The organism is Nocardia sp. bgisy134 (assembly GCF_965341865.1).
GTDB lineage: Bacteria > Actinomycetota > Actinomycetes > Mycobacteriales > Mycobacteriaceae > Nocardia.
Genome location: NZ_CBDQZP010000007.1, coordinates 112,051 through 169,721, shown reverse-complemented (window position 1 = coordinate 169,721; position 57,671 = coordinate 112,051). Strand labels below are relative to the sequence as shown.

Annotated in this window: 46 protein-coding genes (1 of these 46 running past the window's edge); 21 read left to right on the top strand and 25 right to left on the bottom strand. The window is 70.3% G+C overall.

What is annotated here, in order from left to right; all coding sequences use genetic code 11:
• The 3 genes from ACRWNM_RS14930 to ACRWNM_RS14920 form a co-directional block, all read left to right on the top strand.
• Positions 1-2,117, top strand: the 3' portion of a protein-coding gene (locus ACRWNM_RS14930) for a DUF5682 family protein (RefSeq protein WP_431967737.1). The gene continues 268 nt to the left of window position 1, outside the view; only the last 2,117 of its 2,385 coding nucleotides appear in the window; its start codon lies beyond the left edge, outside the window; its stop codon occupies positions 2,115-2,117.
• A gap of 232 nt (positions 2,118-2,349) precedes the next feature.
• Positions 2,350-3,513, top strand: coding sequence for a VWA domain-containing protein (locus tag ACRWNM_RS14925; protein ID WP_431967735.1), 1,164 nt, complete (start codon positions 2,350-2,352; stop codon positions 3,511-3,513).
• A 130-nt stretch (positions 3,514-3,643) separates the two neighbouring features.
• On the top strand, positions 3,644-5,809 hold the full coding sequence (locus ACRWNM_RS14920; RefSeq protein WP_431967733.1) for an ADP-ribosylglycohydrolase family protein: 2,166 nt from the start codon (positions 3,644-3,646) through the stop codon (positions 5,807-5,809).
• 12 nt (positions 5,810-5,821) lie between these two features.
• On the opposite strand, the gene ACRWNM_RS14915 is transcribed toward ACRWNM_RS14920, so the two are convergent.
• From ACRWNM_RS14915 to ACRWNM_RS14875, 9 genes are all read right to left on the bottom strand, one after another.
• The gene (locus ACRWNM_RS14915) at positions 5,822-8,353 is read right to left on the bottom strand and encodes an ABC transporter permease (RefSeq protein WP_431967979.1); all 2,532 of its coding nucleotides are present in this window, start codon (positions 8,351-8,353) and stop codon (positions 5,822-5,824) included.
• Between the two features lie 20 nt (positions 8,354-8,373).
• Complete coding sequence (locus tag ACRWNM_RS14910; RefSeq protein WP_431967731.1) at positions 8,374-9,150, bottom strand: ABC transporter ATP-binding protein; 777 nt, start codon at positions 9,148-9,150, stop codon at positions 8,374-8,376.
• An 86-nt stretch (positions 9,151-9,236) separates the two neighbouring features.
• Positions 9,237-9,995: a hypothetical protein gene (locus ACRWNM_RS14905; RefSeq protein ID WP_431967729.1), complete on the bottom strand. Its 759-nt coding sequence runs from the start codon at positions 9,993-9,995 to the stop codon at positions 9,237-9,239.
• Between the two features lie 57 nt (positions 9,996-10,052).
• A complete protein-coding gene (locus ACRWNM_RS14900; protein ID WP_431967727.1) occupies positions 10,053-10,631 on the bottom strand; it encodes a TetR/AcrR family transcriptional regulator in 579 nt (192 codons plus the stop codon).
• A gap of 25 nt (positions 10,632-10,656) precedes the next feature.
• A complete protein-coding gene (locus ACRWNM_RS14895; protein ID WP_431967725.1) occupies positions 10,657-12,126 on the bottom strand; it encodes an FAD-dependent oxidoreductase in 1,470 nt (489 codons plus the stop codon).
• Between the two features lie 20 nt (positions 12,127-12,146).
• On the bottom strand, positions 12,147-12,560 hold the full coding sequence (locus ACRWNM_RS14890; protein ID WP_431967723.1) for a carboxymuconolactone decarboxylase family protein: 414 nt from the start codon (positions 12,558-12,560) through the stop codon (positions 12,147-12,149).
• A 227-nt stretch (positions 12,561-12,787) separates the two neighbouring features.
• Positions 12,788-13,657: an NAD(P)-dependent oxidoreductase gene (locus tag ACRWNM_RS14885; RefSeq protein WP_431967721.1), complete on the bottom strand. Its 870-nt coding sequence runs from the start codon at positions 13,655-13,657 to the stop codon at positions 12,788-12,790.
• Positions 13,654-14,406: an SDR family oxidoreductase gene (locus tag ACRWNM_RS14880; RefSeq protein WP_431967719.1), complete on the bottom strand. Its 753-nt coding sequence runs from the start codon at positions 14,404-14,406 to the stop codon at positions 13,654-13,656. Before ACRWNM_RS14880 ends, ACRWNM_RS14885 begins: the two co-directional genes overlap by 4 nt.
• A gap of 50 nt (positions 14,407-14,456) precedes the next feature.
• Positions 14,457-15,926, bottom strand: a complete 1,470-nt coding sequence (locus ACRWNM_RS14875) for an aldehyde dehydrogenase (protein WP_431967717.1) — start codon at positions 15,924-15,926, stop codon at positions 14,457-14,459.
• Positions 15,927-16,169: 243 nt separating this feature from the next.
• On the opposite strand from ACRWNM_RS14875, the gene ACRWNM_RS14870 reads away from it, so the two are divergent.
• The 4 genes from ACRWNM_RS14870 (at position 16,170) to ACRWNM_RS14855 (ending at position 20,723) form a co-directional block, all read left to right on the top strand.
• Positions 16,170-17,372, top strand: coding sequence for a cytochrome P450 (locus ACRWNM_RS14870; RefSeq protein ID WP_431967715.1), 1,203 nt, complete (start codon positions 16,170-16,172; stop codon positions 17,370-17,372).
• Positions 17,373-18,176: an SDR family oxidoreductase gene (locus ACRWNM_RS14865; RefSeq protein WP_431967713.1), complete on the top strand. Its 804-nt coding sequence runs from the start codon at positions 17,373-17,375 to the stop codon at positions 18,174-18,176.
• 340 nt (positions 18,177-18,516) lie between these two features.
• Entirely contained in the window at positions 18,517-20,121 is a 1,605-nt protein-coding gene (locus ACRWNM_RS14860) for a succinic semialdehyde dehydrogenase (RefSeq protein WP_431967711.1), read from the top strand.
• A gap of 116 nt (positions 20,122-20,237) precedes the next feature.
• Entirely contained in the window at positions 20,238-20,723 is a 486-nt protein-coding gene (locus ACRWNM_RS14855) for a glutathione peroxidase (RefSeq protein ID WP_431967709.1), read from the top strand.
• Between the two features lie 145 nt (positions 20,724-20,868).
• Here the strand turns inward: ACRWNM_RS14855 and ACRWNM_RS14850 are convergent, their stop codons facing one another.
• The 4 genes from ACRWNM_RS14850 to ACRWNM_RS14835 all read right to left on the bottom strand — a co-directional run bounded on the left by ACRWNM_RS14850 (position 20,869) and on the right by ACRWNM_RS14835 (position 28,845).
• Positions 20,869-21,813: a MerR family transcriptional regulator gene (locus ACRWNM_RS14850; RefSeq protein WP_431967707.1), complete on the bottom strand. Its 945-nt coding sequence runs from the start codon at positions 21,811-21,813 to the stop codon at positions 20,869-20,871.
• Positions 21,814-21,869: 56 nt separating this feature from the next.
• Entirely contained in the window at positions 21,870-23,804 is a 1,935-nt protein-coding gene (locus tag ACRWNM_RS14845) for a serine/threonine protein kinase (RefSeq protein ID WP_431967705.1), read from the bottom strand.
• Positions 23,805-23,807: 3 nt separating this feature from the next.
• Complete coding sequence (locus tag ACRWNM_RS14840; protein WP_431967704.1) at positions 23,808-25,589, bottom strand: serine/threonine-protein kinase; 1,782 nt, start codon at positions 25,587-25,589, stop codon at positions 23,808-23,810.
• A gap of 172 nt (positions 25,590-25,761) precedes the next feature.
• Positions 25,762-28,845 carry a protein kinase domain-containing protein gene (locus tag ACRWNM_RS14835; protein ID WP_431967702.1) on the bottom strand — a complete coding sequence of 1,028 codons (3,084 nt, stop codon included), beginning with the start codon at positions 28,843-28,845 and terminating at the stop codon, positions 25,762-25,764.
• Between the two features lie 156 nt (positions 28,846-29,001).
• On the opposite strand from ACRWNM_RS14835, the gene ACRWNM_RS14830 reads away from it, so the two are divergent.
• The 4 genes from ACRWNM_RS14830 to ACRWNM_RS14815 all read left to right on the top strand — a co-directional run bounded on the left by ACRWNM_RS14830 (position 29,002) and on the right by ACRWNM_RS14815 (position 34,319).
• Positions 29,002-29,772 (top strand): deoxyribonuclease IV, encoded by a 771-nt coding sequence (locus ACRWNM_RS14830; protein ID WP_431967700.1) that lies wholly within the window; start codon positions 29,002-29,004, stop codon positions 29,770-29,772.
• An 878-nt stretch (positions 29,773-30,650) separates the two neighbouring features.
• Positions 30,651-31,574: a TauD/TfdA dioxygenase family protein gene (locus tag ACRWNM_RS14825; RefSeq protein ID WP_431967698.1), complete on the top strand. Its 924-nt coding sequence runs from the start codon at positions 30,651-30,653 to the stop codon at positions 31,572-31,574.
• A 286-nt stretch (positions 31,575-31,860) separates the two neighbouring features.
• Positions 31,861-33,087 (top strand): CaiB/BaiF CoA transferase family protein, encoded by a 1,227-nt coding sequence (locus ACRWNM_RS14820; RefSeq protein WP_431967696.1) that lies wholly within the window; start codon positions 31,861-31,863, stop codon positions 33,085-33,087.
• Positions 33,088-33,392: 305 nt separating this feature from the next.
• Complete coding sequence (locus ACRWNM_RS14815; RefSeq protein WP_431967694.1) at positions 33,393-34,319, top strand: hydroxymethylglutaryl-CoA lyase; 927 nt, start codon at positions 33,393-33,395, stop codon at positions 34,317-34,319.
• Here ACRWNM_RS14815 and ACRWNM_RS14810 read toward each other — a convergent pair.
• Positions 34,309-35,166 carry a GNAT family N-acetyltransferase gene (locus ACRWNM_RS14810; RefSeq protein WP_431967692.1) on the bottom strand — a complete coding sequence of 286 codons (858 nt, stop codon included), beginning with the start codon at positions 35,164-35,166 and terminating at the stop codon, positions 34,309-34,311. The genes ACRWNM_RS14815 and ACRWNM_RS14810 overlap by 11 nt on opposite strands.
• A 207-nt stretch (positions 35,167-35,373) precedes the next feature.
• Positions 35,374-35,673, bottom strand: a complete 300-nt coding sequence (locus tag ACRWNM_RS14805; RefSeq protein WP_431967690.1) for a hypothetical protein — start codon at positions 35,671-35,673, stop codon at positions 35,374-35,376.
• Positions 35,674-35,966: 293 nt separating this feature from the next.
• Here ACRWNM_RS14805 and ACRWNM_RS14800 point away from each other — a divergent pair, with 293 nt between their 5' ends.
• Entirely contained in the window at positions 35,967-36,458 is a 492-nt protein-coding gene (locus ACRWNM_RS14800) for a hypothetical protein (protein WP_431967688.1), read from the top strand.
• 50 nt (positions 36,459-36,508) lie between these two features.
• Here the strand turns inward: ACRWNM_RS14800 and ACRWNM_RS14795 are convergent, their stop codons facing one another.
• Positions 36,509-37,636, bottom strand: coding sequence for an acyl-CoA dehydrogenase family protein (locus ACRWNM_RS14795; protein WP_431967686.1), 1,128 nt, complete (start codon positions 37,634-37,636; stop codon positions 36,509-36,511).
• 9 nt (positions 37,637-37,645) lie between these two features.
• A complete protein-coding gene (locus ACRWNM_RS14790) occupies positions 37,646-38,818 on the bottom strand; it encodes an acyl-CoA dehydrogenase family protein (RefSeq protein ID WP_431967684.1) in 1,173 nt (390 codons plus the stop codon).
• A 247-nt stretch (positions 38,819-39,065) separates the two neighbouring features.
• Here ACRWNM_RS14790 and ACRWNM_RS14785 point away from each other — a divergent pair, with 247 nt between their 5' ends.
• Complete coding sequence (locus ACRWNM_RS14785) at positions 39,066-39,770, top strand: hypothetical protein (protein ID WP_431967682.1); 705 nt, start codon at positions 39,066-39,068, stop codon at positions 39,768-39,770.
• 496 nt (positions 39,771-40,266) lie between these two features.
• On the opposite strand, the gene ACRWNM_RS14780 is transcribed toward ACRWNM_RS14785, so the two are convergent.
• The 3 genes from ACRWNM_RS14780 to ACRWNM_RS14770 form a co-directional block, all read right to left on the bottom strand.
• Positions 40,267-40,827: a TetR/AcrR family transcriptional regulator gene (locus ACRWNM_RS14780; RefSeq protein WP_431967680.1), complete on the bottom strand. Its 561-nt coding sequence runs from the start codon at positions 40,825-40,827 to the stop codon at positions 40,267-40,269.
• Between the two features lie 5 nt (positions 40,828-40,832).
• Positions 40,833-41,195: a DUF1304 domain-containing protein gene (locus ACRWNM_RS14775; protein WP_431967678.1), complete on the bottom strand. Its 363-nt coding sequence runs from the start codon at positions 41,193-41,195 to the stop codon at positions 40,833-40,835.
• 124 nt (positions 41,196-41,319) lie between these two features.
• The gene (locus ACRWNM_RS14770; protein WP_431967677.1) at positions 41,320-42,462 is read right to left on the bottom strand and encodes an epoxide hydrolase family protein; all 1,143 of its coding nucleotides are present in this window, start codon (positions 42,460-42,462) and stop codon (positions 41,320-41,322) included.
• Between the two features lie 63 nt (positions 42,463-42,525).
• On the opposite strand from ACRWNM_RS14770, the gene ACRWNM_RS14765 reads away from it, so the two are divergent.
• Entirely contained in the window at positions 42,526-43,506 is a 981-nt protein-coding gene (locus ACRWNM_RS14765; protein WP_431967977.1) for a helix-turn-helix transcriptional regulator, read from the top strand.
• Positions 43,507-43,774: 268 nt separating this feature from the next.
• On the opposite strand, the gene ACRWNM_RS14760 is transcribed toward ACRWNM_RS14765, so the two are convergent.
• Positions 43,775-44,689, bottom strand: coding sequence for an SMP-30/gluconolactonase/LRE family protein (locus ACRWNM_RS14760; protein WP_431967675.1), 915 nt, complete (start codon positions 44,687-44,689; stop codon positions 43,775-43,777).
• A 102-nt stretch (positions 44,690-44,791) separates the two neighbouring features.
• Between ACRWNM_RS14760 and ACRWNM_RS14755 the strand changes: the two genes are divergently transcribed.
• The 5 genes from ACRWNM_RS14755 (at position 44,792) to ACRWNM_RS14735 (ending at position 48,821) form a co-directional block, all read left to right on the top strand.
• Positions 44,792-45,514, top strand: a complete 723-nt coding sequence (locus tag ACRWNM_RS14755) for an alpha/beta hydrolase (RefSeq protein WP_431967673.1) — start codon at positions 44,792-44,794, stop codon at positions 45,512-45,514.
• 157 nt (positions 45,515-45,671) lie between these two features.
• The gene (locus ACRWNM_RS14750; protein WP_431967671.1) at positions 45,672-46,052 is read left to right on the top strand and encodes a hypothetical protein; all 381 of its coding nucleotides are present in this window, start codon (positions 45,672-45,674) and stop codon (positions 46,050-46,052) included.
• Positions 46,045-47,328: a PPE domain-containing protein gene (locus tag ACRWNM_RS14745; protein WP_431967669.1), complete on the top strand. Its 1,284-nt coding sequence runs from the start codon at positions 46,045-46,047 to the stop codon at positions 47,326-47,328. Before ACRWNM_RS14750 ends, ACRWNM_RS14745 begins: the two co-directional genes overlap by 8 nt.
• Positions 47,325-48,266 carry an ESX secretion-associated protein EspG gene (locus tag ACRWNM_RS14740; RefSeq protein ID WP_431967667.1) on the top strand — a complete coding sequence of 314 codons (942 nt, stop codon included), beginning with the start codon at positions 47,325-47,327 and terminating at the stop codon, positions 48,264-48,266. Before ACRWNM_RS14745 ends, ACRWNM_RS14740 begins: the two co-directional genes overlap by 4 nt.
• Positions 48,267-48,293: 27 nt before the next feature.
• Positions 48,294-48,821: a gamma carbonic anhydrase family protein gene (locus tag ACRWNM_RS14735; protein WP_431967665.1), complete on the top strand. Its 528-nt coding sequence runs from the start codon at positions 48,294-48,296 to the stop codon at positions 48,819-48,821.
• On the opposite strand, the gene ACRWNM_RS14730 is transcribed toward ACRWNM_RS14735, so the two are convergent.
• Both ACRWNM_RS14730 and ACRWNM_RS14725 read right to left on the bottom strand, forming a co-directional pair.
• Positions 48,822-49,445 (bottom strand): phosphoribosyltransferase, encoded by a 624-nt coding sequence (locus ACRWNM_RS14730; protein ID WP_431967663.1) that lies wholly within the window; start codon positions 49,443-49,445, stop codon positions 48,822-48,824.
• Positions 49,446-49,456: 11 nt separating this feature from the next.
• Positions 49,457-50,311, bottom strand: a complete 855-nt coding sequence (locus ACRWNM_RS14725; protein WP_431967661.1) for a carbon-nitrogen hydrolase family protein — start codon at positions 50,309-50,311, stop codon at positions 49,457-49,459.
• Positions 50,312-50,373: 62 nt separating this feature from the next.
• Between ACRWNM_RS14725 and ACRWNM_RS14720 the strand changes: the two genes are divergently transcribed.
• Together ACRWNM_RS14720 and ACRWNM_RS14715 are read left to right on the top strand one after the other, a co-directional pair.
• On the top strand, positions 50,374-52,182 hold the full coding sequence (locus ACRWNM_RS14720) for a DEAD/DEAH box helicase (RefSeq protein ID WP_431967659.1): 1,809 nt from the start codon (positions 50,374-50,376) through the stop codon (positions 52,180-52,182).
• Between the two features lie 116 nt (positions 52,183-52,298).
• Complete coding sequence (locus ACRWNM_RS14715; protein WP_431967657.1) at positions 52,299-55,631, top strand: AAA domain-containing protein; 3,333 nt, start codon at positions 52,299-52,301, stop codon at positions 55,629-55,631.
• An 8-nt stretch (positions 55,632-55,639) separates the two neighbouring features.
• On the opposite strand, the gene ACRWNM_RS14710 is transcribed toward ACRWNM_RS14715, so the two are convergent.
• Positions 55,640-56,818 carry an amino acid deaminase/aldolase gene (locus ACRWNM_RS14710; protein ID WP_431967655.1) on the bottom strand — a complete coding sequence of 393 codons (1,179 nt, stop codon included), beginning with the start codon at positions 56,816-56,818 and terminating at the stop codon, positions 55,640-55,642.
• A 48-nt stretch (positions 56,819-56,866) separates the two neighbouring features.
• Positions 56,867-57,328, bottom strand: coding sequence for a TetR family transcriptional regulator (locus ACRWNM_RS14705; protein ID WP_431967653.1), 462 nt, complete (start codon positions 57,326-57,328; stop codon positions 56,867-56,869).
• Positions 57,329-57,671: the final 343 nt, after the last annotated feature.

Below are 57,671 nucleotides of genomic sequence, written 5' to 3'. Positions count from 1 at the left end.
CGCGGGCGGCGTTCTGGCCCTACGCGGTGTTCTCGCCGGAATGGCAGGCGCTCCGCTACGCCGCCGAATACGAAGTCCCCGTGCGCTTCTGCGACCTGCCGGGCAGCGCGGTGCTGGCCGCCGAGGCGGAGCCAGGCGACAGCGTCGACCCGCTGGCCCATCTCGCGGCCGCCGCCGGCTATGACGACGCCGAACGCTGGTGGGACGCGGTCGTCGAATCCAGCACCGACATCGACGTTTTCGACGCGCTCACCGAAGCGATGGCCGCGTTGCGCGAGACGCCCGCCACGGACCCGGACGAACAACCACGCCTGGACCCATCGCCGACGGACGACCTGCTGCCGGATCTCGAAACCCTCGGACCCGACTTCGAATTCGGCCGAACCGATTCGCCGTCGATCGCGCGCCGCCGTCGCCCCACCCCGGCCATCATCGACGCGCACACCCTGCGCCGTGAGGCCTACATGCGCCAGACCATGCGCAAGGCGCTCAAGGGCGGATCGCGTCGCCTAGCCGTGGTGTGCGGCGCTTGGCACGCACCCGCACTCGCGGGCAAGCTCGGTCCCGCCGCGCCGGATGCCCGGCTGCTCAAGGGCATGCCGAAGGTGAAGGCCACCGTCACCTGGGTGCCCTACACCCATTCCCGCCTCGCCGCGTCCTCCGGCTACGGCGCGGGCGTCGACTCGCCCGGCTGGTACCACCACCTGTTCACCGCCGCCGATCAGCCGATCGCGCGCTGGCTCACCAAGGTCGCCGGAGTGCTGCGGGCGCACGATCTCCCGGTATCCAGCGCGCACGTCATCGAGGCCATCCGGCTCGCCGAAACCCTTGCGGCGCTGCGGCGGCGACCGCTGGCCGGGCTCTCCGAGGTCACCGAGGCGGTGCGCTCGGTGATGTGCGGCGGCGACGAGACCATGGTGCACGTGGTGACCACCGAGCTGGTCGTCGGCGAAGCGCTCGGCGCGGTGCCGGAGAACGCGCCGACGGTGCCGCTCGACGCCGACCTGCGCGCCAGGGTGCGCAGGCTGCGGATGAGGCTGGAGCCCACGGCGCGCACCGTCGATCTCGATCTGCGCAAGGAGCGCGAGCTGGAGCGGTCGCGGTTGTTGCACCGGCTGCGCCTGCTCGGCGTCGAATGGGGCGCGCCGACCACCGGGGAGGTGCGCAGCACCGGCACCTTCCGTGAGACCTGGACGCTGCGCTGGCGCCCGGAGTTCGCGGTCGCCGTCATCGAGGCCTCGCGCTGGGGCACCACGCTGCGCACCGCCGCCGAGGCCAAGATCCTCGACACCGCGCAGCGGCCGGACCGCACCCTCGGCGATCTCGCGGGCGCGCTGGAGCTGGCCCTGCTCGCCGATCTCGGCGGCGCGACCGCAGGACTGATCGCCCGGCTGGAGAGCGTCGCGGCGCTCGACCACGACGTCACCCACCTGCTCGCGGCGCTGCCCGGCCTGATCAGAACGCTGCGCTACGGCGACGTGCGCGGCACCGATACCAAGGCGCTCGCGCACGTGGCCGACGGGCTGCTCGTCCGCATCGCCGCGGGTCTCCCCGGCGCGGTGACCGGACTGGACGCCGACGCCGCCGCCGAGCTGCGCACCCAGCTGGACGCCGCGCACCTGGCGATCCACACCCGCGACGACACGTGGGCCACCGAGAACTGGCTGGCCGCGCTGGGCAAGCTGGCCGACCGCGAGGACGTGCACGGCGCGCTCGTCGGCCGGGCGGTGCGGCTGCTCAGCGACGCGGGCATCATCGACGACACCGATTCCGGCCGCCGCCTGTCGGCCGCGCTGTCGGTCGGGGCGACCCCGGCCTCGAAGGCCGCGTGGATCGACGGCTTCCTCGGCGGCCGCGGTCTGCTGCTCGTACACGACCGAGAGTTGTTGCGGCGCATCGACGACTGGCTGCGCGGACTGGACGACGACCAGTTCCTGGAGACGCTGCCGGTGCTGCGCCGCACCTTCGGCGCCTTCGAATCCGGCGAACGCCGCGCCATCGGCCGCGCGGTCGGCGACGCCGCACGAACCTCGACGGCGGAGCAAGCGGGCGTGGACGTCGAACGCGGCCGCCGCGCCATGCGGACCGTCGCCGAGATTCTAGGAGTCGCAGGATGATCCCGCACCCGCCGCGCCATGAGACCACCGCCACCGTGCAGCCACGCACGACGAATACAGCCGGATCGTGCCCGCCGTCGCCGAGATACCCGTCGCCGCGCCACGACACGGCTTCTACTGAGCGACCGTGCACCACAAACGCGGCCGGGGGTTGCGCGCCGTCACCGAACTCCCTCCGGCACAAGCCGATCCGCACCGCGATCCACTCCGTCCGTCGGCGAGGAGCCGCACTATGAGCCTGCCCGACGAAAACCTCTCCCGCCGTTGGCGTCTGGTCCTCGGCGCGGCGGCCGAACCCGAGCTCGGCGGGCTCGGCGGCGGGGACGACGTCGCCGTCGACCGCGCGCTCGGCGCTCTCTACAACACCGGCGACGAGCCCACCTCGGGGAAGCGGTCCGGCAGCCTCGGCGGCTCGGCGCCGCGGGTGGCGCGCTGGCTCGGCGACATCCGCACCTACTTCCCGTCCAGCGTGGTCGAGGTGATGCAGCGCGACGCCATCGACCGCCTGCAACTCACCGAACTGCTGCTCGAGCCCGAACTGCTCGCCGCCGTCGAGCCCGACGTGCACCTGGTCGGCACGCTGCTGAGCCTCAACCGGGTGATGCCCGAGACGACCAAGGCCACCGCGCGCACCGTGGTCGAACGGGTGGTGCGCGAGATCGAGCAGCGCATCGCCACCCACACCCGCACGGCCGTCTCCGGCGCGTTGAACCGGGCCGCGCGGATCAGCAGGCCGCGGGCGCGAGACATCGACTGGGACCGCACGATTCGCAAGAACCTGGCGAACTATCTGCCCGAGCACCGCACGGTCGTCCCGGAGCGGTTGGTCGGCTACGGCCGCAACACCCAGACGGTGCGCCGCGACGTCGTGCTCGCCATCGACCAGTCGGGGTCGATGGCGGCGAGCGTCGTGTACGCCTCGGTGTTCGGCGCGGTGCTCGCGTCGATGCGGGCGTTGCGCACGTCGCTGGTGGTGTTCGACACCGAGGTAGTCGACCTCACCGACCTGCTCTCCGACCCGGTCGACGTACTGTTCGGCACCCAACTCGGCGGCGGCACCGACATCAACCGGGCGCTCGCCTACTGCCAGACGCTGATCGCCCGTCCCGCCGACACACTCTTCGTCCTCATCTCCGATCTCTACGAGGGCGGCATCCGCGCGGAGATGCTGCGCCGGGTGCACGCCATGAAGGACGCGGGCACGCAGGTGCTGGTGCTGCTCGCGCTCTCCGACGACGGCGCACCGGCTTTCGACCACGACAACGCCGCCGCCCTCGCGGCGCTGGGCGTTCCGGCCTTCGCCTGCACGCCCGACCGCTTTCCCGACCTGCTCGCGGTGGCGTTGGATCGCGGTGACGTCCAGTCCTGGGCGGATGTGAACGCCGGAAGGCCGTGAGACCGTTCCAGGCCCTGTCTCGAAGTCCGGCCGGATGCATCCGTGATCTGGGCCGCGGAGGCGCCGGATGGGACGTCGAGACAGGGCCTAGACTCGCGACCGAGTCTCGGCACGCTGGAGGGGAGCACGCATGTTGCGCCGTGGTGAGGTGTTCGCCGGCTACGTGATCGAGCGCGAACTCGGGCGCGGCGGCATGGGAGCGGTGTACGCGGCGCGCCATCCCCGGCTGCCGAAGACGACCGCGCTGAAGCTGCTGCACCGGGAGATGTTCGACGACGAGGAGATCCGGCGGCGGTTCGAGCGGGAGGCGGATCTGGTCGCGCAGCTGGACCATCCGAACATCATCACCGTCTACGACCGCGGCATCGAGGACGAGCGGCTGTGGATCTCGATGCAATACGTGGACGGCCACGACAGCGCCGCGGTGCCGCCGAGCGCGATGTCACCGCAGCGTGCCGCGCAGATCGTCGTACAGACCGCGGGCGCACTGGATTACGCGCACGCGCGCAGCGTGCTGCACCGGGACGTCAAGCCCGCCAACATCCTGCTGTCCCGCTCGGCGGGCGTCGGCGCGGGCTTCGACGAGCGCGTGCTGCTGACCGACTTCGGCATCGCCAAACTGCTCGACGACACCGCCGGGCTCACCCGCACCGGGAATCTGACCGCGACCCTCGCCTACGCCGCACCCGAACAACTGACCAACGGACCGCTCGACCATCGCTGCGATCAGTACGCGCTGGCCTGCACGCTGTTCCGATTGCTCACCGGCGCAGGACCTTACGACGGCCCGAACCTGCCCGCGGTGCTCTACGGGCACATGCACGGTCCGATCCCGTCGCCGCGTGCGACCCGGCCGGAACTGCCCGCGGGACTGGACGCGGTGCTCGCCAGGGCGATGGCCAAGGACCCGAACGACCGGTTCGACTCGTGCGGCGAATTCGCCGAGGCCGTCGTTCGCGCCCTGCGTGACCGAAGTTCCACCGCCGCACCGGAATCTGCCGCCCAGCCTGTATCGGGCCCGTCTGCCCGTCCGGCGCCCGCGCGACCGGCGCCGGGCCCGGCCACCCTCGCGCCGACCGAGCCGCCCGCGCGGTCCACAACGCCACCGGCCGTGACCATGCACGCGACCGCGTATCGCAGACAGCTGCACACCCAGGACGACGTGGTGCACGGCTGCCTGCTCGGCTCGGCCATCGGCGACGCTCTCGGCGCACCGGTGGAAAACATGCTGCTGCACCATATTCGGCAGCGCTACGGTCTGCGCGGCGTCACCGGCTCGCCGGACACCTACGAGGGCAGGATCTCCGAGGAGACCCAGCTGACGCTGTTCACGGTGGAGGCCCTCGTGAAGGGCTCGGTGCGGGCACGGGCGCGCGGCATCGGCGGCGCGACGCTGGGCATGATGCAGCAGGGTTTCCTGGTGTGGTTGCAGGGTCAGGGCGTCAGCATTCCCGAGCAGAAGGTCCCCCCGCACAGCGCGCTGGCCGCGCATCCGGAGTTGATGGGGCATCGCGGCACCACGCACGCCGCCATCACCGCGCTCCAGAAAGCGGCGGCGCGACGCGAACCCGCGCGTCCGCTGGGCACGAGGACCGAGCCGATCAACAATTCCAAGGGCTGCGCCGCGGCCGTGCGCGCGGTGCCCTGCGGCTTCGGCTACGCCGTGGACCGCGCGGGCGACGCCCTCGAGCACGTCTTCGAATTGGGTTGCGACGCCGCAGCGCTCACGCACGGACATCCCAGCGGCTGGCTGCCCGCCGGTGCGGTGGCCGCGCTGATCTACCTGCTCGGCCGCGGCGCGGAACTCGACGACGCCCTCGACCGGGTCCGCGCCGAACTGGCCCGCCACGACCACCACGAGGAGACCTCGACGGCGCTCACCGCGGCCGTCGACCTGGCCGCCGCCACGGCGCGCCGGACGCAGACCATGCCGCAGCCGGAGGACTTCGACGCCCTCGGCCGCGGCTGGATCGCGCCGGAAGCGCTCGGCATCGCGGTGTACGCGGCGCTGTGCGCGCAGGCCGTCGGCGGGACGCCGGAGAACATCTTCCGCGACGGAGTCCTGTTGGCCGTCAACCATTCCGGCGACAGCGACTCCACGGGCGCACTGTGCGGCAGCATCCTCGGCGCCCGCCACGGCCGCGCCGCCATCCCCGACCACTGGCGTACCGCGCTGGACGCCGCGCCCGTCATCGAGCGGTTGGCGGCCGACTACTGCACCGAATTCGGACCGAACCCGCCGCGCGACACGCACGGCGAGCCCCCGTTCGATTGGTACACCCGCTATCCGGGATAGCGGGTGTACCGGTCAGATGTCCGCGATGGCGGCCAGCGGCGGGGTGCGCGCGGCCCGGATACCCGGCCACAAGGCGGCGAGGACGCCGACGACGGCCGAGGAGATCAGCACCAGGGTCAGCTGGCCCCACGGGATGTCGATCTGGTCGATGCCCAAATCCCGTAGCGTACGCAGGAATCCGACGCCGAGACCGATGCCGAGGATCACCCCGACGAGGGCGCCGAACACCGCGATCAGCATCGACTCGAGGTAGATCGTGCGACGCACCTGCGAGCGCATGGCGCCGACCGCGCGCAGCATGCCGATCTCCCTGCGCCGCTCCACCACCGAGAGCGCCAGCGTGTTGATGATGCCGAGGATCGCGATCACCACGGCCAGCGCGAGCAGGCCGTAGAGGATGGCGAGCAGGGTGTTGATCTGACGGCCCTGCGCGCCCTTGAACTGCTCGCGGTCCTGCACCTGGACCACCGCGAACTGATCGGTCGCGTTCTCCAGGTCGGTGCGCATCTTCGCCAGGTCGGCGCCCGGCTTCGCGGTGACGAGCACGTAGAAGTTGTTCCGGAACGCGGGCGGGGTCACCTCTTCGAAGATCTTGGGCGGCACCACCAGACCGGCGAGCAACGGCGTGTTCTTGTAGACGCCCACGATGGTGACGGGGACCTTCTGGTTCCGGTCCAGTGTGGTCAGCTCGATCTGCTGACCCGCCCGCCAACCGTGCTCGGACGCCTCCTCTTTCGAGACCAGGATGTCGCGCTCGCCGAGCGCGTCGGTGCCCTCCAGAATCTCGTAGTTCAGGGCCCGGTCGATCGGGCCGTCGGGCGCGACGCCCTGCATCCGATCGTCACCGGCCTGCACGGCCACGCCGCGGAAGCCGATCACCTCGTCCGCCTCCGGCACCGCGGCGCGTACCGCGTCGGGCACTCCGAGCGGCAAGCCGAGCAGCTGCTGCTGCGGGCCCGAGAGCACGTACTCGGACTCGACACCCTTGTCGACGAGCACCCCGATACTGGCCTTGGCCGACGAGCCGAGCATGCCGATGGCCGACACCAGCATCAGGCCGAGGGTGAGCGCGAAAGCCGTCGCGGCCGTGCGGCGCGGGTTGCGCACGGCGTTGTTGCGCGCCATTCGTCCGATCGGCCCGAACGGACGAATCAGCATCCCGAGGCCGCCGACCACCGGGCGGGAGATCGCGGGCGCGGCGAGCAGCACGGCCAGGATGAGCGCCAGCGCGCCGACACCGACGGTCGCCGCCGCGCTGCCTCCGGTCGAGCGGGCGCCGAGCGCCACGAGCACCACGCCGAGGACCGCGAGCGCCGCGCCGACCGCGGTGCGAATCCGCAACGACTCTCCCGCGGACGCGAATTCCTCGCGCATCGCCTCCACCGGCGGGATCTTCGCCGCCCGGCGAGCGGGCGCGTAGGCGCTGATCACGGTGACGACGAGACCGACGAGCAGCGCGACCACCGCCGTGCGCGGCAGCACCGCCATGGAACCGGTGGGCAGGCCGAGGTCGAAGGCGTTGAGCACCGCGGAGAGCCCGAACGCGAGGCCGATGCCCGCCGCCAGGCCGAGCGCGCTGCCGAGCAGGCCGATGACCAGCGCCTCGGCCACCACCGAGCCGCCGACCTGCGCGCTGCTCGCGCCGACCGCGCGCAGCAACGCCAGCTCGCGCAGCCGCTGCGCGACGATCATCGAGAAGGTGTTGTAGATGATGAACGTGCCGACGATCAGCGCGATCGCGCCGAACGCGAGCAGGAAGTAGTTGATGAAGTTCAGCGCCTGGGAGACTTGGGCTTTCAGGTCCGCGCGCACCTGCTCGCCGTTCTGCACCTTGAAGCCGGGCAGCGTCGCGGCGATGCGGTCGCGCAGCTCGTCGCCCGAACCTTCCGCCGCGATATCGATGAAGGCCACGTGCGAGCCGTCGGTGAACAACTGGCGGGCCTGCGCGTCGGAGAACAGCACGCCGATGAAACCGCCCGTATCGGAGGGCACCTCGTAGATACCGGTGACGGTCACGTCGAGCACCGGACGCTGCTGGGTGCTCTGGGACGGGATCAGGATCTTGGTCTTGTCCCCGATCTTCAACCCGGCGCGCTCCGCGCCGCCGCTGTTGAGAGCGATCTCTCCTGCGGCCGCGGGCGGCACGCCCTCGAGGAAGGTCTCCGGCTCGGCGACCGCGCGCTCCGGCGGGATGTAGGACTGGCCCCAACTCGGCGCGCCACCGGTCTGCACGGGCTTCTTGCCCTCGGGGTCGAGCACCACGAGCGGACCCTGCACGCTGGGCGCGACCGCGCGCACGCCCTCCATCTGCGAGACCATGTCCACCACGCCGAGCGGAACGCCGAAGGACTGCTGCTCCTTCGGGCTCACCCGCACGTCGACGCCCTTGGCCTGGCTGGCGAACAGGCCGTCGAACGTGCGCTGCAAAGTGTCGGTGAAGACGAACGATCCGGCGATGAAGGCGGTGCCGAGCACCACCGAGAGCAGCGTCAACGCCAGCCGGACCTTGTGCGCGGCGAGGTTGCGCAGCGCGACCTTCCGCATCGGACTGCCCGACGTCGTACTCACGCCTGCTCCAGCGACTTCATCCGGTCCAGCACCGATTGCGGGGTGGGATCGCGCAATTCGGACACGATGCGGCCGTCGGCGAGGAAGATCACTCGGTCGGCGAAGGACGCCGCGTGCGGCTCGTGGGTGACGATCACGACCGTCTGGCCGAACTCGTCCACCGCGGCGCGCAGGATCGACAGCACCTCCTCCGAGGCGCGCGAATCCAGGTTGCCGGTCGGCTCGTCGCCGAAGATGATCTCGGGTTTGCCCGCAAGCGCCCGCGCGCAGGCCACCCGCTGCTGCTGGCCGCCGGACAGCTCGCTGGGCCGATGGTCGAGCCGGTCGCCGAGGCCGAGCCGCTTGATCACCGTGTCCAGCCAGTCCTGGTCGGCCTTGCGGCCCGCGATATCCAGCGGCAGCGTGATGTTCTCCAGCGCGGTGAGCGTCGGCACCAGGTTGAACGCCTGGAAGACGAAGCCGATGCGGTCGCGGCGCAGGCGGGTCATCTGCTTGTCGCCGAGGTCGGTCAGATCGGTGTCACCGATCCGCACCGTGCCCGCGCTGGCGCTGTCGAGTCCCGCGAGGCAGTGCATCAGGGTCGACTTGCCGGAGCCCGACGGCCCCATGATCGCGGTGAACTCTCGCCTCGCAAACTCGACAGTCACCCCGTCCAGCGCCCTGACCTGGGTATCTCCGGAGCCGTACAGCTTGGACAGGTCGACGGCACGAGCAGCCACCTCGGGCGTGGCCACCGTCTCGGCGGCATCGGTCCCCACAGCTTGCGAAGTCATGTCCTCCAGTTTGTCTGCCAACCCCGCCCCGCGCCATCAGGGATTCCCCCGAATCCCCTGGTCGTACTCCGAGTCCGCGCGACCGGTCAGCCCAGGGGCGCGGACCGCCACCACTTCTTCAGCTCGTCGAAACTGCTGGTGCCCGCGCTGTAGAGGAGGTAGGACGACCGATCCGGGTCATCGAGGAAGGTCGTCGCCATCTTCGGCCCGGCGTAACAGCACGCGTACAGCTCGTAGCTCGTGTACCGGACACCGTCGTTGACGTCGGTGAATTCTTTCTTCGACCCCAGCCCGTCGACGGCCGAGCGGACGTCCTTCGCGTTGCGGTAGCCGAAGACGACGAACCCCGACTCGCGGAAGGTGAAGCCGCCGCACAGCCACGCGCCTGTCCACTTGCCGAGGTCGAGGTCCGGGAAGTCCGAACGCTTCTCGCCGCGCGGGTCGACGCGGACGCACTTGTCGCCGTTGTAGATCGTGCCGCCGTCCTCGGCCGGGAGCAGATTCGGGAAGGCACGGCTCATGGCCTCGTACGGCGGCGCGACATCCTCGCTTCGGTTGATCAGCCCGACGCCGACGACTGCGGCGATCACCAGAACCAGCGCCGCACCGCCCGCGGCGAGCAGCAGCGCGGTGTTGGAACGCCGCGGCGGCGGGTATCCCGCAGGGCCGACCTGCTGGGGATAGCCCGGCGGTAAACCGGACTGCGGATAGTCGGCCGGCAGCGGTCCCGACTGCGGATAACCGGGCACCGAATTCGGTTGCCCGGGCGCCACGCCCGGCTGCGGATAACCCGGTGGCGCAGCGCTCGGCGAATACCCGTGCGGCTGTGGTCCGTGTGGCTGCAATGCTCCCCCTCCATCGAACGATCAACCGGGACCTTAGCGCCGACGTTCGCGGTCCGCCTATTTCAGGATCAGGAGCGCGGATTTCTCTATGCGGTCGGCGATTTCGGAGTACGAGGCGTAGCCCATGCCCGCGCGGACGAGCGCGCCCGCGTAGAGGAGTTCGAGTGATTCGACGACGTCGGCGTCGGCGTCGGGACCGAGCGCGCGCAGGATGCGTTTGCGGATCTCGGCGCCGATGCGGTCGCGCAGGTGCGCTACGTCGGGGTCGCGGCCGAGCAGGGCGCTGGTGACGGCGCCGGAGAGCTCCTGTTCGTCGGCGACGAGCATGGCGATATTGCGCAGTTCGGCGACGACACGGGCATGGGGGTCGTCGGACTCGCTCGCCGGGGACGGCGAGGCGACCAGGCGACGCCAGAAGATCTCCGCGACCAGGTGTTCCTTGGAGGAGAAATAGGTGTAGGCGGTGGCGGTGCCGACCCCGGCGGCCGCGGCGACCAACCGGATGGTCATACCGGCGAAGCCCTCGCGGGCCAGCACCTCCACCGCCGCCTTGGTGAGCTTGTCGACAGTGTCGGCCTGTTTCCCGCTGAGGCGACGCCGGGTCGCCTCCAGCATGATGGAATCACCTTCGGACATGTGTCCAGACACTATCAGCCCTCCGTTAATTCTTGGCGGCTGCCACCCCGGCCCGGCGGCCGTAGAAGCTGCCGTCGCCGAGCGAAGCCCCGCTGACGTATCCGCCCGCGCACAGCCCCGAGGTGCAGCGCCCCGCGGCGTACAGTCCGGCGATCGGCTCACCGGAGACGTGCAACACCCGCGAGTCCAGATCGGTGCGCAGCCCGCCGAGGGTGAAACCCGCCGTGAAGTTGCGCATGTCGAAAGCCGCCAACGGCGTGCCGATCAGGCGCACCCATTCCGGTTTCTTGCCGAGCAGCGGATCCTTGCCGTCGGCCGCGTGCCGGTTGTAGGTCTCGACGGTGGATTGAAGCGCCTTCTCCGGCAGACCCATCTCCGCCTCGAGCTCGGCGACCGATTCCGCCGCCCAGGTCGGCGGCTGCCGGAAGAACGGCGTCGCGGTCACCGTCTTCAGCGCCTCCTCGTAGGAGGCCTCGTCGATCACCAGATACGCCTGGTTCTCCTGCTGGATCAGCGTGGCCTGCCCGATCCGGCCGGGATAGGTGTCCTCCGGGATGTAGCGCTGGCCACGCCCGTTCACCAGGATGCCGCGCACCAGCAGCTGCGGGTCGCCGAAGAACGCGACCTCGGTGGCGTCCATGTGGGCCAGATCCGCGCCGAGCGCCTGCGCCACCCGGATGCCGATGCCGTCGTGCTCCTCGATGGCGGCGGCGGGCCTGCCGATCAGGCGCGGCGCGTACCCCTCCACCATCTGTGCGGCGTAGGCGAAGCTGCCGGTGGCGAGCACGACGCCGCGTTCGGCGCGCACCGCGATCTCCTTGCCGAAGTGCGCGGCGACCACGCCGACCACCCGATCGTCGTCGTCCACGATCAGCCGCCGGATGCGAGTGTCGTATTCGACTCGTACGCCGAGGCTTTCGGCGGTCTCGGCCAGTGGCTTCATGAGCATGTAGCCGCCGCTGCGCTGACCGATCCGTTTGTCGGCGTACTGCGGAACATGTCCGCGCGGCGCGGGCGTCGCCAGTGCGTTGAAGGGCGCGGCGTTCTCGCCGCCGGAGTACATCAGACCCTCGTCGTGCGGCGGCTCCCAGCCGGGTTCGCCCCAGAACGCCTCGCGGAACGGCACGCCGCACGCGACCAGCCAGTTGTAGTGCTCGACGCTGTTGCGGCAGTAATCGCCGATCTTGGCCGCGTCGACGCCTGGCCCGAGCGCGGCGAGCAGGAACTTCTCCATGTTCTCCGGGCTGTCCTCGAAGCCGAGGGCCCGTTGCAGCAGCGTGCCGCCGCCGAGGTAGATGAACCCGCCCGCCATCGCCGCCGCGCCGCCCCACCCGCCGGAGCGTTCCAGGATCAGCACCTCGGCGCCTGCTCGCGCGGCCTCGATGGCGGCGCACACGCCTGCGATGCCGTACCCCGCGACGACGACATCGGCGGCGTGGCCCCATTCGGAGACCTCGCTGACACGCAGTGGACGGATGGACTTGGCGTCAGTCATTTATTCGCTTCCTCGGGCTGTCAGGCGTTCTCGGGCTGGTCGGCGGCGGCGCGGGCGGCCTTCTTCTGCTGCGCCACGATTGTTCCCACCAGCAGGTCCAATTTGGTGCCGTTCGGCCAACCCACGTAATGGCACAGGAACAGCGCGATCTCGTGCAGTTGCTCGTCGGTGAGTTCGCCGTTGCGCAACGCGGCGCCGATCTGGATGCCCGCGGTGTCCATCAACCCCTGCGCGGTCAGCGCGCCGAGCAGCAGCAGGCGGCGGTCGCGCACGGTCAGGCCGGGGCGCGACCACACGTTCGCGAAGAGGTGATCGGCGGTCATCGCGAAGTGGTCGCCGGGGTAATCCTGGAATTCGGTGCCGTAGACCTCGGCCATCTTGGCCAGCCCGCGCTGACGGACGGTGTCCGGCGAGCCATTGTCGTTGTCGCTCATGCCTGCACCTCGCTGGCGCTCGGCTCCGGCATGCGCGAAGCGCACTGGCACACGATTCGCTCACTACGTTCGCTCATGCCTGCACCTCGCTGACGCTCGGCTCCGGCATGCGCGAAGCGCACTGGCACACGATTCGCTCACTACGTTCGCTCATGCCTGCACCTCGCTGACGCTCGGCTCCGGCATGCGCGAAGCGCACTGGCACATGAATCGCTCACTTCGTTCGCTCATGAATTCCGCCTTTCGAAGGTGTTGCCGCCGACGCCGAGACCGGGTCCGAGGCGCTCGAGCGCCAGGCGGGCCAGCGGCAAGTCGAGATCCAGCCGGTCGCCGAGTTCGAGCGCCAGGCCGAGATCCTTCTCGCCGAGGTCACGTACGTGGGCCAGGATGGGCAGCCAGAAATCGTCCGGTTCGATCGGCGCGGTGCGATCGCGCAGCATGATGGCGCCGGGGCCGCCGGTGACCGCGTCGGAGTGCCGGACGATCTTGCCCAGCGTCGTGATGTCGAGTCCCGCGGCCTCGGCGAGCCGTTGCGCCTCGGTCGCCGCGCTGAAGGCGACGAAATGCAAGAGGTTGCGCGCCAGCTTCATTCGCGTCCCCGCGCCGACCTCTCCCGCGTGCACGACGAGGTCGGCGAAGCAGCCGAAGGGCTCGCGCACCCGCTCGAAGGCCGCCGCGCTACCGCCGACCATGACCGCGAGCCGACCCAGTTTCGCGCCGGGCGCGCCGCCGCTGATGGGCGCGTCGACCAGGTCGAGCCCGCGCTCGGCGCAGGTGACCGACAGCTCCTCGGCCGTCCGGTCGGCGATCGTGGAGTGCACCGCGATCACGGTTCCCGGCGCGGCGACGCCCGACAACTCGGTGACCACGGCGCGCACCTGCGCGTCGTCCAGCACCGCGACGGAGACGACGTCGGCCGCCGCGGCGACCCGCGCGATCGAATCCGCCACCGCCGCACCCGCTTCGGCGAACGGCTGCACCGCCTCGGGCCTGGTGTCGCACACCGTGAGCCCGCCCGGCCAGGTCAGCAGCCGGTGGGCCATCGGCGCGCCCATGTTGCCGAGCCCGATGAATCCGACGCGTAGCGGTGCGTTCATGAGCGGAAGATCTGTCCGCCGTCGACATTGAAGATCTGCCCGGTGACCCACGCCGCGTCATCGGAGAGCAGGTACAGGCAGGCGCCGACGAGATCCTGCGGCGTGCCCATGCGTTTGAGCGGCAGCCGCTTGATCATGTCGTCCACGATGACGCCCGGCGTCACCGTCTTGGTCGCCTCGGTGTCGATGGGCCCCGGCGCGATGGCATTGATCCGGATCTTCGAAGCGCCCAGTTCGAAGGCCAGTTGCTGGGTGAGTCCGTTGACGCCGACCTTGGCCAGGCCGTAGAAGCCGGAGTACACCCAGGCGGCGGTGGACGACTGGTTGACGATCGAGCCGCCGCCCGCGCGGACCAGGTGCTGGAACACGGCCCTGGTCATGTTGAGCGCGCCGTCCATGTTCACCGACATGAACTTCTTGTAGTAGTCCCACGGCACGGTGAGCAGCAGGTCGAGTTTCATCTCGCCGTAGATGGCGGCGTTGTTGACCAGGTGGTTGATCGCGCCGAACTCGCCGACGGTGAATTCGGCCAGCGCCGTGGCGGATTCGGGTTCGGCGACGTCGACCTCGCCGAACACCGCGGTGCCGCCCGCCGCCGCGATCTCGGCGGCGACGGTCTTGCCGCGCTCGACATTACGGTCGGCCACAACGACTTTCGCGCCCTCCTCCGCGAGCGCCTTGGCGTAGGCCGCGCCGATGCCCTGCGCGGCGCCGGTGACGATGACGGATCTTCCTGTGAATCGCCCCATGGGGTCGGCTCCTCCACATCTCTGCCGATCGGATTGCGGTCCGGCGGGTTTCAGCCCGCGGCGGCGATCAGCTTGGTTTCCAGGTATTCCTCGAAGCCGGCCACGCCCATCTCGCGGCCGATGCCGGACTGCTTGTAGCCGCCGAACGGCGCGTCGGCGGAGTACCAGACGCCGCCGTTGACGCTGAGCGTGCCGGTGCGCACGCCCTCGGTGACGCGCCGGATCCGCTCGGGATCGACGCCCCACACCGAGCCGGACAACCCGTAGGGGGAATCGTTGGCGATGCGGATGGCGTCCTCGTCGCCGTCGTGCGCGATGATCACCAGCACCGGTCCGAAGATCTCCTCGCGCGCGACGGTCGCGCTGTTGGGCAGGTCGGCGATCAGCGTCGGCTCGACGAACCAGCCGCGCTCCCGGCCCGCGGGCCTGCCGCCGCCGACCACGATCCGCCCGCCCTCGGCCCGCGCCGTGTCCAGGTAGCCGAGCACCCGATCACGTTGGCGACGCGAGATGAGCGGCCCGCAGACGGTGCCGGGATCGGTGGGATCGCCCGGCTTCATCCGGCCCATGGCGGCGGCGGCCACCTGCACCGCCTCGTCGTAGGCCGCGCGCGGCACCAGCAGCCGGGTGGTGAGCGCGCACCCCTGTCCGGCATGGACGCACACCGAAAACGCCGCGACGCCAACGGCTCCGGCGAGATCGGCGTCGTCGAGCACGATGAACGCGGACTTGCCGCCCAGCTCGAGGAAGGTCTTCTTCAGTGTGGGCGCGGCGGCGGCCATCACCAGCCTGCCGGTCTGCGTCGAACCGGTAAAGCTGATCAGATCCACCCGCGGGTCCACCGAAAGGCGCGCGCCCAGACCATGATCGGACGAGGTTACGATGTTCACCACGCCGGGCGGGATGTCGGTCTGTTCGGCGATGATCGCGCCGACCGCCGCCGCGCACCACGGCGTATCGGGAGCGGGCTTGAGCACCACCGTGTTTCCCGCCGCGAGCGCGGGACCCAGCTTGGCGAAACCGATCTGGTGCGGGAAGTTCCACGGAATGATCGCGCCCACCACGCCGACCGGTTCGCGGCGCAGTGTCCGGCGCGTCTTGATGCCCATCGGCGCCGCGACGCCGAGATCCGTTTCCCACTTGTAGTTCTCGGCCAGCCCCGCCGCGAACGCCAGATCCGCGATCGGCCCTTCCAACTGCGGACCCCTGGTGAGCATGACGGGGGCGCCCGCCTCGGCGACGGTGATTTCGCGCAGCGCCTCGACCTCGCCCTGCAACGCGACCCGCAGCTGTTCCAGGCAGCGAGCGCGGAAGGCGTGGTCACGGGACCACGCGGTGTCGTCGAACGCGGTGCGCGCGGCGGCGATCGCGGCGTCCATATCGGCGGCGTCCGCGTTCGCGGCGACTCCGACGACCTCCTCGGTCGCGGGATTCACCGTCTCGAACACGCCGTCGCCGCCCTGGCGGAGCTTGCCGTCGATCAACAGACGCGCACCGTCGGCGGGCAGGAGACTGCTCATGGTTGCTCCGATACTGTCTGGACAGGTGTACGGAATATAGTCCAGTCGCACTCTGGCACGCAAGAACATGTTTCACTATCAACGACCGGACAGGTGCGGGATCGGACCGCGAATGTCACCGATCCGTTGTCTCGATATGCGAGCACTGGTACTGTCCAGACACATGTCCAGCTATGTGTCTTCGCGGACGGCGCTCAGCTCTGTCCAGCGCGAGAACTCGTTACGGATCAATCGGAGATCACCATGACGCCGGCCTCGCTGGAACCGCTGACCTTCGACCCGTACGACTACCGCTTCCACGACGATCCGTACCCCACCTACCGGCGGCTGCGGACCGAGGCGCCGCTCTATCACAATCCCGACCTGGACTTCTGGGCGCTCTCCCGGCACGCCGACGTGATCGCCGGATTCCGCGATGCGGCCCGGCTCTCCAGCGCCAACGGCGTCTCGCTGGACCCGGCCGCATGGGGCCCGCACGCACACCGGGTGATGTCCTTCCTCGCCATGGACGACCCCCGGCACATGCGGATGCGCAAGCTGGTCTACAAGGGTTTCACCCCGCGCCGGGTCGCGGAGATGGAAGACCGCATCCGCGAGATCACCCTCGGCTATCTGGAGCCCGCGCTGGCGCGCGAAACCTTCGACTGGATCGAGGATTTCGCGGGCAAGCTGCCGATGGACGTGATCTCGGAGCTGATGGGCGTCCCCGAACAGGACCGCGCCGAGATCCGCCGCTTCGCCGATCTCGTCGTGCACCGCGAAGACGGCGTGCTCGACGTGCCGATGGCCGCGGTGGACGCCTCGCTCGAGCTGTTCGGGTACTACACCGACCTGGTCGCCGAGCGCCGCAGCGCACCAGGCGACGATCTGGTCTCCGCGTTGCTCGACGCCGACATGGACGGCGATCGGCTCAGCGATCAGGAAATCATCGGCTTCATGTTCCTGATGGTGGTGGCGGGCAACGAGACCACCACCAAACTGCTCGGCAACGCCCTGTACTGGGCGGCACGCCATCCCGGCGAATACGCGAAGGTGGCGGCCGAGCCCGGCCTGGTGCCGGACTGGGTGGAGGAGACGCTGCGCTACGACACCTCCAGCCAGATCGTGGCCCGCACCGCCGTCGTCGATCTCGACTACTACGGCGCGACGATCCCGGCGGGCGCGAAGGTGCTGCTGCTGATCGGGTCGGCCAACCGCGATTCCGCGGCCTTCGACGACGCCGACACCTACCGCATCGACCGGCCGGACAAGGGCAAGCTCGCCAGTTTCGGTGCGGGCGTGCACTTCTGCCTCGGCGCGCACCTGGCGCGTCTGGAAGCCGTTGTGGCGCTTCGCGAATTCGCCGCCCGGGTACCCGCCTACCGCGTCCTCGACAGCGGCATCGTGCGCGTGCACTCGACCAACGTCCGCGGCTTCGCCGCCCTTCCCCTAGTAGTGGAGAGCTAGATGCCCCGTTACGAACCCCACCCTGCCCGCAGGCCCTCGCTGATCGCGGGCGCGTCCTCCGGCATCGGCGCCGCGACCGCGCTCGCGCTCGCCGAGCTCGGTCATCCGGTCGCGCTCGGCGCGCGGCGCGTCGATCTCTGCGAAGAACTCGCGGCCAAGATTCGCGCCGACGGCGGCACCGCCTTCGCCCACCGGCTCGACGTCACCGACGCGGATTCGGTCGACGAGTTCGTCACCGCCGCCGAGCGCGAACTCGGCCCCCTCGAGATCCTGGTGTCCGGCGCGGGCGACATCGAATTCTCGCTGGTGCAGGAGATGGATCCGGAACGATTCCTGCGCCAGGTCGAGGTGCACCTGGTCGGTGCGCAGCGGCTGGTGCACCGCGTGCTGCCCGGCATGCTCGCCAGGCGGCGCGGTGACGTGGTGCTCATCGGGTCCGACTGCGCGCCCGAGCCCAGGCCGCGCACCGGCGCGTACAGCGCGGCCAAGGCCGGACTGGAGGCGATGGCGGTGCAGTTGCGAATGGAGTTGGAGGGCACCGGCATTCGAGCCTCGGTGGTGCGACCCGGCCCGACGCTGACCAACATGGGCATGAACTCCACACCGGAGGTCGTCGGACCACTGCTCGAGGACTGGAAGGCGTGGGGTTTCGCTAGGCACCCGCACATGCTGCGAGCGAGCGATCTCGCGGCGGCGGTGCTGGCCGTGGTGTCGGCGCCACGCGGGGCGCACCTGGTGCTCGTCGAGGTGCAGCCCGAGGCGCCGCTGCGTCCGATGCCGAGCGCTACAGAGCCCAACCCCTAGCGCCGCGCCGAAGTCCGAGCGCCGCCGCGCCGAATTCCCAGCGCCGCCGCGCCAACATTGCAGCGCCGCTGCCCGATCACGAAGAACCCTGCGTGAGACAATAGTAACGTGTTCTAATTCCATACCGAGGGACGCGCCCGACGCACCGCGGGCGCGCGTCGCAATCGCACGCCTTGGAGACACCCGATGAGCGAACGAAGTGAGCGATTCATGTGCCAGCGCGCATCGCGCATGCCGGAACCGAGCGTCAGCGAGGTGCAGGCATGAGCGAACGAAGTGAGCGATTCATGTGCCAGCGCGCATCGCGCATGCCGGAGCCGAGCGTCAGCGAGGTGCAGGCATGAGCACTACCCACGCCACGGACCGGACGACGGCGACTCTGCCGCCCCGGATCACCGCGGAGCTGATAGCGCGACTGACCGGCATGGTCGCCGCCGAGTCCGGCGCGCACGGCCGCGCGCCGTTCCCGATGACCGAGGTCTACACCGGAGCCCACGTCGGCGACCTGCCGCAATCCCGGCCCGAGGACATCACCGAGGCCTTCGCCGTCGCCCGCGCGGCGCAGCGGGAGTGGGCGAGCTGGCCGTTGCGCCGCAGGCTCGCGGTGTTCGAGCGGGCGCACGAGCTGATCCTGCGGGAGGGCGAGACGATCGCCGACCTCATCCAGATCGGCTGCGGCAAGACCCGGCGCATGGCACTCGAGGAATCCTGCGACGTACCGATGGTCATCAGCCACTACCTGAAGACCGCGCGCCGGGTGCTGCGGCCACGGCGGCGCGGCGGCCCGATCCCGCTGGTGACCACCTCGTTCGAGGAGCACCGGCCCAAGGGCGCGGTCGCGGTGATCGCGCCGTGGAACTTCCCCTTCGCCATCGCGCTCTCCGATTCGGTGCCCGCCCTCATCGCGGGCAACGCCGTGGTGCTCAAGCCGGACAACAAGACCGCGCTGTGCGCGCTGTTCGGCGTCGAACTGCTGTATCGGGCGGGCTTGCCGCGCGGGCTGTTCCAGGTCGTCTGCGGCACCGGCCCCGACGTCGGGCCCACGCTGATCGGCGGCTCAGATTTCGTCATGTTCACCGGTTCCACCGCCACCGGGCGGGTGGTCGGCGAGCAGGCGGGCCGCCACCTCATCGGATGCAGCCTCGAACTCGGCGGCAAGAATCCGATGATCGTGCTGGACGACGCGAATCTCGACGAGGCGGTCGCGGGCGCGGTCTTCGCGGTATTCGCCAACTCCGGCCAGGCTTGTATGCACATCGAGCGGATTTACGTGCATGAGCGGATCCACGACGAATTCCTGCGCCGCCTGGTCGCCGCGGCCGAGGATCTCGGATCCAAGATCGGCGCCGCCTACGACTACGCGCCGGAATTCGGCTCCCTCGTCTCGGCCGACCAGCTGGCCAGGGTGGCCGAGCACGTGGCGGACGCGCGCGCCAAGGGCGCGACCGTGCACACCGGCGGCCGGGCCCGCCCCGACATCGGACCGGCCTTCTACGAGCCGACCGTGTTGACCGGCGTCACACCCGAGATGGCCCACGCGAAGGCGGAGACCTTCGGACCGGTGGTGAGCGTCTATCCGTTCCGCGACGAAGCCGAGGCCGTCCGCCTCGCCAACGACACCGACTACGGGCTCAACGCCAGCGTGTGGACGGGCGATCTGGCCAGGGGCAGGCGGATCGCGGGCCGGCTCGAGTCGGGCAATATCAATGTCAACGACGGCTTCGTCACCACCTACGCCGCCAAGGCCACGCCGTCGGGCGGGGTGAAGCAGTCCGGGGTCGGCACCAGGCACGGCGACCAGGGCTTGCTGAAGTACACCGACACGGTGAACATCGGCGTGGTGAAACGCCAGGTCCTGGCCGCCCGCGCCGGAATGCCCTACGAGAAGCAGGTCAAGACCACCCTCACCACACTGCGGTTGATGCGGCGAACGCGGCTGCGCTGACCCGGACCCGGCCGCGCCGGACGACCCTGTACGCCGGGGTCGTCCGCCGCGCCGATCCGGTAGCGTGGCGCTCGGGGTGGACCCACCGAATCACAGAATTGGCAGGTGCGAGACGAGTGAGCATTCGGGATATTCCGCTACAGACCCTGACCGGTGCGCCGACGACGCTGGCCGAGCTGGCCGGTGACAAGGCGGTGCTGCTGGTCAACGTGGCGTCCAAATGCGGTCTGACACCGCAGTACTCGGCGCTGGTCGACCTGCAGCGGACGTACGGCGGGCGCGGGTTCACCGTGATCGGCGTGCCGTGCAACCAGTTCATGGGCCAGGAACCCGGTTCGGCCGAGGAGATCCAGGAGTTCTGCTCCACCACCTACGGCGTCGACTTCCCGCTGCTGGAGAAGGCCGAGGTGAACGGCGAGAACCGACACCCGCTCTACCAGGAGCTGGTCGAGACCGCCGACGCCGAGGGCGCGGCGGGCGACATCCAGTGGAACTTCGAGAAGTTCCTCATCGACCGGGACGGCAAGGTGGCGGCACGGTTCCGCCCTACCGTGAAACCCGAAGACCCGACCGTCGTTTCGGCCATCGAAGCGGCGCTCTAGAACCTGTTGCGCGCGGCCCGCTTTCGCGGGCTGCGCACCTCATCGGATCTGGTCAGGGACGCAGGCGACGAGTCGCCGATGCCGCTGCGCTCGCGACGAGTCGCTGACGCACAGCTTCTCTGGCGACGAGTCGCTGACAAGCTCTCTAGGGGCGAGTCGCTGATACAGTTCTCAACGCCGCCGTGAACCAGTCGAAGATCTCGGCGAGTTCCTGCGGTGCGGGCCACCCGTTGACGGCGGCGACGAGCCGCCAATACCGCTCCACCCGTGCGTCATTGGCGATCGTCAGCCGCTCCAGGAGCCAGCGGCGCAGGGCGGCGTCGTCGGCGCGGCCGAAGGTGCGGGCGTAGCGCGCGGTCAGCTCGTCGACCACCTCGGCCGCCCCGGGCCCGTCCGGAGCCGTGCCCGCGGCAAGCGCCGCGCCGACAAGGTCGCGGACGGCCCCGGTCAGCTCGTGGTGCAGTCCGGTGGTGTCGCCGTTCGCGCGCTCGCGAGCCTGGTACTCGGCCATCCGACGCACAGCAGCACGGAAATCCTCGTCCTGGGCAAGTTCCGCCAGTTCCATCCAGGCCCGAACCTGTTCGGGCGCGGGGTCTTCCGGCAGATCGGGCACCGTCGCGCGGAGCAGTTCGACGAGCTCTGGATTCGCGTCGACACCGCCGAAGGCGTCGTCGACAAAGTCATGGATGATCCTGCGGCGCTCGGCGTCGGTGAGCGTGGCCAGTCGGTGCATGGTGTTCATCTCCTCGGTGTCGGTGGCCCGCTGCGCGACCGCGCGCAACACCGCCCGCCGCTGCCGCAGGATCCGGATCTGGAGGTCGACGGCGTCGGCATGGGCCGCCGCCACCTCGGACACGGTGCGTTCCCGCGCCAGTACCTGGCGCACGGTGTCCAGGTCGAGGCCGAGGGCGCGCAGGGTGCGGACCAGTTCCAGGCGGGCGATCGCGTCGGAGTCGTAGCGGCGGAAGCCGTTCGGGCCGATGGCGGACGGCGCGACGATCCCCCGGTCGGCGTAGAAGCGGATGGTCTTGACCGTCAAGCCGGTGCGTCGCGCCACCGCGCCGATCGAGAGGAGCGTGTCGTCGTCCATGTCCGACAGCCTGGCGTCTCCCCTCGGTGGAGAGGCAAGTCCAGGATTCGACGCGGTCAACTCAGCGGCGCGGTGTGCCACCAGTCCATGAATTCCTCTTGGGTGGCGATGAATCCGACGCTGTACATCAGGAAGTTCTCCCGCTTCTTGGCGCTGGTGAACACGGTGATCATGCGGGGCCGCTTGGCGGCGGGGTGGCCGTCGAGCAGATAGTTCGTGTAGGTCTCGCGGCCGTGCTGAGCGGTGGAGCGGGTGTGGCCGGGCAGCGAGCCGACGGCGGCCTGCACGTCCTCGGGCGAGCGGTAGACGAACAGCTCGTAGCTGGCCTTGTTCGGGCCGCCGAAGCAGTACCAGTACGCGGTGAAGTTGCCGAAATCCGGTGCGCCCGCGTCCATCGCGTTCGCCGAACCCTCCGGTTTTGCGAAGCAGGTGGACCCGTTGTGACCGGGGCCGGTGTGCACGACGTTGTCCTTGTCCACCTCGGGGGTCATGCCGGGAAATGCCTTGCTGATCAAGTCGATGTCGTCCACGAGAGAGCCGGACTCGTCGTGTTTCTTCGAGGTGGTCGGCGCCGCGGTGGTCTTCGCGGGGCGTTGTGTGGACGGCGACGGCTCGACGGTGCTCGACGGTGCGGCCGAGCTGCCCGGCTCGGACCCACGGTCGACGACCAGCGCGGTGACGGCGAGAATCGCGAGCGCGGCGCCCACGGCAGTGCCGATCACCGCTGTGCGGCGCGATCGGCGGGACGGCGTGGGTCCGCGGCCGTGCTGTTGCGCGGCGTGGCCGCCCGAGCGGTTCGAATGCGCCTGCGCCCCAGCAGAACCCGGTGCATGGATCGCGCCGCTGTGCGCGCGCGACGGCTGCTGAGCGCCGAGCGCGTCCGCACCGGAAACGAACGCGGAGGACCGCGGCGGATACTCCTGCCAGGACCCCTGCTCGCCCGGCACGCCGGGCGAGGCCCCTTGGCCGTGGGTGCCGGGGGCCGTGCGATACCCGGGACCGGTGGCGGGCGCGGGTCCCGAGGCCACGGGCGGAGTCGGGTAGCCGGGCGTCGTCGGCGGGGCCGGACGCGGCGGCGACCACTGCGGCGGCGCCGCCTGCGGCCACGCGCCGGAGCCGTTGCCGAAACCGTTGTCCGCCAGCGGGAAAGGACCGGACGCCGGTTCGGTGAACGCCCGCCGCGCCGCCTCGGCGAACTCCGCGCACGAGCCGAAGCGGTCGTCCGGACGCTTGGCGAGCGCGCGCAACAGCACCGCGTCCAGGGCGGGCGGCAGACCGGGCCGGACGGTGCTCAACCGCGGCGGCGGCTGTTGCATGTGCCCCTGGATGACCGCGACCGGATTACTCGCCTCGAACGGCACGGTTCCGGTCAACATACGAAACAGGCTGCACGCCAACGAATACTGGTCCGAGCGGTGATCGAGCACCGCGCCGGAGAGCTGCTCGGGCGAGGCGAAAGCCAGGGTGGCGGTGAAGGTTCCGGTCTGGGTCAGTTTGCCGGTGTCGTCACGGAAACGGGCGATGCCGAAGTCGGTGAGGAACACCCGCTCCAGCCCGCCCTCGGCCCGCTCCAGCAGGATGTTGGCGGGCTTCACATCCCGGTGCAGCACGCCCTTGCCGTGCGCGAAGTCGAGCGCCTTGGCGGTCTCGGCGACGATCTGCACCGCGCGCTGCGGCGGCAGCACGTGGGCGTCCAGCGACGCCGCATCGACACCCTCGACGTACTGCATGGAGATCCACAGCTGCTCGCCTTCGACACCGCGGTCGAACACGGTGACGATATTCGGGTGGTCGAGCTGGGCGACCAGATCGGCCTCCCGCTCGAACCGGGCCCGAATCTCGGTGTCGAAGAACAGCTCTCGATTGAGCAGCTTCAACGCCGTCCATCGCGGCAATCGCGGATGCCGCGCCAGATACACCGATCCCATGCCCCCGCGCCCGAGGAGGCGTTCGACGGTGTACCCGGCGAAAACCGCTCCGTTGTCCAGCATGCGTCAGTTCAGCGGCGCCGACCGCCACCAGCGCAGCACCTCGTCGATGGTGCCGACGATGCCGTCGGTGTACATCAGGAACTGCGCACGGTCCGGGTCGCCGGTGAAGACGGTGACCATCTTCGGGCCGCTGTTGTCGAATTTGTAGTTGGTGTAGGACTTTCCGCCGTTGCTGTCGGTCGACTTGGCGGCGTTCGACGGCAGGTTGTTCAGCGCTGCCTGCGCGTCGGCGGCCGACTTGTAGACGTAGATGGTGAAGAACGGATCGTCGTTGTTGCCGCCGCCGAAGCAGTCCCACTGATAGGCCCAGTTGCCGAAATCCGGTGTGCCGTCGGTGGGTACCGAAGGCCGGTCCGGCGAGTAGGCGCCGCAGGTGGCGCCGTTGTATCCGATGTCGCCGTCCTTGTCCGCCGGAACCATGCCCGGGAACTCGTTGCTGATCGCGGCGGCGTCGGCGGCCACCGGGCGCTTGCTGTTCGAGGTGCTCGTCGGCGCCGTGGTCGTGATGCCGCCACCACCGGAGGAGGAGCTACTGCTCACCGCGACGACGATGCCGACGACCACGGCGATCAGCACCACCACGCCGACGGCGAGCGCGGCGATCAGTCCGGTGTTGGACTTGCGCGGCGGCTGGTGGCCGCCGCCCATCGCGTGTCCCCCGCCCATCGGCGGTCCGGGCGGCGGCGCGAACCCGTACGCCCCGGACTGCTGCGGGTACTGCGCGGCGGGGCCGGTCTGCTGGTGCGGAGCGGCCGCGTTGGGCATCACGCCCTGCGGCGTGGTCATCGGCTGGCCGGTCAGCGGCTGCGAACCGCTGGTCGTCGGACCGACCGGGTACTGCCCGCCGGTCACCGGAATCGGCCCGCCGGTGACCGGATGCGGACCCGAGATCGGTTGCGGCGGACCGGTGACCGGCCGCGGGCCGCCGACCAGCGGCATGGACGGCACGCTCTGCCCCGACAGCGCCGCCTGCGCCGCCGCGGCGAACTCCGAACAGCTCGCGAAGCGATCGTCGGGACGCTTGGCCATCGCCTTGGCCAGCACGCCGTCCAGCGCGAACGGCAGCCCGGGGCGCACGCTGCTCAGCGCGGGCGGCGCCGACTGCAGGTGACCCTGAATGACCTGGGCCGGGTTGGTGGCCGCGAACGGACCGCTGCCGGTGAACAGCCAGAACAGCGCGCAGGCCAGCGAGTACTGATCGGAACGGTGGTCGAGCGCGGCGCCGGTGAGCTGCTCGGGCGAGGCGTAGGCCAGGGTGGCGGTGAAAGTGCCGGTCTGAGTGAGGTGGCCGGTGTCGTCACGGAGCCGGGCGATGCCGAAATCGGTGAGGTAGACGCGTTCGCCGCGGCCGCCGGTGGAGCGAGCCAGCAGGATGTTCGCCGGCTTCACGTCGCGGTGCAGCACGCCCATGCCGTGCGCGTAGTCCAGCGCGTCGGCGGTCTCCTTGACGATCTGCACGGCGCGCTCGGGCGGCAGCGTCTTCGGATCCACCGAGGCGGCGTCGATGCCGTCGATGTACTGCATCGAGATCCACAGCTGCTCGTCTTCCAGACCGCGGTCGTAGACCGTGACGATGCCGGGGTGGTCGAGCCGGGCGACCAGGTCCGCCTCCCGTTCGAACCGCGCCCGCACCTCCTTGTCGAAGAACAATTCCCGGTTCAACAGCTTCAGCGCCGTCATCCGCGGCAGCCGCGGATGTTTCGCCAGGTACACCGAACCCATGCCACCGCGACCCAATTGCCGTTCGATGACATAGCCGGCGAAAGCCTCACCGCTGGCCAGCATGTCTGCTCCAATTCCCGCCTGCACCGGGACCCACCGGGAACAGGCGTTAAGCATAAGAACGCGCGGTCAGCGCTTACCCGACCACGGAAAACATCGAAACCATAGCAGCAGTCGCACGGCCCCAGGGCGCCCGAGGAGGCGGGGTACGCCAGGCGACATCCATAGCGAAAAGCTATGGCGGAGGGCGTGGTTCGGGCGGTTGCGGGCCGTTTCCCGGCCCCTGCCCGGCGGGCGCAATTCGCCCCCGCACCCGATCCGGGAGCGCGATCGTGATCGGCCGTGGCGTGCGGCGCGTCGGCCGTTGTGGGATCGGCTCGTTCCGCCCTTGCGCCGGGCGGCCGGTGTCCGTCGAACCCTGCTGTGGCGCGGGCTCGTTCTGTCCGGACGCCGAACGGTCGGTGCCGGTCGAACCCCGCTGCGGCTGCTGCGGCACAGGCTCGTTCCGCCCGGACGCCGGGCGACCGGTGCCCGTCGAGCCCTGCTGTGGCACGGACTCGATCGGACGGCCGGTGCCCGTCGAACCCTGCTGTGGCACGGACTCGATCGGACGGCCGGTGCCCGTCGAATCCCTTGGCGGCACCGGCTCGTTCCGCCCGGATGCCGGACGACCGGTGCCCGTCGAATCCCGCTGTGACACGGGCTCGTTCCATCCGGGCGCCGAACGGCCGGTGCCCGTCGAATCCCGCTGCGGCCGCTGCGGCACAGGCTGGTTCCGTCCGGACGCCGAATGATCTGCGTCCGTCCGACCCCGCTGCGGCTGCTGCACTCCGGCAGCGCGCGGAGGGTTGGTATGCGCGGTCCCGCTGGTCGGCAACGAAGCGTCCGGCAGGGGCGCCGTCGGTGGCAGGCCGGTCGGACGCTCGGATTCAGGACTCGTCGGCGGCACACCCGCCGGACGCGAGGGATCGGTCCCGAGCGGTGCCGGTTGCCCGGTAGTTCCGTGCCGCGTGCCACCACGAGTCAGATCCACGGCGTGGTGCGACGGCGGGCAGGGCGGCGTCGCACCGTGGGCTGCGCCGGTATGTGGTGCGCTCCCGGTCTGATTCCCGGCATGGTGCGAGGGAGGCATGGGCAGCGTCCCACCGTGAGCCCCGCCCGTGTGCGGTGCGCTCCCGGTCTGATTCGTCACTGGCCGAGGCGGAACAGCGGGGCGCCCCGGCACGCCAGTGTGGGTGTGCGCGCCGGTGTGCGGAACCGAATGCGGATGCGGCGGAACGCTCGTCGGCGGCATCCCTTCGGCGCGTGGCGCGAATCCGGTGGGTGGCCGCACGCCACTCGACCGAGTCGGCACACCGGGATACGACTGCTGGGGTGCGTGCGGGGAGCTTGTGGCCGACCGGCCCTCGGGAGCGGGCGCATATGGAGACGCGGTCGCACTCGGACGCCGCACGTCATCGGAGCTCTGCGCGAACTGGGTGTGCGGGCCGGGATCAAAACCAGTTGGCACACCGGGATGCGACGGATCGGGTGCGGTGGATCTGCGGGACTCGTGTGCCGAGCCGTGCGCGGGCGGCACGAAACCGGTGTGTGGCGGCATTCCGGTCCACGAGTCCGCGCCTACGTGCGGTGTGGTGCTGGTCGATGGGCCGCTGGTCTGCCGAGCAGCACCTCCGTGCGCAGCCGCGCCGTGCGCCGGTGTGCCGGGGTGCGGTGAGCCGCTGGTCTGCCCCGGGGCTTCGGCGTGCGTAGCCGTTCCGCGCGGCGGCACACCGGGGTGCGGCGGTGCTCCGTTCTGCGTGGCCCCGCCGTGCGCAGCCGCGCCCGTGTGCGACGGCCCGCTGGTCTGCGAGGCCCCGCCGTGTACAGCGGCGCCGGGGTGCGGCGGCACGCCGTTGCGTGAAGAGCCACCTGCTTGCGAGGCCTCGCCATGCATGGTGTGCCCTGGCGCTTCGGTGTGCACAGCCGTGCCACGCGGCGGTACGTCGGTGTGCGGCGGGCCACCGGTCTGTGCGGGCCCGCCGTGTACAGCCGCGCCGGTATGCACCGGCGAGCCGGGGTGCGTAGGGCCACCGGACCGCGGGGCCCCGACGCTCGGGCCCGCACCGGCGTGCGGCGGGCCGCCGGCCTGTGGGGCGCCGCCATGTGCAGCCAGGCCGGGGTGTGCCGACGAGCCGACGTGCGTGGGCGTGCCGGTGTGCGGCGGACCGCTGGTCTGTGAAGCCCTGCCGTGCGTCGCCGCGTTGGTGTGCGCCGGTGAGCTGGTGTGTGTTGGGCCACCGGGATGCGGGGCCCCGGCGCTCGGAGCCGCGCTGGTGTGTGCCGGTGGGGCGACGTGCGTAGGGCTGCTGGTGTGCGGGGCGGGCGCGTGCGGTGGACGTCCGCCGGGGACGAAAGCGGTGCGGGGCGGCAGTGGAGTGGCGTCGGCGCGGGTGGCGAAACCGGTGTGGGGTGGCACGGGGCCGGTTGTCGAATGCGGGGCGGGTGTGGCGGACGCGAGGGCGCGGCGGGCGGCGACGGCGAAATCGGTGCAGCTCGGGAAGCGGTCGGCGGGGCGTTTGGCGAGGGCCCGCGCCATCACCGCGTCCAATGCGGCAGGCAGACCACGGCGGCTGCGGGACAGCGACGGCACCGGCGCGGCGATATGGCCGTTCATCACCGCGGCGGGCGTGGCGCCAGGGAAGGGGACGTTGCCCGTGAGCATCCAGAACAGCGTGCAGGCCAGCGAGTACTGGTCGGCGCGGTGATCGAGCGGCTGCCCGCTGAGTTGTTCGGGCGCGGCGTACGCCAGCGTGGCGGTGATGGTGCCCGCCGAGGTGAGCGTGGTGTCCGCGTTGCGCATGCCCGCGATGCCGAAGTCGGTGAGCAGCACCCGTTCCGGCTGTCCGATGGGCGCCTTGGCCAGCAGGATGTTGGCCGGTTTGACGTCTCGGTGCAGTACCCCGTTGGCGTGCGCGAAGTCCAGGGCCGCGGCGGTCTCGGCGATGATCTGCACCGCGCGTCCCGCGGCGAGCACGTCCACGTCGGCGCTCGCGGCGTCGGAGCCGGGCACGAACTGCATGGAGATCCACAGCTGCTCGTCTTCGGCCCCGCGGTCGTAGACGGTGACGATATTGGGATGGTCGAGCTGGGCGACCAGATCGGCCTCCCGCTCGAAGCGTCCCCTGATCTCGAGATCGCCGTACAGCTCGCGATCGAGCAGCTTCAGGGCGGTCATCCGCGGCAACCGCGGGTGCTGGGCCAGATACACCGTGCCCATGCCGCCTTGACCCAGCACGCGCTTGACGACGTAACCGGCAAAGATTTCGCCAGTACGCAACAAGGTGATTCACCCCCCTCATCGGGTCGAGCACGTGGATCCTACCGATGTATCTCGCGGACCCACGTGGGCGCAACAAGTCCTTCGATTCTCGGTTATTCGCCGGTGGATCGCCGGTTCTCCGCGATGTCGGTGCCGCCCACTACGCTGAGCCCCATGCGCATTGGAGCACACGTCCGGCTCGACAGCGATCCGATCGGCTTCGGTGAGAAACTCGGCGCCGATGTCATCCAGATGTTCGTCGTCGACCCGCAGAGCTGGGACAAGCCGGTCCCGCATCCGCGGACCGAGGAGATCCTCGCCAGTCCGATCGATGTGGTGGTGCACTCCTCCTATCAGATCAACGTGGCGAGCCTGAACAACCGGCTACGGATGCCGTCCCGCAACGCGGTCGCCCAGCAGGCGAAGGCCGCCGCGGAGCTCGGCGCGTTCGGCCTGGTCGTGCACGGCGGGCACGTCCGCTCCGACGCCGAAGTGGAGACCGGAATCGACAACTGGCGCAAGCTGTTCGAACGCCAGCAGGAAAAAGGCGGCTTCGCGGTGCCGATCCTCATCGAGAACACCGCGGGCGGCAACCACGCCATGGCCAGGCATTTCGACTCCATTGCCCGCCTGTGGGACGCGGTCGGCGATTACGGCGCCGGCTTCTGCCTCGACACCTGCCACGCGTGGGCGGGCGGCGAGGAACTGCTCGGCGTCGTCGACCGGATCAAGGCCATCACCGGCCGCATCGACCTGGTGCACCTGAACTCCTCGCGCGACGAGTTCAACTCCGGCGCCGACCGGCACGCCAACTTCGCCGACGGCACCATCGACCCGCAGCTGCTGGCCGAGGTGTGCCGTAATGCGGGCGCGCCGGTGGTGCTGGAGACCCCGGCCGAGGGCGTCGCCGAGGATCTCGCCTATCTGCGCGAGCACGTGGGCTGAGCTGCGACTCATCGAGCGGTGGGGCTGAACGGTCGGGGTGCCTCATCGCAGGGCTCCCGCGATCAGGGGTCGGCCGCTCCTAGCCGCTGCCCGACGCCGAGGCGTGGTCGGCCCAGCACTTAGTAGGCCAGGGGCCGTCATCTCCTCCTGCCGCTCGCGGATGCCGCGAACCAGCAGAGCCAGGGTCGGCATGTGCCCAGCACCTCCTTCGACGCTCTCTCGTCAGGTCAGCGGGTGGGCGCGGACGTGGTTCCGGCCGCATACCTGCAAATCACGCTCGCCCACCCAGGTTTCCCCGAGCAGTGCCGGGCACGTCGGGTGCCGTACCCGGCTTACCTCCCGCCGTTGGTAAGCATGGGTGCAACTTCCAGCGTGGTCATCCGGCTGTGGTTGCGTTCCTTTGAGTGGGTGGAGGGCGTTCTCTCGTCAGTTCAGCGGGTGGGCGCGTTCGCAGACGTGGTTTCGGGGGCTTGCCTGCAAATCACGCTCACCCACCCAGGCTTCCCCGAACGGTGCTGGGCACGCCGAGTTGCCGTACCCGACCTACCTCCCGCCGTTGGTGGACGCTGGCGCAGGTTCCAGCGTGGTCGACCGGCTGTGGTTGCGTTCTTGGGGAGTAACAGGGTGGGTGCTGTTGCGTGGTAGGTGCGGTGCTGATGGGGGCGGGTCTACCTGTCCCCGGTGTGCGTGCTGGGGTGCTGAAAATCGACGGGAGTCAAATGGTGGTTCGGGGGTTGACGGGCCGGGACCGGTTCGCCAATTGTGGGGCGCGAGTGGCACGTGTTGCGATCATGCCGACGAAAACCCTGGTCGCGGAGGGTTTACGGGTGGTGTGCTCTAGCGCGCACTAACCGTTCTCGACAGCGAAGGTGATCACCATGACGATCGCAACCGCCCCCACTGTTTCGGTGACCAAGCTCGGCGCCCGCATCGGCGCTCAGGTCGACAATGTCCGGCTCGGCGGCGACCTGGACGCGGCGCCGGTCGACGTGATCCGCCGCGCTCTGCTCGAACACAAGGTCGTCTTCTTCCGCGGCCAGGACCACCTCACCGAGGATGGGCAGTACGAGTTCGCCGAGTTGCTCGGTAGCCCGACCACCCCGCACCCGACCGTCACCTCGCACGGGCTGAAGAGCCTGGCCATCGACTCCGAGTACGGCCGCGCCAACAGCTGGCACACCGACGTCACCTTCGTCGACCGCATCCCGAAGGCGTCGATCCTTCGCGCGGTCACCCTGCCGACCTACGGCGGCTCCACCACATGGGCCTCCACAGTGGCCGCCTACGAATCGCTGCCCGAGCCACTGAAGCTGCTCGCCGAGAACCTGCGCGCGGTGCACACCAACGTGTACGACTACGCCGCGGCGCACGGCGCCAAGGCCCGCCCCAACGCCGCCGAGTACCGTGCCGAGTTCGAGTCGACCTACTTCGAGACCGAGCACCCGGTGGTGCGCGTGCACCCGGAGACCGGCGAGAAGGCGCTGCTGGTCGGTCACTTCGTGAAGCACTTCGTCGGCCTGTCCGGCGCCGAATCCCAGGCACTGTTCCGCCTGTTCCAGGACCGGGTGACGCGCCTGGAGAACACCGTCCGGTGGAACTGGCAGCTCGGTGACGTGGCGATCTGGGACAACCGCGCCACCCAGCACTACGCCATCGACGACTACGACGACCAGCCGCGCAAGCTGACCCGCATCACCCTGGCGGGCGATGTCCCGGTCGGCGTGGACGGCGTCGCGAGCACCGTCATCGCGGGCAATGCCGAGCACTACTCGATCATCGAGGAGGTCTCCCGCGCCGCCTGACCGGCGCTGCCGGACGACGGCTGCCCCGCGAGGACCGAAGGCCCGGAAACACCCCGACCAAGGGCGCCGCAACACGCGGGAGGAAGGCTCAGAGACCGCGGGCGGGAGGCCCAAGACACGCGGGGCGTAGGCACCGAGACACGCCGATTGAAGGCGCCTCGAAGGCACCGAGACACGCCGAGCGAAGGCGCCTGGACACGCGGACCGGAAGCTCAGAGACACGCGGGGCGGCCCGAGACCGAGGGCGGGCCGAGGACGAGAGCCCCATTAGTCCACACTGGTGGCCATGAGTATTCGGCCGTTGGACGGAGTTCGCGTCCTCGAGCTCGGTAATTACATCGCCGCGCCCACCGCCGGGCGCATCCTCGGCGACTTCGGCGCCGAGGTCATCAAGGTGGAACGGCCGAAGGCCGGCGACGAGTTGCGCAACTGGCGGCTCTACGGCGGCGACACCTCGATGCTGTACCGCACCGTCAACCGGAACAAGAAGTCGATCACCCTGGATCTGCGCACCGACGAGGGGCGCGCGGTGGTGCTCGACCTGGTCAGGCACTGCGATGTGCTGCTGGAGAACTTCCGGCCCGGCATGCTCGAGAAGTGGGGCCTCGGGCCCGACGCGCTGAACGAGGCCAACCCCGATCTGGTGATCACCAGGATCTCCGCCTACGGGCAGACCGGGCCGATGTCCGCGCGGCCCGGTTTCGCCGCGGTCGCCGAGGCCGTGGGCGGTCTGCGCGAACTGGTTGGCGACCCGGACCGTCCCCCGGTGCGGGTCGGTGTCTCGATCGGTGACTCCATCGCGGGCATCTACGCCGCCTTCGGCACCGTGATGGCGCTCTTCCAGCGAGAGCGCACGGACGACGCGGTGCCCCTGCGGGAACGTGTGATCGATGTCGCACTGAACGAGGCCATTCTCTCGGTGATGGAGTCGCTGGTCCCCGACTACCTGGCCTACGGCATCAACCGCGAGCGCGTCGGCGGCCGGATGGAGGGCATCGCGCCGAGCAACGCCTACCCCTGCCGGGACGGATTCAGCATCATCATCGGCGGCAACGGCGACGCGATCTTCCAGCGCTACATGGGAGTCATCGGCAGGCCCGATCTGGCGGCCGATCCCGAACTCCAGGACAACGCGGGCCGCTGGCGCCACCGCGAACGACTGGACGCGTCGATCGGCGAATGGACGATGCGGCACACCAGGGACGAAGCGCTGAAGATCCTGGAGGACGCGGCCATCCCGTGCGGGCCGATCTACACCGCCGCCGACATCGTCGACGACGAACAGTACAAGGCGCGCAACATGATTCAGCCGTTCCCGGTGGACGTCGGCGAACCTGAACCGAAGACCGTCGGCTTCCCCGGCATCGTGCCGGTGATCGGCGAACAGTCGCTTCCCATCCGCAACGTAGGCCCCGACCTGGGCGAACACACCCGCGAGGTGCTCTCGGGACTGCTCGGCCTGAGCGAGGCCGAGATCGCCGCCGCGTCGGGATCCAGCGAGGTGCAGGCATGAGCGAGCGAATCACGTCCCAGCGCGCACGACGCATGCCGAAACCGAGCGCCAGCGAGGTGCAGGCATGAGTGAGCGGAGCGAGCGAATCATGTGCCAGCGCGCACGGCGCATGCCGGAAGCGAGCGCCAGCGAGGTGCAGGCATGAGCCGCAGGCGCGTACGGCGCAGGCCGGCCGGCCGTAATACGTGGGAGCAGCGCGCGCCAGGACACGCGCGGCCGACGATCCACCCGAATCCGGCGGGCGCGAACCAGAAACCGTGGGCGGGCGTGATGTGCGTGCCGCCGCAGGCGCGGGAGGACCGGCAGTGCTGACCGAGACGAGCGGCGCGCTACTGCGTGATGTGACTCTGCGCGACGGACTGCAACTGACCGGCAAGACCTTGCCGGTGGAGCGCAAGGTCGAGATCGTGCGCCGCCTGCTCGCGCTCGGCGTGCCCGCGCTGGAGATCGGTTCGATGGCGCGCCCCGACCTGGTGCCGCCCATGGCCAACACCATGGACCTGGTCGCGGCCCTGACCCCCGAGGAGCTCGAGCGCTGCTGGGTGTGGGTGGCCACCCCGCGTCACGTGGCCAAGGCCGCGGAGGCGGGCGTCCGCAATTTCCAGTACTGCTTCTCGGTCTCCGACTCGCACAACCAGGCCAATATCGGCCGCACCACCGAGGACAGCTTGGCCGTGATGCCGGAGGCGGTGCGATTGGCCCACGAGGTGGGCGGCGCCATTCAGCTGTGCTTGGCCACCAGTTTCACCTGCCCGTTCGAGGGCCCGGTGGATCCGGGGCGGGTGCTCGAGATCGCGAACGATCCGCGCACCGAGGGCGCGAGCGACATCGTGCTCGCCGATACGCTCGGCCAGGCCCATCCTGCCCAGGTCGCCGCCCTGATCTCCGCGGTTCGTGACCGGACGCCGCAGCGCCGCATCGTGTTCCACGGCCACGACACCTGGGGCATGGGCGTGGCCAACACCTTGGCCGCGATCGCGGCGGGCGCGGGCATGGTCGACGGATCGCTCGGCGGCTTGGGCGGCTGCCCGTTCGCGCCGGGCGCGAGCGGCAACACCTCCAGCGAGGACATCCTCTTCGCCACCCGCCCCGACTGGTTCGCGCCGCCCACGCTGGCCACGCTCGTCGAACTGACCGAGGGCCTGCTCGCCGATCTCGGCGAACCCAACCGCTCGCGCGCCGCCGAGGGAGCGCGGTCGAAGGCCGCGGCCTTCGAATGGGTCATCGGCTGACCGCGGGGCGGTCCTCGAACACGTAGTTCACGAAGTCGTCGACCGGCTGGTAACCGATCGCCCGGTAGATCCGGTTCGATGTGGGGTTCGCCAGATCGGTGAACAGGCAGACGTCGAGACCGTTGCGGCGCAAGGCCCGCGACACCTGCGCGGTAAGGGCCGACGCGTAGCCGTGCCCGCGCTCGGCGGGCGGCGTGTAGACCGGGCCGATGCGCGTCCAGCCGCCCACCGGAATCTGGTGCGCGGCAAGGCTCACCGGACGGCCGCCGACCTCCCACAACCACCAGCGCCCCGCCGCCACCCGCTTGCGGATCACGTCCGGGTTCGGATGCGGCGGCGCCAGATCGATTTCGTGGCGCATGGCCTCGAACCAGGCAACACACAGCGCGACATCGCGGTCGGCGGCTCGGCGCGGCGCACCGGCGACCCCGCGCGGCACACGCAGCTCGCCGAGCCGGAACAGCCTGGTACGGACGTCTTCCCGCAGACCGACGCCGCGCAGCGCGCACCAATGCTCGGCGAACGACTCCGCGGCGGCGACGAGCCCTTCGACCCCGGTGTTGCCGGGCGCCGCGGCGGCGAACGCCTCAGCGACCGGTCGCAGGCTCTCGGCGGGCAGCTGCCCCAGGTAGACCTCGCGACCTCCGGCCCACATGGCGACGCCGACGACGGCGCCGTCCGCCGCGTGCAGCGACAGGAAGCGCGACGTTCCATCCGCCGCCTGCTGCCCGTCCACGTGGTTGGCGACGACCGTGGCGATCACCGTGTGCCGCAGGAAATCACGGCTCACGAAGGCCTCTGTCGCGGCGCGATACGCGACAGCATCGCCGGTGATCTCGATCCGCATGCCGCATACCTCCACTTCGCTCCCGCAGTGTGCGAAGTGTGGACGTACCCCGTCCGCGGCGCCCCTCCGGCGCGATCCCGCCGCGCTCCGCGATTCCGCGGACCTTCGACGGACTTCGTCCGCTGCCCTTGTCAGGCGTCACGATAAGCGTCGAAGACGTCGGGCACCAATGACTTTCGCAGCGACATCACGGGAGAAAACGGTTGCTCAGCCGGTGCCGCTCCTCGCTCCGCTGTCCGCGCGGATCTTGAGCAGGACGAGTCCCGCGGTGCACGCCAGGATCAGACCCGCAACGGTGATCTCGACGTGCAAGCCCGCGATGCCAAGCACGGCCCCGACGACACCGCCGAGGAAGAACAGCCAGGCCAACGCTCGCGCCACGATCGTGGGCACGGAACGCGCGGGCGGATTCGACGCTTTCTGCTTCGCCGCTTCCTGATTCGCGTCCTCCGCCGTGTCGGAGGTCGCGTCTACTGGCGGCAGCGGAGAGGTCGAGTATGCTCCCATCATCTTCTCCTCGGTGACGCCGATCAGAGTGTTCGATCGCGCAGCTCCACCAGCGCGTCTCTCATCCTGATACAGGCGTCTCATGCGTAACTTTGATCACGTACGCTACGGCCCGCACAGGGGGCTCCGCCGCGACACGTGCCCGCGACACGCGGACGAGATCAATTCGATATCTGAATCATATGTGTTTAAAAGTTCCGGTCCGGCGGCAGTGACGGCGGAGGTACGCCTGGCCCGGGTGACCGACCTGGTTTATGGTGAGCCCACTCGAAACACACGAGGAGTGTCCCCGAATGGAGAGCAGCAGGGCCAAGATCGCGGGTCCAGCGATCGCAGCGGGAGCGGTCTCGGTCGGTCTGGTTCTCATCGGCTCCTGCGGGATCGGCGGCGACGAAACCTATGTTCCGCCCCCACCGCTCAAGGACGGTCCCGCCGCCGCGGCCGTGGTCCGCGACGACGGTTCGACGGGCACGGTGTCGCGCATCGTGATTCCGCCGTCGCCGACCTGGCAGATGGCGCCGGGCGGACCCCCGCGCAGGCCCGCCGGATACGTCACGATGACCATTCCGCCGGAAGAGGAATCGGAGACGAACACCCCCCGGCCCGAGCGCACCACGGAGCCGCGCACCACCGCGGCCGAAACGACAAGGGAGACCGAGGAACCGACGACGACCCGGCGGACGCTGTCGGCTACGACACCGCCGTCGGCCGTCGACGAGGAATCGACGACATCCCGCCGACCGGCCGCCACACCGCGGGCGGACTACCAGGGCGAAAACGAGTAGGGCGGCGGCGCGGACGTTTTCGCCCGCACCGCCACCCGACCTCCGTGGTCCTACAGTTCCGGCAGGTCGTAGCTGCCGACCTGGGCGCTGAGCACCTTCAGATGGTCGAGATCGCCGCCGAGCGTCCGGCCGATCGCGGTGAGCCGCGCGACGTAATGGCCGACCGGGTACTCCGCGGTGACGCCGATGCCACCGTGCATCTGGATGGCTTCCTGCCCGACGTGCCTCGCCGAACGTCCGACCTGGAGACGGGCGCGCGAGGCGACCACCGGGTCGTCGGCCCCGTCGGCCAGCGACGCGGTGACGTACAGGCTCATGCTGCGGGCCAGCTCCAGCGAGACGTACATGTTCGCCGCCCGCTGGGTCAGGGTCTGGAACTTCGACAGCGTGACGCCGAACTGCTTGCGCGTCTTCAGGTACTCGGTGGTCAGCCGCAGCGCTTCCTCCATCGCGCCGATGGATTCGGCGCACAGACCGGCGTGCGCGTGGCCGAGCGCGACCTGCACCGACTCGGCCGCGTCCAGCGTGTCACCGAGCAGCTCGGCGGGCGCCTTGTCGAAGGTGATCTGCGCGCCGCGCAGCCCGTCGACGGTGCGGAAGCCCTTGCGTGACACCCCGGCGCCCTCGGCGGCGACCACGAACAGGCCGACGCCACCGCCCGGCAGCACCGCGCTGACCACCAGATCGTCGGCGCAATCGCCGTGCGCCACCGGGTTCTTCACGCCGGTCAGCAGGTAGCCGTCGCCCTCGGCCGTCGCGGTGGTCGCGAGGTCGACGGACGGCCAGCGCACGCCGGGCTCTGCGTGCGCGAAGGCGAGCAGCTTCTCGCCCGCCGCCACGTCGGGCAGGATCCGCTGACGCTGTTCGGCGCTGCCGACCTGTGCGATCAATGCGCCCGGCACCAGCACCGCGTCGAGCAGCGGCTCCGGCGCGAGCCTGCGGCCGATCTCCTCGAGCACGACCATGGTCTCCACCGGACCGGCGCCGACGCCGCCGTCCTCCTCGGTGAAAGCGAGGCCGAGCACGCCGAGCTCGGCGAGCTGGCGCCACACGTCGCGGCTCCAGCCCAGCTCGGTGTCGATCACCTTCACCCGGGACTCCGGGTCGTAGTTGCGGGCCAGTACGTCGCGCACGGTGTCGCGCAGCATGACCTGTTCATCGGTGAGTTCGAATTCCATGGCGAAGCCTCACAATCCGAGGATCGTGGAGGCGATGATGGTGCGCTGCACCTCGCTCGAACCTCCGTAGATGGTTGTCTTGCGGTAGTTGAGGTAGCTGGGGCCGCTGCGCTGCGCCCAGCCGGGGGAGGCGATCTCGTCCGCGTCGACCGGAAGCGCGTCCGGTCCTGCGATGTCGAGCAGCAGCTCGGTGGCGGCCTGCTGCAACTCCGAGCCGCGCAGCTTGAGCACCGAGGAGACGGGGTTCGGCTTGCCCTCGGTGGAATTCGAGACCACGCGCAACTGGGTGAGCTCGAGCGCGAGCAGCTCGTTCTCCAGCTCGGCCACCCGGGCGGCGAACACCGGGTCCTCCAGCAGGGTGCCCGAACCGGACTTGATCTGGCGCGCGTAGTCCTTCGCGACGCCCAGCTTCACCTTGGTGCGGCCGACGCCGGTGATGCCGGTGCGCTCGTTGCCGAGCAGGAACTTGGCGTAGGTCCAGCCCATGTTCTCCTCGCCGACCAGCTGATCGGCGGGCACCCGCACGTTCTCGAAGAAGACCTCGTTCACCTCGTACCCGCCGTCGATCAGCTTGATCGGGCGGATGGTGACGCCGGGGCTCTTCACGTCGAACAGCAGGAAGGAGATGCCGGACTGCTTCTTCTGCGCGTTCGGATCGGTGCGCACCAGGCAGAAGATCCAGTCGGCGTACTGGGCCAGCGTGGTCCAGATCTTCTGGCCGTTGACGATGTAGGAGTCGCCGTCGCGCACCGCGGTGGTGCGCAGCGAGGCCAGGTCCGAACCGGCGTCCGGCTCCGAGAAGCCTTGGCACCACCAGATGTCGAGGGCCGCGGTCGCAGGCAGGAAGCGCTCCTTGAGCTCCTGTGAGCCGAAGTGCGCGATGACCGGACCGACCATCTGAGCGTTGAACGTCAGCGGCTCGGGCACCGAGGCCAGCTGCATCTCGTCCTGCCAGATGTGGCGCTGCATCGGGGTCCAGTCTTTGCCGCCCCACTCCACCGGCCAGTTCGGCACCGCGAGTCCGTTGTCGTTGAGGATCTTGTGCACCGTGACGACGTCTTCACGAGAGAGCTCGTGGCCGTACTTCACGCGCTCACGGATCTCCGCGGGGATCTGGGTGCGGTAGAACTGCCGCAGCTCGTCGCGGAAAGCCGCCTCGTCGGGGGACAGGGATATTTTCATACGCAACTCCCGTTGTGTCTCGTACTTCCGGCACCAACCTACCCCGGGGTAATCCGACGCTGTCGAGTGGATCACATTCGGCGTCTGGCAGGCACGACACCGCGCCGACCTGCGGGCTTCGCACGGCCGCGCAACCCTGCGGCGACCGGGAGAAATCCGCTCGGCCGACTCGGCGGCGGGCGCGTCGAACTGGTACGTTGCAGCCCAGGGCCGGGGAAACCCTGGGTTCGTATTCGAGGAGAACTTGGTGAACGGCAGAACCATCGCACGCGTGGCCGCGACTGTGACTTCCCTCGGCATCGGTGCGGTCCTGACCCTCACCGGACCCGCCTCCGCCGCGCCGGACGCGGCGATCGATCAGGCCGTCACCCACCTCACCGAACGCGCAGGAACGGACCAGGCCGCGCGCGCGGGCGTGGACGCGCTCGGCTCGTACACCAAGCTCGTCGACGTCGCCCAGCTACGCGACATCGCGGGCGCCTGGGCGCCCTTCGCCTACGCCGCCCCCACCTTCGGCTGCGGCAGCAACGGCCCCATCACCACGATCATCGCGGCGGGCACCACCGAGGGCAACAACCGCGACCAGGGCGCCAGCCCGGAGCCGGGAACCCTCCGTTTCAGCGCCACCCCGTCGCACTCGGGCGCCCCGCTCAGCTCCGGACTCGTGGTGGCGTGGCTCAACGTCAACAACGGACACAGTGGCATCGACGCGCTCGACGACATGACCGAGTTCAACCTGCCGACCCTGTCCAAGACCGTGCGCACCGGCCCAGGGACCGTCATCGCGTCGATGTGGGGCGTCATCGGATATCCCGGGGCGCACTGCGTGATGACGCCGACCGTCGGCACGTTCGTCGTTCCGGAGATCCCGGCCGCCGCATCCGCACCCGCCGCACCGGAGACCGCCCCTGCCGCGCCGCAGCCCGCGCCCGCCATCGTTCCTGGCAGTTGATCGTCGGCGGATCCGCGACGGCCGCCTCGAACCCGCACCGCCCGCACACCGCAGCGCACCCGGCACACCACAAGCCCACGCCCGCAGGGAAGTTCGTACCCGTCATCGCCCTCACCGCCGAGTCACCAGCGGTTCCCACCACCGCACAGTCCGCTGCGCGCGCCGGGCGACGCCCTGGTGGCAGCCTGCCCAGTATCGCCCCCACCGCTCAGGCACCGGCATCTCGCGACAGCCGCACCGACCCCGCCGCCCAGCCACTGGTCGATAGCTGCGGCGGTCGCGACGGCAGCACCCGCACCGGGCATCAACCCTCGAACCGCGCGCGTTCGGCGGAGCTGTCGAGCGGGCGGCACAGACGGACATCTGTCGGACGCCCGATCAGCCGAGGCAGAACAAAAGACAAGGGTGGAGACGCGCGAGAAGACCACTCCATGGGCCAGCCGGAGGCGTCCTGGTCGACTCACCGAGGACGGGTGAACACCACGGCAGGCGGCGATCATTGGGGCAAGGGGGTGCGGTGCAGAGTGACGAGCAGGCGCCAAACCCGCTGCGCGATCTCGGTGGGGGTCGCCTCGATGAGGCCGTGCAGCCAGTCGGCGAGCACCCCGGCGAAGGTCGCTGCCACGGCCGAGGCGACCAGATCGGGCTCCGGCGCACCGGCCAGGGTGCGCTCGGTGTGGCTGCGGGCGCGCAGATCGCGATGGAGTACGTGGCCGAGCGGACCGCCGCCGCCCGGGCGCAACAGTTCCCGGTAGAGCCCGGCGTGCGGGGTGAGACGGTCGAAGAAGGCAAGCAGGGCGGGCGGCGGGCTGGCGGGGTCGGGTGTACCGCGCCAGGCGTGCAGGGAGTCCACGGCATCGCGGACGACATCGGCGCAGGCATCGACGGCGACCGCCTCCAAGTCGGCGTAGTGAAGATAGAACGTGGCGCGGCCGACCCCCGCCCGGCGCACCAACGCGGCGACGCTGACCTCTGCCAACGGGTGGCTGTCGCATTCCTCCAGCAGCGCCCGGCGCAGCTTGGCCCGGGTCCGTGCCGTGCGGGGATCTGCTTGCATGACAGTCACCTGGCCAGCAGGACGGCGGCGAGCGCCAGCGCCCCGGGCAATGCCTGGGCGATCAGGATCCGCCGGTTGGCGGTGAAGCCGCCGTACAGCCCGGCGACGAGCACGCAGACGACGAAGAAGACCTGGACCTGGAACCTGATCGGATTCTCGGCGATCAGACCCCAGACCAGCCCGGCCGCCAGGAACCCGTTGTAGAGCCCCTGGTTCGCGGCGAGCGGGGCGGTGGCACGGGCCATCGCCGCATCGAAGCCGGAGAGCTTGCGGCCCGGCTTCCTCTCCCACAGGAACATCTCCAGAACCAGGATGTACAGGTGCAGCGCGGCCAGCAGGCCGACCAACACATTCGCAGTCGTCTCCATCGCGTATCCAATCCCTAGGATTTAATAGACAGATGTCTAGGATACATGGACAGATGTCTATCAAGGGCGCCGCGTCCGCTGCGGCGGACGAGGATCAGCCCAAACCGCCCGGAGGCCTCGGCGCTCAGGCGAGCTCGGCGAAGAACGTGCGGATGTCGGCGACGTGCATGTCCGGAACTTCCATTGCCACGAAGTGGTTGCCGGTGTTGTCCTCCGGCCAGTGGGCGATGTCGTTGTCCTGTTCGGCAAGGCGGCGCATGAGCGCGGAGCCGCCGCCGTAGACGCCCGTCGGGACCAGCTTCTGTCCGGTCGGCCAGGCGAAGCCCGCCTTGCCGAGGCCGTTGTACATCGGCCAGGACGACGTGCCCGCGGTGGCGGTGAACCAGTACAGGCTGACATTGGTCAGCAAGTGGTCGCGGTCGATCGCTTCCTCGAGATGGTCGACCAGCGGCGTGAATTCGCGGAACTTCTGCGTCTGCCAGGCCAGCAGTCCGACCGGCGAATCGGTCCAGGCGTGCGCGAAGGTCTGCGGCGCCGCGCGCAACAGCGTGTGATGGTCGACGCCGCCGGTCATCCACTGCTGCATGAGATCCCGCTCCGCGCGTTCCTCGGCGCTCATGGTCGGCACGTCCGCCGCGGTCGGCATGCCGATGCCGCCGTCGAGGTGCACGCCGACCACACGGTCCGGCGCGGCCAACGCCATCTCCGGCGCGACATACGCGCCGAGATCACCGCCTTGAACGCCGTAACGCCGGTACCCGAGGCGGTCCATCAGCTCCACCCACATCCGCGCCACCCGGCCGGTGGTCATGTCCTCGGTCGGGGCCGCGGAGAAGGCGAACCCGGGCACCGAGGGCACCACCACGTGGAACGCCTGAGCGGGGTCGAGGCCGTGCGCCCTCGGGTCGGCCAGCGGACCGATGGTCTTGGTGAACTCGACGAACGAATTGGGCCAGCCGTGGGTCAGCAGCAGCGGCAGCGCGTCCGGCTCGGGTGAACGCACGTGCACGAAATGCACGTCCAGCCCATCGATGTCGGTCAGGAACTGCGGGAACTCGTTCAGCGCCGCCTCCTGCGCGCGCCAGTCGAACCGGGTGCGCCAGTGCTCGGCGAGCTCGCGCAGATAGTCGACCGGGACACCGCGTTCCCAGCCCGCGCCGGGCAGCTGCGCCGACCAGCGGGTGCGGGCCAGCCGGTCGGTCAGGTCGTCGAGATCGACCTGAGGGATGTCGATGTGGAAGGGGCGGAGGGCATTTCGGTTCGTCACGACCACAACGTTAGAAGCCATATAGGACCATCTATGTCCTACTTTTCTGGGATTCTGGAATTCGTGAACGACACCCCCGCCCGCCTGCTCCGCCTGCTCTCGCTGTTGCAGACCCCGCGCGAATTCTCGGGCAGTGAACTGGCCGAACGCCTCGGCGTCACCGACCGCACGGTGCGCCGCGACATCGACCGGCTGCGCGAACTCGGCTACCCGGTCGAGGCCACCATGGGCGCCACAGGCGGCTATCGGCTGGTGGCAGGCGCGGCCATGCCGCCGCTGCTCGTCGACGACGAGGAGGCGGTGGCCATCGCGGTCGGTCTGCGGGCCGCGGCCGGGTCCGCGGTCGCGGGCATCGAGGAGGCGTCGGTGCGCGCGCTCGCCAAGCTCGAGCAGATCCTGCCCGCCAAGCTGCGCCGTCGCGTGCGGGTGCTCGGTTCGGCGACCGCCGCGCCCGCGCACGACGGACCGACCGTCGACCCGGAAGTGCTGAGCACGCTGGCCGCGGCCGTAACCAACAGGGAGCGAGCGCGTTTCGGCTACCGCGGCGAATCCGGCGCGCAGACTCGCCGTCATGTGGAACCGGTCGGCCTGGTCCCGGTCCGCCGCCGCTGGTATCTGCTCGGGCACGACCTCGATCGCGCGGACTGGCGGGTCTTCCGCGTCGATCGGATCCAACGTCCGCAGCCCACCGGCGCCCGATTCACCCCGCGCCCACTACCCGCCGCCTCCCCCGCCGACTACGTCGCGGGCCGCCGAACTGATTGGGGCGCACCGGCTTACCGCGTCTTCGTGACGATCTCCGCCCCGATCACCCGCGTCGCGGGCCGCCTCGGCGAGGACACCGGCGACTTGACCGCACTGGACGACCACACCTGCCGCCTCACCGCCACCCGCGACGACTCCCCGGCTTGGCTGGCCCACCGCCTGCTCGACCTCGGCGTCGCCTTCCGCGTCCACGAATCCCCGGAACTGACAGAGGAACTACACGCCATCGCCGCTCGGATCACCTCCGCCCTCACCCCGGCCGAAGGCCCGCGGCTCTAGCTCCCGCTCGACGCTCCCCCTATCGGCTCACCCCTAGCTGCCACACCACACACAGTCCGTACGCCTCACACAGCTGACACCTATGTGAACCGTGTGGGCGGTCCGTGGAAAGCCGCGGCCACGCAAATGCGCCGCTTCTAATCCGAGCCTGTTGGCTTCCTCGCCCGCACCGCAGCCATAGATCGGCGCGCTTGCGACCACAGCCCGCGCGGCGAGTTCGAGGCGGCGTCGATATCGACGGAAGCGCACCCGGCCCCGCGGCCGACGGTCAGGGGGCGAGCTGGATGCGGAGGATCGCGCCGCGTTCGGTGCCCGCGAGCAATTCGCCGGGCCGGTCGGGCACGGCGACGGCGGATGTCATCGGCTCGCTCGCCAGGACGCGACAGGACTGGCCGTTCGGGTCGATTCGGACGAGCTGGCCGGACAGCGTCGTCACGTAGACCACGCCCGCCTCGTCCACGAGCAGGTCGTCGGCGAAGTCCGGGATGCCGGGCAGCGCGGACGACAGGTCGGTGAGGACGGTGCGGCGTTCCGGCTCGGTGACCGGGAAGCGCAGCACTCGTCCCAACGGGCCGCCGTTGGAGGTCAGGTAGACCGTGCCGTCGTGAATCGCGATGCCGTTGGCGTTCAGCTTCGCGCGCTCGGTCCAGCCCGTATCGACGACGCCGTCGCGGCCGATGCGGATCACCCCGGTCGCCGACGCGACGTAGAGGGCGCCGTCGGCGTCGAAGGCCGCGCCGTTGGGCATGGTGAACCCGGAGGCGAAGATCTCGGGGCGCGGGTCGGCGGCGGCCGGGTCGAACCGGACCACGCCGCCGGGGCGCACCACGCTGGTGGGCGCGTCGCCGTAGACCGCGTACATGAGCCCGTCCGGTCCGAGCCGGACCGCACCGGGGAATTCCACCGGCACCCTCGCGGTCAGTTGTCCGGCGCCGTCGTAGCGCTGCACCTCGTTGCGATACAGCCGGGACACCCACAGGTTGCCCTGCCGGTCGTAGCCGAGGTTCTCCGACCAGTCCAGCACCGGAACGACGGCGGGCACCGCGGTCGTCGCCGTCGCGGACGCACAGCCGGGGCCCGGTTCGGCGGTCGCGCTCGGCGCGGCGAATCCAGCGCAGGCGAGGGCGAGGGCGAGCACGGGTACGCTGCGGCGCACGGCCGCGGGCAGCTCGACGATGGACACCTGGAACCTCCTGATCGGTACCCCGAACGCGCGCATTTTAACCGTCATTTCGCCGGAGTGGTGAAGTCCCCTGAGGGGCAGAAGTTTTGGCACTATCAGTGCATGCTCTTCTTCGACGGCACACGCGGCAGACTGCACTATCGGCGCTGGCCGGTCGACCAACACGCGGCCGTGGCGGTGCTACTGCCCGGTATCGGACAGCACACCGGCCACTACCACCGGTTCGCCCGCATCCTGCGCTCGGTCGATATCGAGCTGTGGGGGCTGGATACCGCGGGGCACGGCCTCAGCGAGGGCGATCCCGAACACCCGGGCACCCTCGGCGAGCTGGTCGCGGACGCGACCAGGCTGGTGGATCTGGCGCGCACCGAACTGCCGGCATCGCCGCTGCTGCTGATGGGGCACTCGCTCGGCGCGGTCACCGCGCTCGGCATGCTGGGCGCCGCGATCCCGGACGCGAGCACGGCCACGGACCTGAACGCCGTGGAAGCGAACGTCCCGATCGTCCCGAGCCTCGTCCCCGGAACACTGACCGGTCTGGTGCTCTCGGCCGTGCCGCGCCGCGCCCTCGGCAGCGGCCTGCCCGGCGCTCCAGGCACCCCGCTCCCTGCCGACCTTCCCGTGCTCGCCGTGCACGGCGTGGAGGACCGTCGCGCCCCGGTCGACGCGATGCGGGTCTGGACTGAACGCCACGAATGGGTAGATTTACGCGAGTACGCCGACTCCGGGCACGATCTGCTGCACGAGCCGGTGCACGCGCGGGTCGGCGCAGACATCGCGGACTGGATGCAGGGCGTCGTCGTGGGGTTGGCACGACACGCGTGAACCGAATACGGCTGCGGAACGCGGCACGATGAGGAGACAGGGGGACGGCGGGGTGCAACCACAAGACGGCGCGGCGCAGCCAGAGGACGGCGCGGCGCAAGCACCAGACGGCACAGCGCAAGCACAAGACGGCACAGCGCAAGCACAAGACAGCACAGTGCAACCACAGGTCACGGCACTGAACCAAGCGGTCGACGAGGGCAGGCTCTGGATCGACGGCGTGCTGGTCGCCGAGGGTGCGCACGAGCGCTGCGCCCGGCGCTACGAACAGCTCGCCGACGAGGTCGAGGGGCAGATCCAGGTGCTGAGCGCGGCCGTCTCGCTCCCCGGTTTCGGCGGCTTCGCCTCGGGTGACGCGCTGCGGCTCGGTTTCGAGAACAAGGCCGAGGGCGCGATCGCGCGGCTGCGCGACTACGCCGACTCGGCGCGGGCGCTCGCCCAGACCTTCCGCGCCGCGGCGACGGCATACACCGAGGCCGACACCGAACTCGCGGCCGCGGTCGGCCGGGTGGACGCGACGGGAGCGGCGCATGCGTGAGATTCCGTATCAGACCGAACGCGCACCGCACACCCGCGTCGATCCGGCCTACGCGCCGAGCGTCGAGGTCTTCGACAACCTCACCCACCAGGAGATCCACGGCAAGGTGCAGCTCCTCGACCCGGCGGCGATCGACGCGGGCAGGCAGGCCTGGCAGAGTTCGGCGACCGGACTCACCGACTCGGTCGCGCAGGCGCACAACGAGATTCGCTCGACCATCGCCGACGGCTGGCGCGGCGGCGCCGCGCAGACCGCCGCCGACGCGGTGCGCGATTTCGAACAGCGTGGGCAGCAGATCGCCGATGTGATGGCGACGGTGGCGCAGCGGCTCGGACAGGCCGGTGACGCCGCCGAGACACTGCGGTCCGCGGTCGGTTCGCCGTCCGGCGCCGAGCCGGATCTGGCGGCCGCGCTGCTCGATCCGAACCAAGCGACCGGAAACATCGTCGCGCAGAAGGCCACCGAGCACGATCGGCAGGACGTCGTGCAGGCCATGGACAGCATCTACACCAACGCTTTCCTACAGAGCGGTTCCGGCGTCCCGGCTTTCCCGGACGACACGCCGGTCATCCCGGCGGGCATCACCCCGAGCGCCGCCGGACTGGTGACCGCGCCCGCCCTCCCGGCAGACGCCGCGCAAAGCCCTGGCGCCCAACCTGTTTCGGCCCTGACCGCGCTACCCGCGACCACGGTCGAAACGGCGCAGGAGACGAAACCCCAACCGGACGGACCACCGGCCACCGACACGACCCCGGCGACGGTGACCTCCGCCGCCGGACCGCTCGCGACGCCACCTGCCGCCGACACCGTGCCTGCGGCTGCGAAGACGGTTCCCGTCGCGGCCGACTCCCCCGCCGCCACCGCGCCGTCCGCTCCGGATCGCACACCGCGCCCTGGTGTTTCCGCACCGGTGGGAGCGGCCTCCACCGCGCTGCCCGGCGCGACCTTCCCCGGCAGCAGCGCGAGCTCCACCGACGACCAACGCAAACGCGAGGAACGGCGCAAAGACGCCAACAGCGAAGCCGTCACCGGCATGGGCGCGGGCGCCGTCGGCGGGCTGATGGGCGGCGCGATCGCCGCGGCCGACACCACTCGGCACGGTTCCAGCGTCGCGTCCAAGGCCGCGGCCGCCCGCGCCGAGGACGAGGACGACGAGCTGCACTGGATCGATGACGACCTGACCTTCCTCGAACCCGCGGACGAGACGGGCGAACTGATCGGCGAACTCGATCCGACCACGCCACCGGTCGTCGGCGAATGGACCGAGCTGGAGTGAACTGGACGCTGACTCCGGACCAGTTCGCCATGGCCTGGGAGCGCACCGACGGTGACCGCATTCCGTATCCGCTGGCCGTCCGGCTCTCGGCGCGCGACTCGATGGAGCGGGCGGCGCAGCTGCCCGCCCTGCACCAGTGGTGCGAGCGGACGCTGGACGCCGACCTGGAGGCGGCGCTGCGGCTGCTCGCCCGGCCGACCGTGCGAGTGGAGGTGTTCGGCGAGCACCGCCCGACCAACCGCGCCGCCGTGCTCGACGACGAACAACTCACGGACGCCGCGGAATTCGCCATCGGCGCGTCCGCGGGGCCGTCGACGGCCGCGACCCACTCCGTGACGGCGGGGAACGGCGTCTCCGGCGCGGGACGCGATGGCGTCGCGTCCCGCGCCAGGTTCGACATCGTCTCAGAAGCCCCTGCCAACGGCGCCGCGAAGCCCGTGCGCGTCCTCGGCATCGCCTCGGGCAACATCGCGGTCGTCGCCGCGCAACGGCCCGGCCCGGCACCGGACCGCGGCGGCGACATCAGGTTGTTCGTCGGTAGCCCGAAAAGCCTGCCCGCTCGGGTGATCTCGATGCTTCCCGAGAATCCGCCCGGCAACACGGCCCGGCTCAGCTCGCCGCTGTCGCGGGTCAGGGAGGACAGCCGCGATCTGGTGACCGTTCCGGTGTCGGGTCCGTCCGCGCCCGCGCGGATCCGCCGCCTGCTCGCCCGTCCGCGCGACGGCATCGGCCAGATCGTGGTGTCGGTGCGCCGGGCCGAGGGGCTGACGCCGTTCGGGGTGCTGTGCTGGATCGACGTCGCCGAGGACGGCCGCTACGCCGTCCGCACCGGCGCGGACGTGCACGTCGCGCCGGTGACCGCGGAAACCTTTGCCGCGCATCTGCGCCCGATGCTCACCGCCGCCGAGAAGACCACCGCGCGGTCCGAACGCTGGTAGCGATCCGGCGCTGGTAGACCTGTAGCCGTGCCACTCTACGAATTCGAAGGCAAGCGACCGCAGATCGATCCGACGGCGTTCGTCGCGCCGAACGCGACCTTGATCGGTGACGTGCGGGTCGAGGCGGGCGCCTCGATCTGGTACGGCGCGGTGCTGCGCGCCGATCTCGCGCCGATCACCATCCGGGAACGCGCGAACATCCAGGACAACGCCGTGCTGCACGTGCCGCCGGACGTGCCGATGGAGATCGGTCCCGGCGCGACCATCGCGCACAGCGTGGTGTTCCACGGCGCGTCCGTCGGCGCGGAGGCGATCGTCGGCAACGGAACCACCGTGCTCGACCTCGTCAAGATCGGCGCGGGCAGCATGGTCGCCGCGCATTCGCTGGTGCTGCCCGGCACCCAGATCCCCGACGGCGTGCTCGCCGCGGGTTCCCCCGCCGAAGTGAAGCGCCCGATCGAGGGCACGCAGGCGCAGCTGTGGGTGCAGCTCAATCCCGGCGTCTACGCGGAACTCGCGCAGCGGCACCGCAAGGGCATCACCGAAGTCGGCTGATCAGATCAGCAGGTCGGTGACCTCGTGGTCGGCGAGTTGGTGGAAGTCGCGGTAGGCGACGCCGACGCCGCCGAGGCTGCGCGGCACCAGCGGACACACCACCTCGTCGGCTTCGGTCTCCACCCGGCGGATCGCCTCGCCGGACGACACCGGCACACCGACCACGATGCGCGTCGGCTGGTGCAGGCGCGCGACCCGGCAGGCGACCATCATGGTGGCCCCCGTGGCCATCCCGTCGTCGACGATCACCACCGTGCGCCCGGCGATCGGCACGGGTTCCGCGCCGCCGCGGAGCACCTTCCTGCGCCGCTCCAGCTCCGCGCGCTCGGCCTCTTCGATCGCCGCGAGCCTGCGCTGGGTGACGCCGGTGTGGACGAGCACGTCCGTGTTCAGCACCCGCACCCCGTCCTCGCCGATGGCGCCCATCGCCAGCTCCGGTTGCCACGGAACGCCGAGCTTGCGCACCAGCAGAATGTCCAGGTCACCCCCGATGATCTCGCGCACCGTCGCGGCGACCGGGACCCCGCCGCGGGGCAGCCCGAGCACCAGCGGCTTCGACGCGCGCAGATGCTCCAGCTCGGCGCCAAGCGCCCGGCCGGCGGCGATCCGATCGGCGTAGACCATCGATTCGAACGCTACTCCGGTGCGCGCTCGGTGATCGCGAATCGGCGCAAGGCCAGGCTCGGGTTGGTGGTGCGCACGGTGGCCAGGTGCGCGAGGTCGACGCTGGCGGTGAGCACGCCGGGTTCGTCGCCGAGTTCGGCGAGCACGCTGCCGGTGGGGTCGACGATCATCGACGCGCCCGCGCCGCGCGGCGCGCACTGGTCGGCGGCCAGCACGTACGTGGTGTTCTCGATCGCCCTCGCCCGCAACAGCGTGGTCCACTGGTCGACCTTGGCTGGGCCGGGAATCCACTGCGCGGGCAGCACCAGCACCTGCGCGCCCGCGGCGGCGATGCGCCGGAAACCCTCGGGGAAGCGCAGATCGAAACAGGTCTGCACGCCGAAGCGCACCCCGTCGACGGCGAAGATCGGCGGCGCCTCGATCACGCCGGGCTCGACCACGTCGGATTCCAGGTGGCCGAACGCATCGTAGAGGTGCACCTTCCGGTACCGCGTGAGGAGTTCGCCGTCGGGCCCGAACACCAGCAGGGTATTGCGAATCCGGTCCGCTCCTGGAGCCACCTGCTCGACCATGCCCGCCACGAGGTACACCCCGAACTCCCTGGCGATCGCACCGAGTCCGGTGGCGAACGGGCCGGTCAGCGGCTCGGCCACGGCCACGACGCGCTCGTCGAGCCGGGTCACGGCAAACATCGAGTATTCGGGCGCGACCACCACCCGGGCGCCACGGCCCGCGGCGGTCCCGACGTGCTCGCGCAGCGCCGCGAGATTGCCCGCCGGATCCTTTCCCGGCGCGAACTGAACGACCGCGACCTCCACCGGAGAGACGGGCTGGTCCTGATGTTCGGGCGCGTCATTCAGTTGCATAGGTCTCACCGTATTGGCCCGGTGACCGGGAGGGCCACCGCCAGGCAGTAAACTCCTGGTCAATGAACATCAATGAGGTCGACAGCGTTCCTGGCGACAACGACAGGGACCCGGCTGGGAGCGAATCGGCTTCCCCGGCTGCCGGCCCGTCCTTCGCCGACTTGGGTATCGATGACCGCATCCTGCGGGCCATCGCCGATGTCGGTTACGAATCTCCCTCGCCGATCCAGTCGGCGACCATTCCGCCGCTGCTCGAAGGCGCCGACGTGGTCGGTCTGGCGCAGACCGGCACCGGCAAAACCGCCGCATTCGCGATCCCGATCCTGATGGGCCTGCAGGCCGTCGGCAAGGAGCCGCGCGCGCTGGTGCTCGCGCCGACCCGCGAGCTGGCCATTCAGGTCGCCGAGGCGTTCGGCCGCTACGCCGCGCACATGCCCGGCCTGCACGTGCTGCCGATCTACGGCGGGCAGAGCTACGGCGTCCAGCTGTCCGGCCTGCGCCGCGGCGCGCACGTCGTGGTGGGCACGCCCGGCCGGGTCATCGACCACCTGGAGAAGGGCACGCTCGACCTGTCCCAGCTGCAGTACCTGGTGCTGGACGAGGCCGACGAGATGCTCAAGATGGGCTTCCAGGAGGACGTCGAGCGGATTCTCGCCGAGACGCCGTCCGACAAGCAGGTCGCGCTGTTCTCGGCCACCATGCCCTCGGCGATCCGCAAGATCTCCAAGCAGTACCTGCACGACCCGGTCGAGATCACGGTCAAGGCCAAGACCCAGACCAACACCAACATCACCCAGCGCTGGGTGCAGGTCTCGCACCAGCGCAAGCTGGACGCGCTGACCAGGGTCCTCGAGGTCGAGTCCTTCGAGGCGATGATCATCTTCGTGCGCACCAAGCAGGGCACCGAAGAGCTCGCCGAGAAGCTGCGCGCCCGCGGCTTCTCCGCCGCGGCGATCAACGGCGACATCGCCCAGAACCAGCGCGAGCGCACCATCGGTCAACTCAAGTCCGGCACGCTGGACATCCTGGTCGCCACCGACGTCGCCGCGCGCGGCCTGGACGTGGACCGCATCTCGCACGTGGTCAACTACGACATCCCGCACGACACCGAGTCCTACGTGCACCGCATCGGCCGGACCGGCCGGGCCGGGCGCAGCGGGCAGGCGCTGCTGTTCGTTGCGCCGAGGGAGCGGCATCTGCTCAAGGCGATCGAGCGCGCCACCCGCCACCCGCTCGAGGAGATGCAGCTGCCCAGCGTCGAGGACGTGAACGCGCAGCGCGTCGCCAAGTTCGGCGACGCCATCACCGAGAACCTGTCCTCGGCGAATCTGCCGCTGTTCCGCAAGCTGATCGAGGACTACGAGCGCGAGCACGACATCCCGCTCGTCGACATCGCCGCGGCGCTCGTGGTCGGCTCCCACGACGGCGACAACTTCTTCATGGAGCCCGAACCCGAGCCGGAACGCCGCGAGCGGATGCCGCGGGAACGGCCCGCCCGCCGGTTCGACGAGGACCGCCCCGCGGCCTCGCACCACCGTGGCACCGGCACGGAGCTGGCCACCTACCGGATCAGCGTCGGCAAGCGGCACCGCGTGGCGCCCGGCGCGATCGTGGGCGCCATCGCCAACGAGGGTGGTTTGCGACGCAGCGACTTCGGGCATATCAGCATTCGGCCGGACCACAGTCTGGTCGAGCTACCCGCGCAGCTGCCCCCCGAGACGCTGGAAGCCCTGCGGCGCACCAGGATCAGCGGCCAGCTCATCCAACTGCAACTGGACCAGGGCCCGCCCTCGCACCGCTCCTTCAGCCGGGGTCCGCGCCGCGATCGCGATGCGGCCAAGCGCCCGGAGCGCCGTAAGCCACGCTCCTGAGCCGGGCGGGGTAACCCGAGGTCACGCGGGCTAGCTAAGGTGTTGCCGACCGGCGCGCACGCCAGCGCGCCTGGTGCGGGTGTCCCGGCGAAGACACAGGAGGGGCGCGTTTGTTCGTGTTCGGTGATCGTGTCGTATGCACCGCCGCTGATCTCGTGCGCGCGGCGCGCTGTGAATTCGCGTTGCTCCGCGCCCTCGACACCGAACTGGGGTCGCTCCCGGACGACGAGCCCGGCCTCGCGCGGTTCGCGGCCGAGCCGCGCCGCGTCGACGACTCCCGCGAGCGCAGGCTCGCCGATTTCCGCGACCGCTACGGCGGCGGCATGGTCGAAATCCGCCAGCCGCCACAGAATCCGGACGACCCGGAAGGATGCGTAGCCGCGCTGCGGGACGCGCACGAGCAGACGAAGGCCGCGCTGCGCGAGGGCGTGCCGGTGCTGCACAATGCCATCTTCTTCGACGGCGGATTCGCCTGCCGCTGCGACTATCTGGTCCGGGCGGGGCACCGGGTGCGCTACACCGTGCACGGCGCCGCGGCGACGCCGTGGGATCGGGTGGGCGCGGCGCTCGAATCGGCCGCCTGCGCCGAGGCTTTGGACAGGGGCGGCGCGCTGGCCGCGCCCCTGGTCCGGCTGCACCTCGGTGCGGAGAGCGCCGACTATCCGCTCGCCGATCTGGTTCCGGTGTATCGAGCCCGGCGGCGGCGCGTCGAGCGGATCCTGGAGGAGAAGCTGGGGGAACTGCTCCCTGTGCAGTGGGGCGATCCGCGCTACCTGGCCTGCGGCCGCTGCCCGACCTGCACCGCCGAGCTGACGGCCGCCCGCGATCTGCTCCTGGTGGCGGGCATGTCCTCCTCCACGCGTGCCAGGCTGCGCGAGGCCGGGGTGAGCACCATCGACCGGCTCGGCGGACTCGACAGCGCGGTGCCCGGACTGCCGCCACGCGCCGTGACCACGCTGCGCAGGCAGGCCGAAATCCAACGGCGGCGCGAGGATTCCGGTCGCCCGGCCCACACGCTGATCGACGCGCCCGCGCTGCGTGGCCTGCCGCCCGTCTCGCCGGGCGATCTCGCGCTGACCCTCGATACCGACCGCGGACGACTCGCGGCGATCGAGGTTGCCGCGGCGGGCGCCGTGCACCTGTCCTTGCGCACGCCGGACGACGAGGACGAGGACGTAGCGTGGCGGGACACACTGACCAAGGTGCTCGATCTGCTCGCGCACCGGCGGCGGACGTTTCCGGACATGCGCGTCTACCACTACACCTCCGAGGTGCGCTCGGCGCTGCTGCGCTGGACCGGGGCGTCGGGCGTCGGTGAGGAGATCGCCGACGAGTTGTTGCGCGACGGCGTGCTCGTCGACCTGTACCCGATCGTGCGCAACGCGCTGCTGGTCGGCGAGGATTCCTACCGCCTGGATCGGCTGCGGCGCCTGCTGCCGGAGATGCCCGGCGAGCCGGAACCCGCGTGCGTCACCGTGCTGCGATTGCGCGACTGGCTGCTGGAGCTCGCGGCCGAGCAGCCCGCCGATCCCCGGGCGATCGCGTTGCCGCGCGACGACTCGTGGCGCCTCGGGCCCGAAGGGGATCGGCCCCAGCTCGCGCCCGTCTCCGGTCCGTCCTCGGTGGAGGCCGCGCTCGCGGAATACGCGGCGGCACAGCGCGATCCGGACCACCCTGCGGCGCTCATGGCCGCGGCGCTCGGCTATCACCGGCGCGAGCGGCAGCCGCTGTGGTACGCGCACGCGGACCGCCTCAGCCTTCCCGTGCACGAATGGCCCGACGCGTCCGGCGTGCTGATCGCCGACTGGGGCACCGTGGACACGAAGTGGCATCACAGCCCGAATCGCCCGTCCATGCGCAGGTATCTGACGTTGACCGGCCGGATCGGCACCGGCTCCGACGGCGGCGGCGCTGCCGCGTTGACGCCGGGCGCCACCGTCTGCACCTACTACGACCACCCGGTCGCGGCGGGCAGGGCCGTCGGCGGCCGGCGCGCCACCGCGACCGCGACGGTGCTCGGCTGCGCGGTGGACGCCGACTTCGACGACACCGTCCGCCTGGAGGAGCTCCTGCCGGAGGGCTGCGAACCCTACGACGACCTACCCGCCGCCATCGCGCCCGGACTGCCCGACTGGGACGAGAACGCCGAGGCCGCCATGGAATCGGCCGCGCAGCGACTGCTGGTGACGCTGCCGGAGATTCCCGCCTGCGCCTTGTTCGACATCATGGCCCGGCGCGCGCCGCGGCTGCGCGGTGACGCACCGCTGCCGGAGGTGCACGGCGACCACGCCGCCGCCATCACCGCCGCCACCCGTGCCCTGGACGAGTCGTACCTGGTGGTGCAGAGCCCGTCGGGGACCGGGAAGAACTCCACCGTCGCGCGGGTCCTGGAGCGGCTGATCATCAAGGACAGGTGGCGTATCGGGGTTGTGGCGCAGGCACATTCGACAGTCGAGAGCCTGCTCGACGCGATCGTCGCGGTCGGCGTGCTGCCGGAGCTGGTCGCGAAGAAGGACGCCGCGGCGGTGGCTCCGGAGTGGGCGGTGATCGACGGTGCTCGCTATCCGCGGTTCCTGGACAACGCCGTGAACGGGTGTGTGATCGGCGGGCTGCCCGCCGATTTCGCCGACGATTCGATGGTCCCCGCCGACAGCCTGGACCTGCTGGTGATCGCCGACGCGGGCCGGTTCCCGCTGGCCGAGACGGCGACCGTGGCGGGCAGCGCGCGAAATCTGTTGCTGCTCGGCGACCCACAGCCCACTGCCGCGCGCAGCACCCATCCTGGACCCGTGGGCGAATCGACGCTGGGCTGGCTGCTCGCAGGCCGCAACACCGTCGGATCCGAGCGCGGATACTTCCTGGACCGCACCTGGCGGATGCATCCTCGCGTGTGCGATCCGATCTCCCGGCTGTTCTACGACGGCAGGCTGCGCTCGAACGAAACCGTCACGCTGGCAAGGCAACTCGACGGCGTCGAGCCGGGCATCGGCACCGTGCTCGTCGACCACTACGGCGACGCCACCGAATCCGCCGCCGAGGCGCGCGAGGTGGTGCGCCAGGTCCGCGCCCTGCTCGGCCTGTCCTGGACCACCGGCGCGTCCACCCGGCGGCTGCATCCGCACGACATCTTCGTCGTCGCGCCGTACGGCGCTCAGGTCGGCCGGATCCGAACCATGCTGGCGCGCGCCAAGATCGAGGACGTGCTGGTGGGCACCGTCGACCGCTTCCGCGGCAGGGAGGCCGCCGTGGTGCTGCTGTCGATGACCACGTCGAGCCCGGCCGACGCGCCGCACGGCATGTCGTTCCTGTTGTCGCGCGACCTGGTGCGCGCCGCGGTGTCGCGGGCGATGTGGCGGGCGGTGATCATCCGGTCGCCCCTGCTCACCGAATACCTGCCCGCCGCGCCCGAGGATCTGCCCGACCTGGCCCGTTTCCTCGACCTCGGCTGAGGACGCGCTCAGCCGAAGTTCTTGCCTTCGCCGCGATAGCTGGGGACGGTGGTGCGGCTGCCGTCCGATTCGACGAGATGGACCTGATCGAATCGCTCGCACAGTTCGCCCGCCTTGGCGTGGCGGAACCACACCCGGTCGCCGATGCGCAGTTCGGCGGCGGCCGAGAGCGGAGTCTGCACCTCGCCGGCGCCCTCCGTGCCGATGAGCCGTAAGCCGCTGGGCCACACGGGTTTCGGTACCCGGGAGGCGCCGGTCGGGCCGGAGGCGATGTAGCCGCCCGCGAACACCGTCGCGATGGAGGGCGTCGGCTTGCGCAGCACGGGGGTGGCGAAGAACAACGCGGGCCGCGGGGTGAAGGCGCGGTAGTGATCGAACAGTGTCGGCACGTAGAGACCCGAGCCCGCCGTCACCTCGGTGACATCCGGATCGGCGATGCTGACCTCGATCGAACCGCTGCCGCCGCTGTTGACGATCTCCAGCTTGCCCACCACCGAGCGCACCGCGTCCAGCACCCGCGCCCTGCGCTTGGCGATCTCGGCGGCCGAGGCCCGCTTGACCAGCCGCACCGCGGCATTGCTGTCGGGCAGTCCGGCGATCTGCGCCTCGTAGGTCATCACGCCGACCACGTCGAAGCCGCGATCGAGCGCGGCGCGGGCCAGGGCGGCGGCTTGGTCGGGGGTGCGGATCGGCGAGCGGCGCACGCCGAGGTGCAGCGGACCGATGCGCAGCGACGCGTCCACGTCGAGGCAGACACGGGGCCGGACCAGGTCGGTGCCCACGGCGGCGCGGATCAGGTCGAGCTGGGCGACGTCATCGATCATCAGGGTGATCGCGCCGAGCAGGATGTCGTCGGAGGCGAGTTCGGCCAGCGCCGCGCGATCGACGGTCGGGTAGCCGAGCAGGATGTCGCGGGCGCCGAGACCGGCCAGCCAGAGCGCCTCGCGCAAGGAGTAGGACATGATGCCCGCGAAGCCGTCGGCCGCGGTCAGCTCGCCGCCGAGCAGGGCTTCCAGGACGGCGCGGCAGCGCACGGATTTGCTGGCGACACGGATCGGTACGCCGCTCGCGCGACGCACCAAGTCGGCCGCATTGGCGCGCAACGCCGTCAGATCGAGCGCCGCCAGTGGCGGGTCGAGGTCGGCGGTGGCGGCGTGCAGTCCGGCGATCGGCGAGGTCTCGCTCACCCGGACAACTCAACCACCAAACTGGTCATACGTCCAGTATTGTCCGAGTCAGACTTCGGCCGCCCGGGTCGCCAGACCGGTCACCAAGTCGTCCAGAACTATCAGCGTGGTCTCGTCGTTACTATCGGCCAGCCAGCGCAGCACGGTCCCCTGCAGGACCGAGACCGTGTAGGCGGCGATGTCGTCCACCGGCTCCAGCCACTGCGCACCGGAGCGATCGGCACAGAGCTGAAGGAAGTTGGCGACCTCGGTGTCCATTTCCCGGAACATCTCGGTGGCGGCGGGGTCGGGCGACGATGACCCGGACCGCAGCTCCCAGCGCTCGCGCAGCGTGCGCAAAGTCGCCTCATAGGCGCGGATGTGCTTGGTCGGCGCGGCCTTGACCAGCGGCCAGTACGCGGTGACCCCGGCATGCAGCAGCACCCGCAGTGCCCGTACTCCGGTGATATCGAGCGAGGCGGCCGCCTTCTCCACGGCCTCGCAGATCGTCGGCCGCAACCGACTCTCCACTGTTTCTCCACGTGCGCTCAACGACGACTCCCTCGGCGAAAGAACTCGCGCACCTCCGATGGCGCGACTCGCTGAACTTTGGCGAGCGACCAGAAATCCCCAGGCTGCCCGGTCCAACGTTCATCAATGGTAGAGGGTTTTCGGGGTTTGAGAACGGGTTCAGCGGGTATTCCAGACTGGAAGAATGTTTTGTTACCCAAACGGAATCACTCTGCAACGCTGCAGTGTCCCGCCGATCGACGTTCTGGGGTGACTACCGGCCCCTCGCGGCCGAAAGACACACGTTTATCCACTTTACGGATCGCCATGCCGCACTCGCAGATCCTGTGACTAACCGCACAAA

Excerpts from the sequence above, each read along its gene's own strand:
- ACRWNM_RS14895 (WP_431967725.1), bottom strand. The coding sequence starts at position 12,126 with ATGACTGACGCCAAGTCCATCCGTCCACTGCGTGTCAGCGAGGTCTCC.
- ACRWNM_RS14820 (WP_431967696.1), top strand. The coding sequence starts at position 31,861 with ATGAGTATTCGGCCGTTGGACGGAGTTCGCGTCCTCGAGCTCGGTAAT.
- ACRWNM_RS14870 (WP_431967715.1), top strand. The coding sequence starts at position 16,170 with ATGACGCCGGCCTCGCTGGAACCGCTGACCTTCGACCCGTACGACTAC.
- ACRWNM_RS14725 (WP_431967661.1), bottom strand. The coding sequence starts at position 50,311 with ATGCAACTGAATGACGCGCCCGAACATCAGGACCAGCCCGTCTCTCCG.
- ACRWNM_RS14800 (WP_431967688.1), top strand. The coding sequence starts at position 35,967 with ATGGAGAGCAGCAGGGCCAAGATCGCGGGTCCAGCGATCGCAGCGGGA.
- ACRWNM_RS14850 (WP_431967707.1), bottom strand. The coding sequence starts at position 21,813 with ATGGACGACGACACGCTCCTCTCGATCGGCGCGGTGGCGCGACGCACC.
- ACRWNM_RS14840 (WP_431967704.1), bottom strand. The coding sequence starts at position 25,589 with ATGCTGGCCAGCGGTGAGGCTTTCGCCGGCTATGTCATCGAACGGCAA.
- ACRWNM_RS14900 (WP_431967727.1), bottom strand. The coding sequence starts at position 10,631 with ATGTCCGAAGGTGATTCCATCATGCTGGAGGCGACCCGGCGTCGCCTC.
- ACRWNM_RS14780 (WP_431967680.1), bottom strand. The coding sequence starts at position 40,827 with ATGCAAGCAGATCCCCGCACGGCACGGACCCGGGCCAAGCTGCGCCGG.
- ACRWNM_RS14745 (WP_431967669.1), top strand. The coding sequence starts at position 46,045 with ATGCGTGAGATTCCGTATCAGACCGAACGCGCACCGCACACCCGCGTC.
- ACRWNM_RS14810 (WP_431967692.1), bottom strand. The coding sequence starts at position 35,166 with ATGCGGATCGAGATCACCGGCGATGCTGTCGCGTATCGCGCCGCGACA.
- ACRWNM_RS14880 (WP_431967719.1), bottom strand. The coding sequence starts at position 14,406 with ATGGGGCGATTCACAGGAAGATCCGTCATCGTCACCGGCGCCGCGCAG.
- ACRWNM_RS14875 (WP_431967717.1), bottom strand. The coding sequence starts at position 15,926 with ATGAGCAGTCTCCTGCCCGCCGACGGTGCGCGTCTGTTGATCGACGGC.
- ACRWNM_RS14845 (WP_431967705.1), bottom strand. The coding sequence starts at position 23,804 with ATGCTGGACAACGGAGCGGTTTTCGCCGGGTACACCGTCGAACGCCTC.
- ACRWNM_RS14860 (WP_431967711.1), top strand. The coding sequence starts at position 18,517 with ATGAGCACTACCCACGCCACGGACCGGACGACGGCGACTCTGCCGCCC.
- ACRWNM_RS14720 (WP_431967659.1), top strand. The coding sequence starts at position 50,374 with ATGAACATCAATGAGGTCGACAGCGTTCCTGGCGACAACGACAGGGAC.
- ACRWNM_RS14830 (WP_431967700.1), top strand. The coding sequence starts at position 29,002 with ATGCGCATTGGAGCACACGTCCGGCTCGACAGCGATCCGATCGGCTTC.
- ACRWNM_RS14890 (WP_431967723.1), bottom strand. The coding sequence starts at position 12,560 with ATGAGCGACAACGACAATGGCTCGCCGGACACCGTCCGTCAGCGCGGG.
- ACRWNM_RS14790 (WP_431967684.1), bottom strand. The coding sequence starts at position 38,818 with ATGAAAATATCCCTGTCCCCCGACGAGGCGGCTTTCCGCGACGAGCTG.
- ACRWNM_RS14775 (WP_431967678.1), bottom strand. The coding sequence starts at position 41,195 with ATGGAGACGACTGCGAATGTGTTGGTCGGCCTGCTGGCCGCGCTGCAC.
- ACRWNM_RS14910 (WP_431967731.1), bottom strand. The coding sequence starts at position 9,150 with ATGACTTCGCAAGCTGTGGGGACCGATGCCGCCGAGACGGTGGCCACG.
- ACRWNM_RS14795 (WP_431967686.1), bottom strand. The coding sequence starts at position 37,636 with ATGGAATTCGAACTCACCGATGAACAGGTCATGCTGCGCGACACCGTG.
- ACRWNM_RS14885 (WP_431967721.1), bottom strand. The coding sequence starts at position 13,657 with ATGAACGCACCGCTACGCGTCGGATTCATCGGGCTCGGCAACATGGGC.
- ACRWNM_RS14925 (WP_431967735.1), top strand. The coding sequence starts at position 2,350 with ATGAGCCTGCCCGACGAAAACCTCTCCCGCCGTTGGCGTCTGGTCCTC.
- ACRWNM_RS14755 (WP_431967673.1), top strand. The coding sequence starts at position 44,792 with ATGCTCTTCTTCGACGGCACACGCGGCAGACTGCACTATCGGCGCTGG.
- ACRWNM_RS14730 (WP_431967663.1), bottom strand. The coding sequence starts at position 49,445 with ATGGTCTACGCCGATCGGATCGCCGCCGGCCGGGCGCTTGGCGCCGAG.
- ACRWNM_RS14920 (WP_431967733.1), top strand. The coding sequence starts at position 3,644 with ATGTTGCGCCGTGGTGAGGTGTTCGCCGGCTACGTGATCGAGCGCGAA.
- ACRWNM_RS14825 (WP_431967698.1), top strand. The coding sequence starts at position 30,651 with ATGACGATCGCAACCGCCCCCACTGTTTCGGTGACCAAGCTCGGCGCC.
- ACRWNM_RS14805 (WP_431967690.1), bottom strand. The coding sequence starts at position 35,673 with ATGGGAGCATACTCGACCTCTCCGCTGCCGCCAGTAGACGCGACCTCC.
- ACRWNM_RS14865 (WP_431967713.1), top strand. The coding sequence starts at position 17,373 with ATGCCCCGTTACGAACCCCACCCTGCCCGCAGGCCCTCGCTGATCGCG.
- ACRWNM_RS14915 (WP_431967979.1), bottom strand. The coding sequence starts at position 8,353 with ATGCGGAAGGTCGCGCTGCGCAACCTCGCCGCGCACAAGGTCCGGCTG.